This is a genomic window from Streptomyces sp. NPDC051963 (assembly GCF_044593495.1).
GTDB lineage: Bacteria > Actinomycetota > Actinomycetes > Streptomycetales > Streptomycetaceae > Streptomyces.
Window position 1 is genome coordinate 7,644 of the sequence record NZ_JBIUCC010000002.1, and the last position, 56,109, is coordinate 63,752.

The window sequence follows — 56,109 nt, forward strand, 5'->3', positions numbered from 1 at the left end:
CCGCCTCCGGCGGCGGGGCGTGGGGGGGGGGGCGCCCCCGCCGGGGGGTGCGCGCCCCCCCCCGCCCCCTTCACCCCCACCCCCCCCCCCCCCCCGGCCGCGCCCCCCCCCCCCCCCCACGTCCCCGACCCACCCCCACCCGCAGGCGCAACGCGCGCACCCCACAAACCGCAACAGGCCGCCGCAGGCATTGACCCCCCGTTACGCACGAGTAAGTTGACTCACGGGTAAGAAACAGGGAGCCGACATGGGCGTACGCAAGGATCTGAAACGGGCCAAGCGCACCGACCTGCTGACCCGCACAAGGGTCGAGATCGTCAAGGACACCGACGGCACAGTCCGAGAGGCCCGCACCCCACCCCTGGCAGCACGAGCCACCACCGGCAGCACCGCAGATATCCCCTTCACCAACGCGGCCGAGACTCCCCAAGCCGTAGTCCTGCGCCGCAAACAGAACGGCACCTGGCACCCCGTCACGGCAGCCGCCTTCGCCGCCGAAGTCACCGCCGTAGCCAAGGGCTTGATCGCCGCAGGCCTCGAACCAGGCGACCGGGTAGCCCTGATGTCCCGCACCCGCTACGAGTGGACGGTCCTGGACTTCGCGATCTGGGCGGCCGCCGGCCAGACCGTCCCGATCTACGCCACGTCCTCCGCAGAACAGATCGAGTGGATCATCCGAGACTCAGGCACCCGCTTCGCCATCACGGAGACGCAAGAGAACACCAAAAGCCTCACAACAGCCACGACCCACCACCCCACATCCCCCCGCACCTGGCAACTGGACGCAAACGCCCTCACCGAACTCACCGCCCTGGGCCGGGACATCCCCGACGAGGAGGTCACCAAGCGCCGCACGACACTGACCCCCGAAACCACCGCCACGGTCTGCTACACGTCGGGCACCACGGGAAAACCGAAGGGCTGCGTCCTCACCCACGCCAACCTCCACGCCGAGGCGGCCAACACGGTCGAGCTGCTGCACCCCTTGTTCAAGGAGGTCACCCGCCAGACCGCGTCGACCCTCCTCTTCCTCCCCCTCGCCCACATCCTCGGCCGCACGCTCCAGATCGCCTGTCTGATGGCCCGCATAGAGATCGGCCACTGCCCGAGCATCAAGCCCGACGAACTCCGCCCGGCGCTGAAGGAGTTCCGCCCGACCTTCCTCGTGGGCGTCCCGTACCTCTTCGAGAAGATCCACGACACGGGCCGGGCCACAGCGGAGAAGATCGGCAGAGGAGCCTCCTTCGACCGCGCGGACCGCACAGCCGTCCGCTTCGGCGAGGCATACCTGAACAAGTTCCTGGCCACAGGCAAGGGCCCAAGCCCCACCCTCTACGCGGCATGGGCCCTGTACGACCTCATCGTCTACCGCCGCATCCGCAAGGAACTGGGCGGCCGCATGCGCTACGCGATCAGCGGCGGCTCCCCACTGGACCGTAACCTCAACCTGTTCTTCTACGCCGCCGGAATCATCGTCTACGAGGGCTACGGCCTGACCGAGACCACAGCGGCCGCCACCATCGTCCCGCCGCTGAAGCCCCGCCCCGGCACGGTGGGCCTCCCGGTCCCCGGCACCACGGTCCGCATCGCGGACGACGGCGAGGTCCTCATCAAGGGCGGCACGGTCTTCGCCACGTACTGGAACAACCAGGCCGCAACCACCGCCGTACTCACCGACGACTGGTTCGCCACCGGCGACCTGGGCGCCCTGGACGAGGACGGCTATCTCACCATCACGGGCCGCAAGAAGGACATCCTCGTCACCTCCGGCGGCAAGAACGTCTCCCCGGCCGTCCTGGAGGACCGCCTGCGCAGCCGCCCGCCGGTCGGCCAGTGCATCGTCGTGGGCGACAACCGCCCCTTCATCGCCGCGCTGATCACCCTCGACCCCGACGCGGTCACCCACTGGCTGTCGGTCCGCAAGCTGCCCGCCGACACCCCGCTGTCCGACCTGGTCCGGGACCCGCGGCTGCGCGCCGACGTCCAGAAGGCGGTGGACTACGCCAACGAGGCGGTCTCCCGCGCAGAGTCGATCCGGGCCTTCGTCCTCCTGGAGGGCGAGTTCAACGAGGACAACGGCTTGCTGACCCCGTCCCTGAAGGTAAAACGGCACGCAGCCATGACAACGTACGCGTCCGAAATCGAGAGGCTGTACCGAACCTGATCGAGGCGCGCACCGAACCTGATGCCCCTTCAGCGATCACCCATGCGGGCGACCCACGCCGAGCTTCCCCCCTGACTTGGCGTAATAGGCGTATATATAACCATGTGTCACCGTGCGAGAGGAGCTGCACCAAAGGAGGACGCATGGCCCCTGAACGCCGCCGGTCCGCGCTAACTCGACTGACGTTCATCACCGCCGCACTGGTCGCGGCGGCGGCCGTAGCTCCAGGCCTGGCCTTCCCTTTCCCGGCCGACCCCGCATCCCGCCCAGACCCACAGCGCTCCACACCCATGACGCAGAGCCCGCCCCCATCCCCAGCCCTATCCCCATCCCCGCCACCCCCGGACGCAGGCCACGCCCCGCCGGGAATCGCAGCGCACCAGCCCGCGTTCGGCGCGTACCTCCACTACGGCCCCCCAGGGCTCAAGCGCATGAAGCAGCTCACCCGCTGGCTGGGCGGTCACGAAGTGCGCGTGGGGCACACGTATCTGCCGGGGGACCTGTGGAACAACATCGAGGGCGCGCACGGCTTCCTCAACAGCTGGGCCGAGTGGCGGCGCGCGCAGGACGACCGGCTGTTCGTGCTCAACGTGCCGCTGATGGAACGCAACGAGGAGAACGTCCCCGACCGGGAGGTCGGACAACTGCTGCGCCGCGCCGCGGCCGGCGAGTTCGACGACCACTTCCGGGTGCTGGCCGAGCGGCTGGTCGAGCTGGGGGTGCCGGACACGGTCCTCGTGCTCGGCTGGGAGATGAACGGCATCACGTACACCCATCGCTGCGACCCCGATCCGGAGCGATGGAAGCGGTACTGGAGGCGCATCGTCACCGTCATGCGCTCGGTCCCCGGCCAGAAGTTCAAGTTCGACTTCGCCCCGAGCCGCGGCACCGACGCGATTCCCTGGCCGAAGTGCTATCCCGGCGACGACTACGTCGACATCGTCGGCATGGACTCGTACGACCAGCCGCACGACATGACGTTCGACGAGCAGGTCACCGAGCCCTACGGCCTGAAGTACCACGTGGACTTCGCGCGGGAGCACGACAAGCCGATCTCGTATCCGGAATGGGGTCTGTTCCGCAACGGCGACAACGTCACGTACATGCTGCGCATGCTCGCGTGGATGGACGAGCACAAGCCGTTCTACAACACGATCACCGACTACTGCCCGCACGGCGTATGGCTGTGCTCCGCCAACCCTCGTGCCTCCGCCCTGTACCGCGCGGTGCTGTCCAACCCGCCCGAGCCGAAACCAACCCCGATCCCAGCCCCGACGGACCCCACAAAACCGAACCCCACACCCCCACTCACCCCCACCCCCACGCCCACGCCCACGCCCACGCCTCCACTCCCACCCATGCCCTCCAAGCTCCCGCACTGCACGCCGCTGGACCTCTCCGGCTGGCTGGAGCAGCAGATCGGCGGCAAGCTCACCGTCTGCCTTCAGTGGGCGGAGCGCTACTCCTGATCCGGCGGACCGGACTTCCCGCGCAGAACCTTCTTGGCGCGGCGCCGGGCGGCCGCCTCACCGACGGCGGCCGCCAGCAGCGGTGCGGTGCGGCGCCGGGCCAGCAGCAGACGCTCGTTGACGACCGTCTCGGGACACCAGCGGTACTTGTACGGTTCGTCGCCGCGCAGCAGGCTGAACACCCGATGCCCACCGTCGGACGCAAGGTCGGCGGACGCGCACAGCAGCATCGTCGCCACATCCACCTTGCGCTCCCGCAACTGCGGGTGGAAGCCGTACATGTACAGGCCCGCCAGTCCCCCTGACAGCAGATTCAGCTTGACCGCCACGACCGAGCCCTCCAGCACGAACTCCGTCACCGCGGCCTCGCCGGACCGGGCCATGGAGACCGCCGACCGGACCAGGTGCTCCAGGAACCGCGGCCGCATGTGCTCCGGCGACACCTTCCTGTCCTGCCATTGCAGCCGGTGCAGTTCGAGGAGCCGACCGAGCGCGGCCTCCGTCTCGTCGTGCCGCACGACGCGCCACTCGACGCCGAGCCTGGCGAGCTGGTTCACCTTGTTGCGGATGCGCCGGGCCCGCGAGGTAGGCAGCCGCCCGACCAGCTCGTCCATGGGCACGGCGGGCAACTCCAGGCACAGGGAGTCGCGCATCCGGTGCCGCGGTCCGCGCCAGCAGCGGTAGACCCGCTCCAGCGCGCTGCCCGGCCGCACCTCACGGAAGTCGATCAAAGCGGTGCGGGCCAGCTCACCCAGGGCGTCAGCCAGCGCTGAGGTGCACTCGCCCGCCGCCGCTTCATCGAGGAGCACATCGCAGAAGTCGGTGATGGTCCCCCCGATCGCCACCAGCGCCGGCAGCGGCCGGTACTTCCGCATCAGCGGTGCCACCGCGACCAGTTCACCGCCTCTGCGCACCAGCACCAGCCGCAGCCGCCCCGGACTGCCGTACGACAGCCACCACGAGTGCAACCAGGCATGACTCTGGAACGGTGTCGCCGACGGACAGGCCCGGAAGAGGCGTTCCCACTCCCCGGCCAGCTCCCCGAACGCGCGCTCGTCGGTGCACACCTCCACCGACAGCGCGCGTCCGGCCGAGATCATTCGAGCGTCCCGCGGGCGTCGGCGGCGTGGGCAGGCCCCGGCACCGGTGCCCGACCCGCCTCGTCGTCCTCCGCCCGCCGCGGCCGGGCCAGCAGCGCGAGGCCACCCAGCAGAGCGCCGGCGCAACCGCCCACCAGCGTGGTCAGTTCCGACGACGCCGACGACGGCTCGGTGGGCTTCACGGCACGGGAGAGGCGCTCAAGTCGGATGCCGGTCTGCTTCTTGGTGTGACCGGCCTCTGTGATCAGCGCACGGGATACGGCGTTGGCGATGTCGACGGCCTGGCCCGGCTTCGACGAGGTCGCCGAGACCGAGACCATCGGCGCGTCCGGCGAGGTGGCGACCTGCACGCTCTCGCGCATCGTCGCGGCCGGTACGCCGGCCCACATCTGCGCGTCCCCGAGGACCGCGAGCTGCGGGGCCACCCGGCCGTACGCCTGCGCGAAGCCGAGCGCGTCGGTGCAGTCGACGTCGGACCGGCCGGACGCCACGGCCACGACGGAGCTGGTCGCCGTGTACTGCGGCGGCTTCAACTGGCCGTACGCGCCACCGGCCACGGCACCGAGCACTGCGCCGGCGGGCAGCAGCCACCACGAGGGCAGCCGCTTCACGCGTGTCCGGCGGAACCGCCGTGCACTGCGATCGGGGTTGTCGGTCATGGGGAACTCACTTCCAGGGTCGAGCCGGACAGAGCGGCCGTGTACACATTCATCAACTGCCGGGCGCTGCACGCGATGTCGTAGCGGTCCACGGCGGCCGGAGCGGTTCGCATCCCCGGTCCGGCCGCCCGCAGTCGCAGCAGTTCCCGCGCGTACGCCCCCTCGTCGCCGATGACGCGCCGGGCACCGGGAGCTGCGTCCGGCGGCAGGTCCTCGACGGCGGGGCAGCTCGTGTAGAGCACGGGGAGCCCGGCGGCCAGCGCCTCCACCACGGCCAGGCCGAAGGACTCCTCCGTGGACGGCGAGGCGAGCACGTCCATCGCGGACAGCAGGGCGGCCAGGTCGGGTGCGTCGTCGCCGGGCTCCGGCAGGGACGGCCGCTCGCCGGTCAGCACCACCCTGTCCCCGACCCCCAGTCCCAGGGCGATACGCCGCAGCGGCCACGCCTCGGACCCGCCGCCGACCAGCAACAGCCGTACGTCACCCGGAAGTTGGGTCAGTGCGCGGACCAGCAGGTCGAAACGTTTGCCCGGGGCGAGGCGCCCCACACCGCCGATGACGTACGCGTCCTCGGGCAGCCCGAGATATGCCCGCGCCTCCTTGCGGCGCACCTCGTCGAAGCGGAACCGGGGTGCGTCGATGCCGTTCGGGATGACATGGATGCGCGGCCCGGGCACGCCCCAGTGGCGCAGCCGCTCGGCCACCGTCGGCGAGACGGCGACCGTGGCGTGGCCGAGGCGCTCGCCGGCCAGGTACAGCGCGCGGATGCCCGCGGTCAGCGGCCGGCCCTCCAGCCGGGTGGCGCCGATCGAGTGCTCGGTGGCCACGACGGCCCGAACTCCCGCGAGCCGCGCGGCGATCCGGCCGTAGACGCAGGCCCGGTAGAGGTGGGTGTGCACGAGGTCGTAGCCGCCGGCGCGGATCAGCCGGGCGAGCCGGGGAAGCGCCCCGAGGTCGCGGTTGCCGCGCATCCCGAGGTGGGTGACGCGGACCCCGTCGGCGGTCAGGCCCGCGGCGACCGGGCCGGGGTTGGTCAGCGCCACCACGTCGCACTCGGCGGGCAGATGGCGCAGCAGCAGCCGCAGCTGCTGTTCCGCTCCGCCGACGCCGAGGCCGGTGATGACGTGCAGAGCCCTCACGCGGACTCCAGGGCGCGGCCGTGGATCCGGGCCAGGCGTCGCTTCAGCTCCAGCCGCAGCGAGGTGTCCGCCTGTCCGATGTGGATGCGGGGGAGCGCGAAGTCGCCGGAGCCGGCCGGGCCGGGGGTGATCGAGCAGGCGTAGCGGTAGCCGGCCCGGCGTACGGCGGCGACGGCACGCTCGTCGAGATATCCGTACGGGTAGCAGAAGCCCTCGATGTCGCCGCCGGTGATCCCGGCTAGCCGGTGCCGGCTGTCATTGGTCTCGGCGTGCAGTTCCTCGTCCGTGGCCTTGGTCAGATCGACGTGGACCAGCCCGTGCGAGGCGATCTCCATGCCCGCGGCCGCGGCACGGCGGATGCCGTCCAGGTCGAGCAGCGGCTTGCGCGGGCCGGTCGCCTCCCAGGCGTTCTCGCCGCCGAGCCGGCCGGGCAGCACGAACACGGTCGCCGTGAAGTCCCAGCGGTGCAGTACCGGCAGCGCGTGGGTGACGAAGTCGTCGTATCCGTCGTCGAAGGTGAGCCCCACCAGGCCGCGCGCCGCGCCACGGGCACGCGCCGCGAGCAGCTCCCGGACGCTCACCCCGCGCAGACCGCGGCCGGACAGCCAGGCGAGCTGCCGGTCGAGGCGCGCGGGGGTGACGGTGACGTTGTACGGGTCGTCCGGACAGTCCGAGACGGAGTGGTACATGGCCACCCAGGGGGCGGAACGCCGCGCCGGGCGTCCTCCCGCGGGTGGTGCGGGATCGGGTGCGGCCGTGTTCGGCGCGGCGGAGGTGTCAGCGACCATGGCGAAGCCTTCGTTTGACGGAGCGACGGACGGAGTGCACGACGGAAAGCAGGAGGGACCGCGTGTCCGCCACGTCGAAGATCCAGGCCAGCAGCAGGAAGACGGCGGTCACGCACATGCAGCAGGCGGCGACGGACGCCGCGGGCGAGGCGAACAGCCCCGCGCAGACCAGCCCGGCTCCGGTGGCGCACACGGCCGCGCACACCGGTCCGGCGAGTCGGGCGACGATCCGACGGACCCGCACGGGCACGCTGCGCGGCCCCAGCCCGTGCAGCAGGAGCAGCGCGGTCAGGGTGATGCCGACCGCGTTGGCGGCGGCGATGCCGCGGGCGCCCCACTGCTCCACGGCCCAGGCGCCGATGACGACGTTGGCGAGCACGCCCACACCCATCGCGCCCAGGGGGTACCAGGTGGTCCGGCCGGCCGAGAAGTACGACCGTACGAGCGCCCCCACCAGCGTGTGACCGAGCAGTCCGACCGCGTACACCCGCATGACGGCGGCGGTCGCGGCGGTGTCCCCGGCGGTGAACGCACCGCGCTGGAACAGGAGCTGGACGATCTGCGGCGCCGCGGCCACGATCGCGGCGGCGCCCAGCAGCGCGATGGAGGCCACCAGCACCAGGTCCCGTTCGACCCGGTCGCGGGCCCGCCGGGTGTCGCCCCGGGCGACGGCCTGCGCCACCACCGGGAAGGTGACGACACACACCATCATGGCCAGCGACATCGGCAACTGGGCGACCTTCTGGGCGTAGTTGAGGTGCGAGATCGCGCCGGCCGGCAGCCCGGAGGCGAAGTAGCGCTCGATGAGGACCTGCGACTGCCGGCCGAGCGTGAAGAGCAGGACCGCGCAGACGAGGCCACGCGAGAGCAGCCTGCCTGTGTCGCCGTCGCCGCCGCCCCCGTCGTACGCGGAGCCGGGCCCGTCGGGCCGCCCGGCGATCCGCCGCCACAGGGACGGGGCCTGGACGGCGACCATGAGGCACCCGCCGAGCGCGACACCGAGAGCGGCGGACCGCACGCCCCAGCGCTCACTGAGCACGAGCATCGTGGCGATGATCGTGATGTTGTACGCGATGTAGATCGCGCCCGGGGCGAGATAACTGCGGTGGGCCCGCAGCGCCGCACTGCAGTACCCGGCCAGCCCGAAACTCAGGACGCACGTCGCCGTCAGCCGGGTGCAGGACACGGCGAGGGACGGATCGGGCAGACCGGGCGCCAGAACGGAGACCAGCAGCGGAGCCCCGGCCACGAGCGCGGCGCCGACGCCGGCGAGCGCGAGGCACAGCCGCGGCAGCGAGGCGGCGACCAGGGCGTGCACCGGGTCGGGGGTACCGGCCCCGGCCGCCCGCCGCGCCAGAGCCACACTGAACGCCGGCACGAGCACGAACGCCATGCCGTCCTCGATCAGCAGCGTCGACGCCATCTCCGGCAGAGTCCAGGCCACCAGAAACGCATCGGTATCCGCCCCTGCCCCGAAAAGCTCCGCAAGCGCCCTATCCCGCCCGAGCCCGAACAGCGCCCCGGCCATGGACAACACGGCGGACAACAACGTCGCCCGCGCAAGAAACCGCCGCGAGGCAGCGCCCTCCCGCGCGGCGTCCGTCGTGAGGGTGCCGCTGTCGCCCGGGGACCGGCTGACCATGTCGGTCGTGCGCCCGGGCGTCATCGTGCGCTCGATTCCGCGGCCGGGGGAGCCGTAGCGTCGTCGGCCGGTGCCGACCAGGCGGCCAGGCCCAGACAGATGGCCGTCAGGACGGTGGAGGGGCCGCCGATGTCGGCGTAGAGGAAGTCGATGAGGGTCCACAACAGGAGCCCGCAGGTGGCGAGCGCGTAGTTCTGGGCGCGTCCGCCCCGCCGCAGCCGGCGCAGTGCGCAGACCAGCAGGGCCAGCCAGCTGCCCGCCACCGTGAGCAGGCCAAGCAGGCCCTGCTCGCTGAGGACCAGGAGATACATGTTGTGCGGGGAGAGCAGGGGCTGGCGCCGGTATGTCTCGCCCGCGCCTCCCGTGTCGCTGCCGGACGACAGCGCGAGCGAGGCATGGCCGTCCCGGTGCGCGGGAAAGGCCTTCAACCCCACCCCCGTCACCGGGTGTTCGCGCCACATGTCGGTGGCCGCCGCCCACAGGGTGTACCGGTCGACGACCGACTGGTCCGGCGCGTCGGCGACCTGGGTGATGCTGGTCAGCCGCTCCTCCAGCACCGAAACGCCCACACCGAGCCCGCCCACCAGCACCACCGAGGCCGCGACCGCCGCCGCGAACACCGCCACCGCCCGCCGCACCCCGGCCAGTAGCAACTGCGCCCCGCAGGCCAGGACCGTGGCGATCCAGGCTCCCCGGCTGAAGGACAGCGCGAGCGGCACGAGCAGCGCCACCGCACATCCGACCGCCACGACCTGCTGCCGCCGCGCCTTCGTCCCCAGGGCAAGACCGGTCGCCGCCACCACGCCGTACGCGACGACGGTCGCCATCCCCATCACGTCGGACGGCCCGAACGTACCCACCGCACGGATCTCGGCCCCGTCGTACGAGGCCCCGGTCCCGGTGAGGTACTGGTGCACCCCGATCGCCCCCTGCCACAGCGCGAGGCCGACCAGCGACCACAGCACCAGCCGGGCATCGCGACGGTCCCGCACCAGCAGCACCACCGCGACCGGGACGAGCACGAACACCTGCAAGTAGCGGGCCAGTCCGGTGATCGCGTCACCGGGCGTCAACGCCCCGGCCGCCGCCACCGCGATGCCCACGGCGGGCAGCCCGAGCACGACCGCCGCCGTCTGCGTCAGCGGGCGCCGCGCCCGGCGTGCGGTGTGGACGGCCGCCCACAGCACGAGCAGCCCCGAGGCCGCGTCGGCGGGGGTGGCGGCGCTGTCCGGTGCGACCGGCAGCCCCAGCAGGGCGACGACCGCCACCACCGGCAGGACGGGCAGCGCCCGGCGCAGCGCCGGCAGGGACAGCACAAACGGGGGCGAGACCGCAGACGGAGTGCTCACCGGTGCTCAGCTCCCCGTCGGCCGTACGAACTGTGCCGCCGTGCGCACCAGGATGCAGACGTCCTGCCACAGCGACCAGTTGTCGATGTAGGCGTTGTCGTAGCGGCACCGGTCCTCGATCGAGGTGTCGCCGCGCAGCCCGTGGATCTGGGCGAGTCCGGTGATCCCGGTCCGCATCCGGTGGCGCGCCGGGTAGCCCGGATGGGCCTGGCTGAACTTGGCGACGAAGTAAGGCCGTTCGGGTCTGGGCCCGACCAGGCTCATGTCGCCGCGGAAGACGTTCCACAGCTGAAGCAGTTCGTCCAGCGAGGTGCGGCGCAGGAACTGGCAGAAGCGGCTCATCGCCTGCTCGTCGGCCACGCTCCAGCGGGTCGCGGACTCGTGCGCGCTGGCGGGCCGGTGCGTGCGGAACTTCAGCATCGTGAACGGCCGCCCGTCCTTGCCGATCCGCTCCTGCCGGAACACCACGCCGGGCCCGTCCATGACCCGCAGCACGAGCGCGCAGATCAGCAGTACCGGGCCGGCCAGCACCAGCAGCAGGCCCGAGAGCACCACGTCGAGCACCCGCTTGCCCACGCTGCCGGGCCGTCGTACGCCCACGGGACACAGCAACCTGCGCGAGAAACCCGCCAGCTGTTCCGTCCCCTCGTGCCAACCGGCGGGGCCGTACGACGGAGGGTCCGCGTCCAGCTCCCACAGCACGCATCCGTACGCGGCAAGACCCCGCAGCACAGCCGCTTTCTCCACCCGAGTCCCGGCCCCCACGACGAGCACCGTCTCCACACCGTTCTGGACGATCGCCCGGCGCGCGTCCTGACCCGTGGTCAGCACCGGCAGCCCCGACTCGTCGTCGGCGTCGCCGAGGACTTCCAGGCTGTCGGCGACGAGCCCCACCGGCCGTACCCCGCAGCCCGGTTGGCGCAGCAACGCGGCCGTGACCCGTCGGGCCGCCGCGACCGGACCGACCACCAGAGCGGGACTGGGCCTGCGCCGCAGTGCCCGGCGCCGGCGCCCGTGCACCGCCGCACGGCCCACGCACGCCGCCACGCAGTGCACGGCGACAGCGGCGACCAGCACGGTCAACTCCACCGACCGCAGCGGTGAGAGCGCCGCGACAGCGGCCCAGCCGACGGTGATCCGTGCGCAGACGGCGGGGAGTTCGTCGAGTACGCGGGGGGCGACCGAGGTGTCGTACAGCGAGGCCCGTCGGTTCAGACCGATCACTCCGAGGGCCAGCAATGCGATGACCAACGGGTATCCGTGGGCCGCGGGCACGACGAGGGCGCCCAGCAGGGCGGCGGCGCCGTCGACGAGCCACAAGGGCGCCGGGGAGATCCGCCGCGGACGACGGGGTCCCTGCCCGGCGGGCGACCGGCGGCCGGCGGCGAAGCCGCGCGGGGAGAGAACGGAGACGGCGCCCTCTGCCGCCCGCTGCCGCCCCGCGGGCGGGGTAACGGTGCTGTCCGCGGTCATGTGGCGATGCACTTCCTGGCCTCGGTGGATACGACCGGCGTCCTGGCGACGCCGAGCAGTTCGCGGTACACGCCGGTCACTGCCTCCGTGGCGTCCCGCAGGTCGTGGGCGGCGAGCACATGCGCGCGGCCCTGTGCGGCCAGCGCGGTACGCAGCGGCTCGTCCCGCAGCAGCGTCGTCAGCGCCCGTGCCAGCGCGCCGGGGTCCTCCGGCGGTACCAGGCAGTACGGCAGATGACCGGGCGGCAGGCTCTCGCGTGCCCCGTCCACATCGGTGACGACGACGGGCCGGGCGCACGCCATGGCCTCCAGCGGGGCCAGCGCCATGCCCTCCCAGCGGGACGGCAGGACCACGAGGTCGGCGGCCCGGTACCAGGCGGCGATGTCGGACTGCGCGCCGGCGAACTCCACCGACGCGGGCGCACCGGCACGCAGCCGGTCCGCGTCCGGGCCGTCGCCGACCAGCACCAGTCGCGCGCCGGCCACCCGCCGCACCACCTCGGGCCAGGCCTGAAGGAGCACGTCCTGCCCCTTCTGCCGGCACAGCCGGCCCACGCACACGACGAGCGGACCGGCCCCGGACCGCGCGCTGTCTCCCTCCGGCCGGAATCTCTGCGTGTCGACACCGTTGGGGACCACGCGCCAGTGGGCGGTGATTCCGCAGCGCTCCCCGGTACGCCGTTCCGCCTCGCTCACGCACACCACACGCGCCGCCCACCGCGCCCCGAACCGCTCCCAGCCCAGCGCCAGCCGCGCGACGACTCCGTCCGCGGCCTCGAAGGACCAGGCGTGCGCCTGGAAGACGGTCGGAAGGCGGCCGTGCACCGCGAGCCGGGCCACGAGCCCCGCCTTCGCGCTGTGCGCGTGCACCAGGTCCGGCCGCACCTCGTCCAGGAGCCGCCCCAACCGCCGTACCTCGCCCGGGAGCCGGTGTCCCGGTGAGCGGGTCGCGTCCCAGCGGAGCACCGTGCAGCCCAGCGCGCGCAGGGCGTCCGTCAGCGTGCCGCCCTCCGGACAGGCCACGGTCACCCGCAGTCCCGCGGCGAGCTGTGCCGCCACCAGGTCCGTCACGACCCGCGCGACACCGCCCTCGACGGGCTGAGCGACATGCAGAATGTGCGGGGCGGGACCCGGGGAAATATCCATGACCGAGGCTGCCCTTCCGAGGTGAATCGTCCGAACCGGCAACGGGTGTGCGACTCGCGTTCGCGATTTGAAATCCCGCACCTGTTCGAGAGGGTTCGGTTCTGTGGTTCAACAGGCTTCATTGGGTTGAGGGGTTGAGCAGCACCAGGCGCATAGCCATATTTATCGCCTAATCGGTCATTCGTGTTGGAAGGGCGACGTTTTCCGAGTTGTTTCTCGCGCCGGACCACCCATTCGGAGTCGCCGTGCGGGGTGTTCCCGGTGCGGGACGCGCGGCAGGGCCGAGCGCGGCATGCCCACCGCGTACCTGCCAGGCCTGCCGCCCCTCTGATGCCGGGCGGCACAACGGGTCTTTTCGTATGAGTTCCTGGAACTTGGCGGCGGCAGAGTTTCCAGGAAGGGCCACTCTCGTTAGCCCGGGAGAACTGAGACCGAGTCACTCGCGATGCCCGAAGAAATGAAACCCCCTCTGCCGGCCGCGAGTTACGGAAGATGATTTGCCAAGAAAGGCGCACGATGAAGAACTTGAAGGCCGCTGCCATGGTCGTCGGCTCCCTTGCCATCGCCGGCGGCACTGTGCCCGCCGCCGCGGTGGACATGCCGTCGCAGGGCCTCGTCGAGGACGGAAAGACGGTCGCGCGCAGCCTCCCCGCAGCCGCCAAGGTGCCGACGGGCTTCGTGGGCAACAACGTGAAGCGCACGGCGGACGACATGAAGGACCGTGTGAAGGGCCAGGGAATCGTGAAGACCCCTGTCTTCGGCGCCGCGCTGCCGAACCCCGTCGACGGGCAGCTGCTCGGCGGACTTCCGGTCGGCAAGTAGGCGGTCGAGCAGGCACTTTCCTCCTCGCCGCTCCGACCGGGTCGGCTCCGCACCTCGGAGCCGGCCCTTCGGCATGCAGGGAATGCAATTGCCCTGTGCCCCCGCTGGGCCAAACGAAGGAATCAGGGTGACCATCGCCCGCACAGCTCCGTTGTCCATACTGAATGGGCGCTCTTTCCTCCTTGTTGGCGCTCTCTCGTGACTGTGGGCCCTGGCCGCGCTAAGACGCAGCCAGGGCCCACGGGCTTTCCACGGAACTCACCACAGTGTGGAAAAGCCAATGGCGGTCCACCGGGTTTCCGGCGGACCGCCATCGGGTGAAGCACTGCTCAGAACAGCAGGCCGCCGATGTAGGGGGCGTTCTGCGACTGGTCGATCTTGTTGGTGTTGCAGCTGGCGTAGTGCGAGTTCGGCGCGACGACACCGGCGAGGACAGCTCCGTTGGACCACGGGGCGAGGCAGCGAGCGTCGAGCACGGCGCCGTTGACGACGGCAATACCCTGCTGGGGTTCGTTCACGACGACCGGGGACGCCGAGAAACCGCTACCGCCCTTGACGGTGGTGGTGTCGCCGTCGGCCGCCGCGGTGCCGCCGGTCGCCAGGACGATGCCTGCGGCGATGGCGGAAATGGCCGTAACCTTGTTACGCATGAGTTGAGCCTTTCCGGGCTGCGTTTGGGGGTTTACCTGCTCCGAATTGCTCGGGGCAGGAGTCAGAACAGCAGGCCGCCCTTGTATTCGGCGTCCTGCGACTGGTCGATCTGGGCCGTGTTGCAGGAGGCGTAGTGCGAGTTCGGTGCGGCGACGCCGCCGAGGACGGCACCGTTGGACCACGGCACGGCACAGCGGAGGTCGACGACCGTGCCGTTGACGACGGCTACGCCTTGCTGAGGGGCGTTCACGACGACGGGGGACGACGAGAAGCCGCCACCGCCTGTGACGTCCGTGCAGTCGCAGGCCGCGGCGGTGCCGCCTGCCGCGAGCGCGATGCCTGCCGCGAGGGCGGAAATGGCCGTAACCTTCTTACGCATGAATTGCGCCTTTCCGGGCTGCGTTTGGGGGTTCATCTGCTCCGTACTGCTTGGAGCGGAGATCAGAACAGCAGGCCGCCCTTGTAGGCAGCGTTCTGCGACTGATCGATCTTGTTCGTGTTGCAGCTGGCGTAGTGCGAGTTCGTTGCGACGACGCCGCCGAGAACGGATCCGTTGGACCACGGGGCCAGGCAGCGACCGTCGACGAGGGTGCCGTTGACGACCAGAACGCCCTGCTGGGGGGCGTTCACGACGACCGGGGACGACGAGAAGCCGTCACCGCCCTTGACGGTGGTGCTGTTGCCGCCACCGCCGCCGCTGATGCTGCCGCCGTCGGCCAGGGCAGTGCCGGCGGTGCCGACGACGGTGCTGAGGGCGAGGGCCGTGATGACCGCGAACTTCTTGGACAACTCGATTTCCTTCCTGAATTCACGGTTGCGCACGCTTACGTACCAGGAAACCCCTATAAGCGCGCATAAGTCACGGTGAGATCATTCAAACACGGGCAGATTCCATCGAATGGCGCAACGCGACGTGACCGCGGGGGATGTGAATTGGAATCCGCGCGGTGTTCCGGGGAAATACCTGGTTCGTTGTGCCGTGCGGATGTCGACGTGCGTCCGGCCCACCGGCAGGGTGAGGGCCGGTGGGCCGGACGGATGGTTCGCGGGGCCGGTGGGCTTGCGGACCCGCAGTGTGCGGAGGTGGAGCCGCAGGTCCGGAGCCGGCGTCTGGGTCTGGTCGGTCTCCGGCTGCCGAGAACCGGATCAGAGTCTCAGAATTCCGGGCCCGGTTGCCGGGTCGTCACTTGGCGAGCAAGGTGCCGAGCCCGGCGGCGGTCGGGGCCTGCAGCGGGTGGACCTGGACGGAGCCCTTTCCGGCCGGGTTCTTCACCGGAATAGTGGGCTTCTTGTCAGCGCTCGGGTCCATTCCGTCCAGGTAAATGCCGGACATTCCCCCCGAGGCGTTCTGGTCGAACGCGCTGCCCTTTCCGATCTGCCCCTCGCGGGCCAGCCGCGTCACGGCGTCGGCCGCGGGCACGACCGCCGGAGTCACCTTGGTCGGGGACATGAGACCGAGCGGGCTCGTGTTGATCCCCGTTCCCCCGGCGGCCGACGCCGCGGCGGCGGAGCCACCCACAAGACCCGCACCGATGGCCAACGCCGCAGTGGTGAAAACTGCCTTCTTCATGATTCACCTCGCGTGAAAGTTACCTCTGATCCGACGGTTGGAGAACATAGCAGTCCATGAGCTCCGCAAAAGCGACGCGTTACTCCATACGCATGAATGCCACAGGAGTGAAAGAATGCAATGCGCAGAGCGCTGCGAATTGATTGGCATTTGGTCGGCGAATCAATTGATCGTATTGTGCGTCCGACTCGGTTCGACTCGATCCGACGCGGTTCGACTGTGCAGACGATCCGAAAGCAGAATTCACCTACCCTCGCCTCATGATCACCGGCACGTCGCTCATCTGGTCGGAAGAGTTCAACGCCCCGATCGCCTGGGGCTCCAAATGGGTCGGCGACAGAACGAGCGCCTACCGCTACGGCGATCACAACCCGGACGACAACAAGCTCGACTGGCTCACCCCCGACTGCGTGCTCGTCTCGGACGGCATGGCCACCTTCACCGCCACACCGGCCGGCCACGTCCTGGAGAACGGCCGACAGGCCTGGCACACCGGCCTCCTCACCACCGAGTACTCCGGCGAGGGCTTCCAGGTGAGGACCGGCGACTACATCGAGACCCGCGTGCAACTGCCCACCGGGACCGGAGCCTGGCCGGCGCTGTGGACCTGGAAGGACGGCGAGAACGAGATCGACGTCTTCGAATACCACCCGGACAACCCGAACCTGCTGGAGCTGTCCAACCACGTCAACTGCGCGTCGACGTACCACTCGGACGTCGACGCGGTGGCCCCGAAGAAGTGGGTGACCGTCGGCACCCGCTGCGGCGCGCAATCCGTCGAGTGGTACGTCAACGGCAACCGGGTCTGCTGCGACGGCACCGGCGTCGGCCCCGACTGGTCGGCGTACCTGATCCTGAACCTGTCGCTGAGCGCCGGCCGGTACCACCCGGCCCCCGCCGCCCCCGTTCCGATCACCTTCGGCGTCGACTACGTCCGCGTCTACCGGGGCGACACCGCCGTATGGCCGCTTCGGTGGTGACCGTGGGGCGCCCTGCTCGGTTGCTCGTACAGACAGCCGAACCGTGCGAGGAGTGAGCGATGACGGTCAGCGCCGGTGGGGTATCGGAGGATGCGGAACAGGGGCCGGGGAAGCGGAGTCGGAGGGAGGTTACGCGGGGGCTGCTCGCCGCCTCCGCCGCCGTGGCGCTGACCCCGGTCGTCGCGGCCTCACGGCCCTTGCGGCCCGCGGACGAACCGGCGGACAACGACACCGACAGCGATACCGCGTTCGACGAGACCTACCACGGTCGCCGTATTCAGGGCGCTCTGGTTCCTCCCGGGGGTCTCGGCGCCGTCGACGTCGAATGGCACGTCACCGTGGACGGCCATCCGCTGCATCTGATGCGCCGTGCCGACGGCACCTGGCTGAGCATGCTCGACCACTACAGCTGCTACCTGAACCCGTTGGAGGCGACGCGCGCGGCCGTCGACGAACTGGGGCCCCGCCGACGGCTGCGCAACCTCGCGCCCGGCCCGTTCGGCGGCGGACACCCGCACAAGGGGGCAGAGCATGACGTACGTGCGTAAGGACGCGAGCAAGCTGACGCGCATCGAGCGGCGGCGGTTCGTCGAGGCGTTGCTCGAGGTCAAACGGAGCGGTGAGTACGACGAGTTCGTACGGCTGCACATCGCGCACTTCGTCGGGGACGGCGACCGTGGTCTGCGCGCCGCCCATATGACGCCCTCCTTCCTGCCCTGGCACCGCCGGTTCCTGCTGGACCTGGAGCAGGCCCTGCGTCGCGTCGACTCCTCGGTGACGGTGCCGTACTGGGACTGGACCCGGGACCGTACGACGACCTCGGTGCCGTGGACCGACGAACTGCTCGGCGGCAACGGGCGGCCCGGCGACCGGCAGGTGATGACCGGGCCGTTCGCCCGTGCGGCGGGCAGATGGACCATCAGGGCGGGTATCACCGACGGCGATTTCCTCACCAGGGACCTGGGCCGCTCGCGGAGTCCGATCGATCTGCCCACCCGGGACGATCTGAACCGGGCGCTCGACGACCCCGTCTACGACGTCCCGCCGTGGGACTCGACGGTCACCCAGGGCTTCCGCAACAACCTGGAGGGATGGGGCGGCAGCAACGGCTCATGGCGCAACCACAACCGGGTGCACCGGTGGGTCGGGGGTGCCATGCTCACCGGCGCGTCCGTCAACGACCCCGTCTTCTGGCTGGTCCACGCCTTCGTCGACCTCCAGTGGCAGCGCTGGCAGCGGCGCTACCGCGGGCACCGCTATCTGCCGGCGCAGCCGCCCGGCCCGGGCAGCGCCCAGTACGGCCGGATCGTCGCCCGGCATCAGAGGCTGCCGCCGTGGGACGTGACTCCGGACGAGTTGGAGGACATGTCCGGGGTCTACCGGTACGCCTAGCGAAAATCGTTCGGCCCCGCGAACGACGTCCACTAGCCTCCGGGCATGGCAACCGATCCGACGGAACAACTGGTCCGACTGTTCGCCGAGGAGAGCCGCGTGCGCGCCTTCGCCGCCGTGGCACTGGGCGCGGGGAACGCCGAGCAGGTCGCCCGGGCGGCGGAGCTGTCCCCGAGGGAGACGGCCGTGGCGCTGCGGCGACTGCGGGAGCAGGGCGTGGTGACGGCGGGGGACGACGGGGAACTGGGCGTCGCGTACGGCCTGTTCAAGGAGTACACGCGGGCGGCGGCGCGGCGGGACTCCGAGGCCGTCGAAAGCCCTGCCTCCGGGGACGAGCGGGCCGACATGATCCTGCGGACCTTCGTCCGGGACGGGCGGCTGGTCCGGCTGCCCGCGCAGTGGACCCGCAAGAAGCTGGTGCTGCGGCACATCGCCGAGCGGACTTTCGAGCCGGGCGTCGAGTACCCGGAACGAGCCGTCAACGAGAAGCTGCGCGCCTGGTGTCAGGACAGCGACGACATCGACCATGTGACGCTCCGGCGCCATCTGGTGGACCTGCACCATCTGTACCGGAGCGAAGGGGTCTACCGGCGGCCGGCCGGGCATGCCGAGGCCGCCGACATCGCCTGACCGCCGACGTCAGGGCAGCTGTCGTAGCGGTGAACCCGCCAGATACGCCTGGATGTTCTCGACCGCCTGGCCGTAGTACGTCGCGTAGTTGGCCTGCGAGACATAGCCCAGGTGGGGGGTGGCGAGGAGGCGGGGGGCCGTGCGCATCGGGTGGTCGGCGGGGAGTGGCTCGGTGTCGAAGACATCGACTCCGGCGCCGGCGATGCGGCCCTCGTGCAGGGCGGTGAGCAGGGCGTCCTGGTCGACGATCGCCGCGCGTGAGGTGTTGATCAGATACGCCGTCGGCTTGAGCAGGGCGAGTTCGGCGGGGCCGATCAGGCCGCGGGTGCGGTCGCTCAGGGCGAGGTGGACGGAGACGAAGTCGCTGTCGGCGAGCAGCTCCTCCTTGGCGGCCAGGTGGACGCCGTACTCGTCGGCGCGGTCCTTGGTGAGGTTCTGGCTCCAGGCGCTGACGTGCATGCCGAAGGCGAGGCCGATCTGTGCCACACGGCTGCCGATCTTGCCGAGGCCGAGGAGCCCGAGGCGGCGGCCGTGCAGGTCGGCGCCGACCGTGGACTGCCAGGGGCCGCCGGAGCGCAGGGCGTTGGCCTCCGGCACGATGCCGCGGGCGAGGCCGAGCAGCAGGGCCCAGGTCAGTTCTACGGGCGGGGTGGAGGAGCTGGCGGTGCCGCACACGGTGACGCCGTTCGCCTCGGCGGCCGCGTAGTCGATGACCGTGTTGCGCATGCCGGACGCGACGATCAGCTTCAGCCGGGGGAGCCGGGCGAGCAGCGAGGCCGGGAACGGTACGCGTTCGCGCAGGGTGACCGCGATGTCGAAGTCGGCGAGGGCTTCGGCGAGGGCGTCCTCGTCCGGGAAGTGGGAGTCGAAGCTGACGACCTCGACATCGTCCGCGAGCGGTGACCAGTCGGCGACGTCCGTCGCCGCCCGCTGAAAGTCGTCGAGCACAGCACAGCGCAGCCGCACGGCGGCTCCTCTCCATGGCCGGGGGACCCGACCCTACGTCAACGCCAACTCACCGGCTCACGACGGTTTCCCGCGCCACGCGCGCCGGCTTCTCGGGGTTGCGCACGACGTTGATCCCGGTGACGACTGACCAGCTTCCTCTCTGTTGATAGCCCCTTCCTTCCATCGCAGGTCAGCGCCTTGCCTCCGTGGGAGCGACGTCCGGCGTGCGATGGAACTTAGATGACCGGTCGGCTAACTTCGGTGATGCGGAGTGGATGTGCGACCGCTCCTGATCCAGTTCCTCAAGAGGACGCGCCATGAGTGCGTACAGCCGGCATGTCGTGCCGTCGAGGCGGGGTTTCCACGCCTGGACGCGACTCCCTCCGCCCGGCCGTCCTCGCCGTGGGAGCCCTGTTCCCTTCAAACCTGGAGTACAGCGATGAACGACAACGGACGTCAGGACGGCATCCACCCCTTCCCGGCCGGTATGCAGTCGCGGGAGATCGAAACCAACGGCGCCACGATCCACGTACGCGTCGGCGGTGAGGGACCGGCGGTCGTCCTGCTGCACGGCTTCGGCACCACGGGCGACATGTGGGGTCACCTCGCGGGCTCACTCGTCGAGGACCGCACGGTCATCGCGCCCGACCTGCGCGGACTGGGCCTCTCCTCGAAGCCTGAGGGCGGCTACGACAAGAAGAACCAGGCGGCGGACATCTGGGGCGTCCTGGACGCCCTGGACGTGCGCTCGATCGAACTGGTGACACACGACATCGGCATCATGGTCGGTTACGCGGTTGCCGCCACCCACCCCGAGCGCGTCAGCCGATGGGTGGCGATCGACGCGCCCCTGCCCGGCATCGGCCCCTGGGACCAGATCACACAGGACCCGACCATGTGGCACTTCGGCTTCGGCGGTCACGACATGGAGCGCCTGGTCGCCGGTCGCGAGCGCATCTATCTCGACCGCTTCTGGAACGAACTCTCCGTGGTCCCGGAGCGGTTCGACGAAGCCAAGCGCGAGCACTACGCGGCGCTGTACGCGCAACCCGGCGCCATGCGGGCCAGCTTTGCCCAGTTCCTGGCGTTCACCCAGGACGCGGCCGACAACACGAAGTTCCTCGCCCAGGGCAAACTTCAGATGCCGGTCCTGGCCTTCGGCGGCGAAGCGACCTTCGGCCCCGGGATCGGCGAGGTGCTGCGGTGTGTCGCCGACGACGTCGAAGACGCGGTCATCCCGGACTGCGGGCACTGGATCACAGAGGAACAGCCGCAGGCGACAACCGATCTGGTCGTCGACTTCCTGCGCCAGACGCGCTGAAAGACAGCGCCACCGTTCAGGGCGGGACGCCGATGACGCCCACCGACGTCCCGCCCGCCACGATCAGCCGCCCCGCCGGCACGTGACCCACCCGCCGCGCGCCAAGGCCGCGGCCGTCGTTTGGACACCCGCGATGACCAACTCCCGTACCACCGTCGACTTCTGGTTCGACCCCGTCTGCCCGTGGACCTGGCTGACCTCCCGCTGGATGCTCGAGGTTCAGAAGACCCGTCCCGTCCAGGTCACCTGGCACGTCATGAGCCTGGCCGTCCTCAACGAAGCACGTCTGGACCAGCTCCCGCCGCACAACCGCGAACTGATGGGCCGGGCCTGGGCGCCTGTCCGGGTACTGACCGCCGCACAGGAGGCCTTCGGTTCCGGCGTCCTCGAACCCCTCTACACCGCACTCGGGACCCGCTACCACCCTCAGCAACTGCCCAAGACCCGCGCCACCATCGAGGCCGCCCTGCGGGAGGTCGGACTGCCCGAGGACCTCGCCGAGGCCGGCGAAACCGACACCTACGACGTGGCGTTGCGCCGCACCCACCAGGAGGGCATCACCCTGGTCGGCCAGGAGGTCGGCAGCCCCATCATCGCCGTCCCCGGTCCCGACGGCGGCGAAAGGATCGCCTTCTTCGGTCCCGTCGTCACCCCCACTCCCACCGGAGAACAGGCCGCCCGCCTGTGGGACGGCACGCTCGCCGTCGCCTCCACCCCGGGCTTCTACGAAATCAAGCGGACCCGCACAGTCGGCCCGATCTTCGACCAGCCAGACGCACCCTGACCGCAGGCCGACATCCCGCCCGCCAGGCGCCGGGGCGCCGTCAGATCTGTGCGGGCGCGGCCTTCGTGGACAGGCCGTTCCCGCGAAGTGCGCCGGTGGTCTTGCCGGTTCGCTCCCGCAGCAGCACGCGCAGTGTGTTGGGATGCTCGTAACCGACCTTGCGCGCGATGCTCTCCAGGGACAGTTCGGTGGTGCGCAGCAGATGGGACGCCTGCTCGATCCGCAGGTCCTGGACGAAGCGGATCGGTGACGTCCCCAAGGTGCGCTGTACCGAACGCTGCAGCGTCCTCTCGGTGACGCCGATGGCCCGGGCGGCCTCGGGAATGCTGATGGGCTCGGCCATGCGCTCGCGGACCCAGCGCTCGAACGCGCTGACCGTCGGGTCGCTCTGCGCCAGCGCGCTGGGGATCGTGTAGGCGGACTGCGAAGGGCGCTCGTCCAGGATCAGGTAGCGGGCGACCAGGTCGGCCAGCGCGGGGCTGCTCTCCCGGATGATCGCCAGCGTCAGGTCGACGTGTCCGAAAGCCGCTCCTGCCGTCACAACGCCCTCGGACGGGACCACCATGCGGCTCTCGTCGAGGTGCACGTCGGGGTAGCGGGCGCGGAATGCCGGAGACAGCCACCAGGTCGTGGTGGCACGCAGCCCGTCCAGGATCCCGGACTCGGCCAGCAGGAAGGTGCCGGCGCACGCGGACGCGATCCTGGTGCCGCGTTCATGGGCCTCGGCGATCAGATTCCGTACCGGCAGCGACTCGGGGCCGGCGACATAGGCCAGCACCTCCTCGGGCCCGCGGCCCGCCCGGGCGGGCACGATCAACAGATCCGTCTCCTGCGCGCACTCGACGGGCTCGACGGCGACCAGGTGTCCGGCCCCCGTCGGGATCTCGCTGTGGAAGCCGACCTTGCGCACATGCCAGGACAAGCCGTCGCCGAGTTCTCCCGCCATCGCATTGGCCTGGTCCAGCACATCCAGGATCGAGGCGAGTCCGGAGTCGAAGACACCGTCGTGAACAAGAACCGCGATCTCCATACCGCGCACGGTACCAGTGTCGGAAACGCCATCAAAGATTTCGTTTCCGTCGCTGATGGGATGGGGGTCGACCAAGTCGACGGCTGACGCGCGCATCCACTCAGAACACCCCTGCGGCCGTGGGCCGCAGGGGTGTTCTCGCTCCCGCGCGTCATCAATGCCGCGGCACGCGGGGTCAGGTGGTGGGTTGTGTCTCCATGACGGCGAAGGCTCCTGCGGAAGTCGTGTTGACGCGGTGCAGGCCGGCTGCGGTGAACAGGGCGTCGAATTCGGCGATCTGGCGTTCCCTGCCGCCTGTCATGTCAAGCATGTTCATGTCCATCAGCGGGGCGAGCCCGGGACGGCCCACCTCTCCGACGAGAAGATCGATGACGGTGATGCGCCCGCCCTTCGTCAGGTGTGCCCGGCAGTTCTGAAGGATGCGCACGCAACTGGCGTCGTCCCAGTCGTGCAGGATGTACTTGAGTACGTAGAGGTCTGCCGGCGGAACCGACTCGAAGAAGTCCCCGCCGACGGAGGTGAAACGCCCGTCGAGCCCCTCGGCCTTGGCCGCCTCGGCGGCGGCGGGGGCGATGTGGGGCAGGTCGAACACCCCGCCGTGAAGTTCGGGGTTGGCCCTCATCATGGCCCGGACGACATCACCGCCGGCTCCGCCGATGTCCAGGGCGAGGGTGACTCCCTTGGTGTCCAGGACGGCGGCGATGTCGAGGGCGGCGTCCCGTGACAGGTTGCTCATGGACTCGGTGAACGAGGATGCCTCGTCGAGGTGCTGGGCGAAGTAGTCGAAGATGTTCGCCTCGCCGTGCGCTGCGGTGACCTGGTGCCGGCCCGTCCTGACAGCCTCGGGGAATCTGCCCCACGGCAGCCAGTGGCCCGGTGCCGACTGGGAGATGGCGAAGTGCCGTAGCGAGTGGGGGTCGTCCTGTTGCAGCGTGCTCAGCAGGGACGTGCCGGTGAAGTGACGTCCGTCGTCGGAGGTCATCAGCCCCAGGGAGGCGCAGGTGCGGAGCAGTCGGCGGGTCGCGTCGGGGTCGGTGGACTCCGCTTCGGCGATCGCTTCGGCGGTGTCGGTTCCCGCCGCGAGATGGTCCGCGAAGTTGTACAACGCGGCGGCCCGAACCGTCTGAGTGACCCAGAAGCCCGTCACCATGCCCATCATGCGCTCATAGTCCTGAGCCTCCGCCGGGTCGGTCGACGACGCTCGTACGCTGGTCAAATCGGTCTCCTCTACAGGGCGACGGCATGGCGCCGCCGTCACATCGCACAACCGTCCGGCCACCTGTCGGGTGAGCCGTTGACGGACATCTCTCTTTGGCACCGCCCTCGACGGGCGTCTCGGCGCTCCGCGGTCGTACCGCTAGTCAACGACGAGTTCGACCGGGACGTTTCCGCGGGTGGCCTTGGAGTACGGGCAACCCGCGTGGGCCTGCTCGACCAGCTTGCGGCCGGTCTCGTTCCGCAGGTGCTCGGGGAGCTGCACGCGCAGCACCGCGGTGAGGGCGAAGCCGCCGTCGGTGGTGTCCTTGGCGAGGCCGATCTCCGCGGTCACCGAGATGTCACCGGTGGGAACCTTGGCCTCTCGGCCCGCCACGCCGAGCGTGCTGGTGAAGCAGGCCGCGTAGCCGGCCGCGAAGAGCTGCTCGGGATTGGTGCCCTGGCCGTCGCCGCCGAGGGCCGGCGGGAATGCCAGGCGCACATCGAGGTGCCCGTCGGTGCTGGTGGCGCGGCCGTCCCGGCCGTTGGCGGTGACGACCGCGGTGTAGACAGCGTCCATGATTCCGACCACTTCCCTTGACTGTTCAACTGCTGTTCGGATGTGCCGACTTCAGGGGTGGAGAGAGGGCCCTCGGGGCCCCGGTCAGGAGACCTTGGTCCCCAGCAGGTCGACCGGGGCGATCACCGGCGGCGCGCTCAGCTTCGTCTGCGCGGCCTCCCCCAGGGCGGCGGCGATCCGGCCCGACAGGTGTGCTTGGCGTCCCTGCTCGTCCTCGAAGGTGTCGAACACCCCGAAGACGGTGGCGTTCTCACGGAACGCGAACCACGTCACCGTGCCCTGTTCCTGCTCGGCCAACTCCTGCGCGCCGCGCAGCATCGCCGCCACCTCGTCGGCGTACTCCGGCTTGGCCTCGATGCGTACCAACAGACCGACCTTCATGTGACCGCTCCTTGCCTGAGGACCGCCGGACTCCCCGGCGCGCAACGAACCTATGGCGGCGGCTGGTGATCACATCAGCGGCAGAAGCGACACGGTTGATAGTGTTCCCGCCATGCGCATAGCGGTCGTCGTCTACGACGGGGTGTTCGACTCAGGGCTCGCAGCCATCCTCGACGTTCTGGACAACGCCAACGCCCTGGGCGGGCAGATCCACGAACCGCCCACCTGGAACGTGACCCTGGTCGGCCCCGCTCCACAGGTGCGGACCGGGGCGGGTCTCCTCGTGGCGCCCGAGCCGCTTGAGCAGGCAGACACGGCGGACCTGTTGGTCGTACCGGCACTCGGGGGGAGTGACCCTTCGGTACTGCTCGACCACGTCGGCGGCGATGCGTCCCTTGCTGTCCGTGACCTCATCGCGCGAACTCGCGTCCGCGGCGCGACCATCGCCTCGGCGTGCGCCGGTACGTTCCTCCTGGCCGAGGCGGGAGTGCTGGACGGGGTGCGCGCCACGACGACCTGGTGGCTGTCACCGGTGTTCCGGGACAGGTATCCCGGGATCGAGTTGGATCACAGCCAGATGGTCATCAGCTGCGACGGCATCACCACCGCGGGCGCCGCTTTCGGCCATGTCGATCTCGCCCTGGCGATCGTCCGGTCCGCCAGCCCCGCCCTCGCCGACCTGGTCGCCCGCTATCTCGTGGTCGACGAACGCCCGTCGCAGGCCGCGTACGCCATTCCCAGTGCGCTGGCCCAGAGCGATCCCACGGTCGCGGCCTTCGAGCGCTGGACCCGTGAGCATCTGGCCGAACCCATCAGAATCCCCGATGCGGCCGCCGCCATCGGCGTCAGTGAGCGGACCCTTCAGCGTGCCGTGCAGCGCACCGTCGGGACGTCCCCCATCCGATTCGTCCAGGACCTGAGAATCGAACGCGCCTCCCATCTGCTGCGCACCACCGGCCTGTCCATGGAAACCATCTCCAGGAAAGTCGGCTACGAACATCCCAACACCCTGCGCGTGCTTCTCCGCGAACGCACCGGGAAGACCACGTCGGCCCTCCGCGGCAGCAGGTGACCCGGCACCTCCGCGCAGGACATCCGACTCTGCTCGCTGCCGTCGTCTTCCAGGACATCTGCTGCTGACGGAAACGCTATGAACAGTGTCGTATCTGCCGCTGACGTGGCCACCGATCAGCACCGTAGGTTCATGTCGAGCCGGTGATCCGGTCATTCCTCATGAGGAGCGGCGCTGGAGATCGCTCGCACGGCGCAGGGCGCAGCCCCTGGCCTGGTTGGTGACCAGCGCAGGAGAGGAACGTGAACGAACATGATCAGAGGCAGACGAGCGCGTGCGGAAGCCGGGCGCGGCGGCGGGACGGACGGGGGAACCCTGGGTCGGCGCGGCGTCCTCGGCGGTCTCGCCGCCCTCCCCGTCCTGTGCGGCATCGGTTCGGCCGGCTCTGCTCCGGCCGCCGCGGCGGCGCGGCCGGACAACCTCCCGAAGGCCGTCGACGACCTGGTGCGTGGAGCGGAGCGGAGGTACCACGCCCCGCTGCTGACCACGGGAACCCGGCTGTTGCTGCCGACGGGCATCAAGGCCGTACCCGTCCAGGACTACTACCACCGTCCGCACCTCGCGTCGGCCCGGTCCACGTGGCCGCACATGACGGCAACCGACGGCACCCCGGTCGACGCGTCGGTCCTTCCCGAACGCGGCGCTCCCACCCGTATCGCGATCCTGAGCGGTTTCACCGAGGGCTGGTACGAGCTCAGCCACGCGAGCGGGAGAACCGACCGCGTGACCTGGGACGCCCGCAAGCTGCCCTTCGTGTGGTTCTACGGCGAGTTCGGCGCCACGAACGAGGCCCCGTACCACAAGCGGTTCTTCACGCTCGCGCTACAGCCGCTGTCCCGCAATCCGTACTCCCGCAATCCGTACTCCCGCAACGTCCAGATCCGCTAGGAGCACCATGTCTCACCACTTCGACTACCCGGAAGACGAGACGCTGGACATCACCGACGCCTACTGCTTCGCCGGGGCCGGCGACCGTCATGGCCCCCGCACGGTGTTCGGGATGAACACATCGCCGACGTACGGCAAGCCCTGGAATCCCGCGGGCTACTACGAACTCAAGATCGACACCGATGGCGACCTCGTCGAGGACATCACGTATCGGGCCACCTTCCCGATCGGCTCCGACGGCACGCAGCACGTGCAGGTCGAGCAGCTCACCGGCGCCGCAGCCACCGACCGAAAGGCCTCGGGCACGATCATCACGCCCGCCGACGCGCCCGTCGGCGAGGTCGTCGAATGCCGCCACGGCATCAAGCTCTTCGCCGGGCAACGCCGCGACCCGTTCTACAACTTCATTCCGTTCCCCGTCGCGACGGCGAAGGCACTGGCGACCGGTACTTTCCCCGACTTCGACGCACTGCGTCCCGCCCACGACGATTTCGCGAACACCAGCGTCAGAGCCTTCGTGCTCGAGGTACCCGTCGAGGTCACCGGCCGCGGCCGGGTGCACTTCTGGGCGACCACCGCGTACTTCGACACGGGGCACGGCACCTGGACTCAGCTCCAGCGCGCCGCGGAGCCCAACATGACGACCTTCTTCGACTTCGCCCATGGCCCGGCGCACGTCGACTACAACGCCACCGTCCCCACGGACGACCTCGTGGGCCGGCCCGCCCATCCCGCAACCGATCCCGCCTCGGGAATCTGGGGGCAAGTGCGGGACGACATCGCAGCGGTCGTCGAGGCCGGCGGAACGTACGGGAAAGGTCCCCACCGCTTCCCGACCGCACGGGCCTACGGTGCGTGGGCGGCAGACATGCTGCTCCCGAACGTCCTCACGTTCACACCCGGCACCGTCGCCCACTGGGACCCGTGGTGCGACCTGCGTAGCGGCAGGGGCGTGAGGGAGGACATCGCGTCCAACGTCATCAAGATGATCGTGAACGAGGACTTCTCCTCGGGGCTGACCCCGGGGCCGCTGCTCGACTACTTCCCCTACGTCTCTCCTCCGCCGGCCGGCTGAACCCTGCCCGGCCGGCCGCCCGCCCGGATCCCCGTCTACAGACAGGTGCGGGTGAGCCAGTCGTCGGAACTGTATGTATCCCTGGCCGGATCGGGCACTGTGGCCGGCTGTTGCTCGACCAGTTGCTCCGGGCGAATGCGCTCCGGCAACTTTCCGAACCGGGCACGCCGAACGGCGTCGGCGGCATCCGAGAAGCTTGTCTCTTCAGGTGTCATCTGGTCCTCCTCGGTTCAGCGACGTCGGTGGTCGTTCAGCGAAATCGGTGGTCGTTCAGCGACGTCGGTGGTCGGAATCGGTCGACCGATCAGAATCGGTCGACGTCGAGAACGGCTCGGGCGAATGCTTCGGGCGCTTCCTGCGGCACGTTGTGGCCGATTCCCTTGAGCGCCCGGTGGTCATACGGGCCCGTGAACTTGTCCCGGTATGCCGCGCCGTCGCCGGCCGGGGTGAAGGGGTCCAGTTCTCCGTCGAGGGTGATGGTGGGCACCGCGATGCCGGGCGCTGCCGCGAGGCGGGCCTCGATGCCGTCGTAGCGGGGATCGCCCTGGGCCAGGCCCAGCCGCCAGCGGTAGTTGTGAATCACGATGGGGACGTAGTCCTCGTTGTTGAAGGCCGCGGCGGTGCGGTCGAAGGTGGCGTCGTCGAAGTTCCACGTCGGGGAGACGTTGTGCCAGATGAGCTTCGCGAAATCGTGCCGGTACTGCTCAAAGCCCAGCGCGCCGCGTTCGGTTGCGAAGTAGTACTGGTACCACCATGCCCACTCGGCCGCGGGCGGCAGCGGCAGCTTGTTCTTCTCCCGGTTCGTGATCAGGTATCCGGTCACGGAGACCAGTGCCTTGCACCGCTTCGGCCAGAGGGCGGCGATGATGTCGGCGGTCCGCGCCCCCCAGTCGAAGCCTCCGAACACGGCCTTCTTGATCTTCAGGGCGTCCATCAGGGCGATGATGTCGTAGGCGATCACCGACTGTTGGGCGTTGCGGAAGGTGGTCGACGAGAGGAAGGTCGTGGTGCCGTGTCCGCGCAGGTAGGGAACGATGACTCGGTGCCCCTGGGCCGCCAGCAGGGGCGCGACACCCACGTAGCTGTGGATGTCGTACGGCCACCCGTGCAGCAGGATGACGACGGGTCCGTCGGCCGGGCCGGCCTCGGCGTAGCCGATGTTGAGCTCGCCGGCCCTGACTTGCTTCAGCTCCGGGAAGGACCCGCCGCCCGTGTGCGGTGTCCGCGGCGGCGTCCCCGTTTCGGCGGCGCCGGGCCCGGACGACGAAGACGCTGCTGCCGCGGGGCCGCTCAGACCGATCAGCGATGCCGCAGCCGTTCCCGCTGCGCCCACGCCGATGACCTTGCCGAAGGTACGCCTGTCGATCATCTGGGAACCGTTCTGTCCGTGTCGGCCGGCCGGGCGCTTCGCGCCCTACCGGGGTCTCTGACCAGCCATCGTGGCGCTCAGGCGCCCTTGAGGCGTCAGTGTCCGTCCGCAGTCGTGCCTTCGGGTTTCCCGCACATGCGGCTTCTGCATTCGCGGATTCTGCACACGCGGCTTCTGCATCCGCCGCTCCTGCTGCCGCCACTTCAGGGTTCACCCGATGGATCCGCGCATCCCTGGGGCCAGGGCGGATCGGCCGCACCAAGTACCTTGCTCCCATCGAAGCCGACCATGAATGCCCACCATGAATGCCCACCATGAATGCCCACCATGAATACCGACCATGAATGCCGACTGCGCTGAGCAGGGGGTGGAGGCTGTGTCACGTCTCAGTGTGGTGATCGCCGACGATCACCCCGTGGTCCGTGCGGGCATGCGCGCGCTGTTGTCCCGGGACGAGTCCTTCGAGATCGTCGCCGAGAGCTCGACCGTCCCGGAGACCGTGCAGGTCGTGGCCGAAGAGCAACCGTCCGTGCTGTTCCTGGACCTCACTATGGCGGGCCAGTCCAGCCTGCCCTCGATCCCCGACCTGCTCGCGGCGTCGCCCGATACCCGCATTCTGATCCTCACGATGCAGGAGGATCCCGCGTTCGCCCGCGCGGCCCTGCGGATAGGAGCGGCCGGATACCTGCTCAAGGAGGCGGCAGCGGAGGAACTGGTCGGTGCGGCTCGCCAGGTCGCGCGGGGAGCCACGTACCTCCAACCTGCCATGGGTGCCCGACTGGCCATGGCGGACGCCGGCGCTTCCGGTGCCGATGGAGATGTCTCTCTGACCGTGCGCGAACTTCGGGTTCTCTCGCTGCTCGCCCTGGGCCACACCAACCAGGAGGTCGCGCGACGTCTCTACGTCTCCGTTCGGACAGTGGAGACCCACCGCGCCAGGATTCGGGACAAGCTCGGGACCGAGACACGGGCCGAACTCATCGCTGCCGCTCGTGAGCGCGGGCTGCTGGGATGACCAGCACGCTGCGAGCCAAGGCCGGCCCGCTGATGGAGGCGGCCGGTGCCACGCTGCTGGTCATCGCCTTCGCGGTCGAGGTCCTCCAGCAGCAGCCCCGCTGGGTGATGCGCTTCTCCCTCGGCGCCGCCGTCGTCCTCATCGTCGCGGCGGCACTGAACCACGCCGTCCGGAGGGCATGGCTGGCGGCCCTGTGCGGGCTCGCACTCATACTCGCCGTGTCACAGCTGGTTCGCATGACCAAGGAGCCGCTTTTCAACGGCTTGAACGTCGTGCCCCTCCTGCTGATCGGCTGTGCCGTCATGCTCGGCCGCAGTGCGGTGGCGCGCCGCCACAGTCTCGCCCGGGAGCGGGCTCAAGCTCGCAGCGACGGGGAGGAACGGGAACGTCGGCGCTGGGCCCGTGAGTTGCACGACGAGACGCTTCAAGAACTGGTCGCTGTTCAGATCGTTCTGTCGGCCGCCGCCGGCACGGGCCAGTCCGCCGCCATGAGCGAGGCCATCGACCAGGCGCGGGGCTTGATCGCGAACCAGATCACATCCTTGCGGCACCTGATCGTGGAAATGCGCCCCTTCGCCCTCGATCAGCTCGGACTCGTACCCGCTCTTGAGACGCTGTGCCGACGCACCGAGGAAACCTTCGGGCTGAACGTCGACCTGCGCGTCGGAGCGGAGTGGCGCGGGCTCGGGGACGAACTGTCGCCGGAGGCCCAGGCCCACGTCTACCGCATCGTGCAGGAAGCGGTGAACAACGCGGTCAAGCACGCTCAGGCGAGCCGCCTCCTCGTGGAACTCGACAGCGACGACCACACGATCACCGTCGCGGTCAGCGACGACGGCCGCGGGATGGACCCGCAGCCTTCCGCACCGGTGAACCGATCCGCGCTCCGCCCGGTGATCTCCACAGGCACCGGACTGTCGGCCATGCGCGAACGCGGCCACCTGCTGAACGGACACCTCAGCGTCGGTCCCGCGCCGGGCGAGGGAACCTGCGTCACCCTGCGGATTCCCCGCCATGCCAAGCAGCGACGTTCCAGGCGGTAGCCATGCGGGCGTACGGTCCCGCCTGCGTTCGGCGTCGGCGGTCAGTCGGCACTCGCCGCGAACTCCAGGGCAAACGGTGCCTGTTGCGGCGACACGATGGCCGGCTGGTCCTTCGCGACAGCGGCACGGCAGTCCACCCGTCGGCGCTGAGCTGCGTGGCTGTCGGCCTACTGCGATGACCGTCACTCTCGCAGATAGCGCTTCCTGAGGCGCAGCGCCCAGCGTGTCCACCGGGGAGTGCCATCACTAGGCCATACGGCCCATCTGACCTGCGAAAACGCAGAGGGCGCCCCCGGCGGGGCACCGACAGCATCTGTACGGTCCCGGATAGGTCGTGAGCTGCTACTTTCCGGGACGGTGGCCGTGCCGCAGCAGCGTCGCCGTCGGCGTAGGGGTGGTTCCCGGTGAGCGTCCGGGGCACGGGGGCGCACGCTGAGCCTCTGGAAGTTCATGATGCGCCGTCAGAGACCGTCGGCAGTGATGCCGGGTTTGAGCTGTGGGTCCGGCATGGTTGTGCGTTGGTGGTGGCGTCGGTGGCCGGGTACGCCTCGTATGTGCATCAGCGTGAGTTTGCCCTGCAGGGCGGCGCGGATGCGGTGAGCGCGACGTTGTGGCCGTTGTCGGTGGACGGGTTGTTGCTGCTGGCGACGGTGGGCTTGTTGAACTCTGCACGCGACGTGGGGCGTCGTGCGCGGGCTGTGGTGTGGCTGGCTTTCCTCCTCGGTATTGCGGTCTCTCTGGCGGCGAATGCGGCTGCTGCACCTGCGCTGGCGTGGAAGCCGATGTTGGTGGCGGGCTGGCCGCCGGTCGCTCTGTTGCTCTCGGTGGAACTGCTCGCTCACCGTCCCGGACGTCGAGACCGAGGCGAGAGCGATCGCGGCCCGTCGACGTCATCCAGCCCTGAGAAGCGAGACGGCGGCTTGTCCCGGAACCGAGAGGAGACAGGGCAAGCCCCGCGAGAGGAAGGCATCGAGGGTCGAGACGAGACAAGTCCGGCACAGCGAGCGGTGAACGAGAGCGGTCGAGAGCCGGCAGGGGATGGCGAGGGGGTGAAGCAGATTCTGCCGCTGCAGGGCGATCGGTCTCGGTCTGCTGGGTCGACGGCGGAGGAGGTGATGTGGGAGCACTTTCGGCGACAGCTGGCTGCTGGCCGTGCGCCGAGCGGTGCTGAGTTGGATCGGGTGGCGGGCACGAACAACTACGGGCGGGCCGTGCTGGCCCGTTGGCGGCGGACCGGCCGGATCCCGGACGCGGTGGACCCGACCTACGGGGACGGAAGCCGCGGTCACTCATGAGTGTGATCCCGAACAGCACGTCGGCACGGGGGATGTTGGCTACGGCAGCAGAGCTGGAGAGCCGCAGTTTCCCGGTGATCCACTCCTGAAGCGGGCCCGGACTCTTGACGCGCGACATCGGGAGCGGCATCAACGGCCCATCTCGGCTGAGTCGCTGGGCAAGGAACCGGACATCGGCGTGAAGAAGCCGAGGCAGTTGGTTGCTCTGGTACGGACGGGGCGTAACGGAAAAGCTGCAGAGAAACATCAGGGCTGACGTCGGAACATTAGATTCGGACGATGGCGCTTTGCGGGAACTGTCGGTGCTTCTCAATTCCCTTTGGCACTGCATGTGGCCATGATTGTGAAACGCTCGTGCTTCTGGTGTCACTTGCGTAGCGGGAAGTGGGAATGGGCATGCAGGGTTTTCTTGATCGTGACGCGCTCTCCGGTACGTATCCTGCGCAGCGACACCTGCGTCCGGTGCGGCATGCCCGTTTGGTTTTCGATAGTGACTTCGATGACTTTGTTCAAGTTGTCGAACGGCTCTGTCAGACATGGGGAGGAGCCAGCGACTTGCTGGTTCCAGTGTCTCGTGAGGGGGCGGTGGAAGAGTCGTACGTTGATCTGCTGCGGCGTAGTGAGTTGGACCGTCTGGTCGTCCCGACTCGTGCGTGCGACTCTGACGCTGCTCGGCAGTCCATCGAGGACCTTGCCAAGCTGGTGCGCTTGGAGTCGGGCCAACGAAGAGAAGAGATCCCCGTCCTGCTGATCGCTGCGGCCCGCGACCGGGAGCGGTTCAAGCCGCTCACGTCGGTGACCGTGGTGCAGGAGAGTCCTTGGCATCTGGCCTATCTCGTCGAGCTCGGTCGTCTTCCGGAGAATCCGAGCGCTGATCTTCTGGATCGAGCTGGCGCACGGGAGGGCCTACGGTTCGAGGAGGTGATTGATGTCCGACGTGAAGTGGTGGCGGAACCCGGCCTGGCGGATCTTCGAGAGCGACGGAGCGTGCCTCAGCCGGTGGGACTGAGTCGTCTCGCGCTCACCTCTCGCCGGTTGGGTAACACCCAATTCGCTTTGGACGGCTGGCTGGAGGAGCCTCAGGCATGGGCTCGACAACTCGGTGGAGATCTTGTCGTCATGTACCAGCCTGACAGTGTTGCTGATGCCTGCTTGTTGTGGAACCTACGGGCAGTTGCAGGTTGGCCTGTCGGACATCCCGTCGGACTGCCATGTCCGCGGCGGGCCGACGGAACAATTGATGTGGTTCAAGCAGTTACGCTTGTACGGGACTCGGTGCAGAAGAATCAGCGTTGGGGACTCCACGGGCCCTTGCCGGTGCTGACGTCGGCGAGTTTGTCTCCAGACGAGTTGGCAGAGATTTCCTCCGCCTACACCTCCGCGAACGGCTTTCAACCTGAGGTGGCAGCCCCAGGAGACATCTTGACGCCTGGGCGGCCTGCGTCCCGTAGTGCGGCCACCGCGCTAACGTTCGAAACTGGGCGGGCGCTGATCGCTACGCGGACCGATGAAGACCGGGAATGGCTGGCGGCCCTGTCACGCGGACGTGCGGCACTGCGCATGACAGTGTGCCTCGAACGTCAACCTATCCCCACAATCGCAGCGCTCCGTAGCCGTGAGGACCACTGGCTGAGATACGGCGGTGGAGGCTCGATCGTCCGCGCCTCCGATGACGATATCCGTGAGGTGATCTGGCCTCAGACGTGGACCATGCTCGAAGCCGTCGCAAATGAGCACGGGCTGCGAGTGGCGGAGTCCCCCAACGGTCAGCAGGCCATGTCTCTGACCCGATTGGCGGGTGGGCCATCTGAGTTGCAGTGGTTGTGCCACCGAGGACTACTCAGGCTTCTGTACGACACCGCGGCAAGTACTTCCATGAGTTGGTTCAAGAAACGCGCAACGAAACTCGCCGAGCAGGTAGCGCAGGTTCAGGATGACCCAGCTGCCGCCATGGTGCACTTTTCGCAAATCCTCGAGGGAGTGAACGTCTCGCATGACGCCGAGACCTCAGGAACCTTCTCCTTCGGACAGTTGAAGACGGCGTTGGCTACGAAAGATAGCGGTGCGCGGGCGTGGCTGAGCTGGGCTGAACGTCAGCAACTTGTAGAGCGCCTGGTCCAACTGCGGTGCGAGCACTGTGGCTGCAAGCTGCTGAATGAGTTGGCACAAGCTGCGCCCCCGATCCCTTGTCCTCGTTGTGGCCTGACCATCAGGGCACCGTTTGACCTGTCCGCCGTCACTTTCCGATACAGGCTGTCCGAGCCTCTGCGCCGTTCCATCGGCGACGACTCGGTCTATCACGCCCTCATCATGCGTTGGCTGATCTCAGCTCTGAACACACGTCCTGACTATCTGGTCGGCGCCCACACGGGAGTGAACTTCTACAGGGACGAGGAGATGATCGGCGAAGCCGACGTCGTACTGCTCTTTGCCGACGGCAGTCTGGTGCCGGCCGAGGTCAAGCGCCACGGTCGCCAGCTGAACGACACTGAGGTGGGGAAACTCCGTGCCATTGCATCGGCCGTTGATGCACCGGCTATCATCCTCGGCGCGGGTGACAGCCATGTGGACTGCCCACAGGCTCTGAATTTCGACGTAGACGACGGCTCATGCCGCGTGATCACGTCTGACTACTGGCTCAATCCCCAACCCCGTCCGGCATTCGGGTGGGCCGATCTTCCTCACTGGGGGACCGGACATGATGTTCCCGCGCCGGACGACTATGAAGCGACTTTCGGACAACGCATCGCCGCAGCCCAGCAGCGCGCCTTCGGCTCCGACGATCCAGTACGCCGCCTTTGGCGCAGATGATGCGAAGGCGATGTAGGGCCAGGCCGTGGCGGTAAACGTCTACTCGATCTGTCGTAACACCCTGAGGACCTCTTCGGCGTGCGCCAATCCGGTCGCGTCATTTGTCTCCCGGTAGTGCTGCAGAGCGCTGTCGGCGTGCTCGTGTGCTTCGTCGAACCTCCGGAACTGCAGGAGGACGGTGGCGAGGGTCAGACTGCAGTAGGCAGCATCGTCCAGAGCGCCGATCGTCGCGTACGCTTCGATCGCGCGGACGAGGTGGCGGCGTCCCTCCTCCAGATTCCCCATGGTCAGTAGTAGGGATCCGAGGTTGTTGTACGCAGGGCCTCGGTTCCTGGAATCGCAGTCCGGTAGGGAGGAGAGCGCCCGCTCGTGGTAACCCAGTGCCTTTTGCAGCAGATCATCTGCGTTCTGGTGGGCCTGCATCCTGTCTATGGCCCGCCGGTGATAAATGTTGCCCAGTTGTCCGTAGACGAGTGGGCTGCCGCGATAGCCAGCGTCGACTCTTACCTGCAGACTCCGGCAGGTATATTCCTCCGCCGCATCCAGGTCGACGAGCCCCGGTACGTGCATGGCTGCGGCTCCGAGCAGCTGGTTCGTACTCGCGATGCTGTGGGTGTCCCCCAACTCTTCGAAGAGCCTCAGAGCAGACAGGTAGGTGTCGAAGCATTCGGGGCTTTCGAGCCCTTTCAAGATGTTGCCGAGATCCACATAGGAGACCGCCAAGCCGCGCGTGACTTCCTCCTGCATGCTCTGCAGGAACCCCGGTTGGTCAACGCCGCCCATCCATTCCGCCAAGGTTTTGGCCTGAGGCAGTGCTGCCCAGTCCACCGGATCCCGCTCCAACGTCTGGAGGGTACGAATGTCATGCTCGATTCGTGCTTCTTGGAGTCCCCGAGCGCGCCCCCACCGCTTGTTGCGAATTGAGCGTTGGACGATGAACTCCGACACGTAGCTCCAGAGAATCTCCCGCCCGGGCAGGGGGCCATCGGTCTGCGGATCCATCGCGTGGCTCGCCGCCTCGTCGATCACAGCGTTCCACGTCTCCTGGCGGCCGCTGCTCTCGTAGATCACACGCAACCCGGACATGATCCCTTGCAAGAGGTGCCAGCCGTCGGTCTGCACACACATTCGGAAGGCCGCGAGATAGTTGTCCTCCTCCTGGCTCGCGGAGGTGACCGCGGTCTGCGAGCCCTTGCTGTTCTCCATGTGGTGTAAGGCGCCCAGGCCTGAAAACGCGAAGATGAATCCCTCGGCGACACGTGTCCGGCCCTGGGGGGTGGGTAGCACCTCCGGCAGCAGGGGGTGCAGAAGGAATGCCTCGGAGTCGACGTGTTGGGCGACGCCGATGTTGCACAGGTCGAGCAGCAGTCGTTTCCAGTTGATGGGTTGAGCGGGTGGTTCGCCCAGGTGGGTCATCCCCAGATCGACCATGCCGAGTACCCGAAGACTGATGAAGCCTTGGGCGAGGCCGAGTACAGACGAGCAGTAGTCGGTGATGGGTACATCTTGCCGAATGATCTCGCGGAGTGGCGTGAGTTCAGCGCCCGCAGCGTCCCGTTGTGGGCTGGCAACTGTTGTGGCCGCCTGCCTTAACAGGCTGGCCCGGGCATCGCTGCTCCACAGCCCATGGCTGGCTATGTGCTCAGTGAGCGCGCAGAGCAGGAGCGGGTTGCCCCTGCTCGCCTTAAGTAGATCGCTCCAGTCGTCGGGGGAGTTTTCGCTCGGCGCTATCCGCTCGCTCAGGAGGGCATTGATGAGAGCGGCGCTGTCCTGCAAGTGCATACCCTGCAGGGGAATCTGATGTGCGGCCGTCAGCCAGGACGTCTCGTCGCGCCGGGAGGTGAGTAGGACGCGTACTCCCCTCCCGGCGAGATCGGCGGCGAATGCCCCGTACTCCCGCAGGCGTTCGGCCTCTGCGGAGCCGCTCAGCGCCTGCACGTTGTCCCACACCCACAGCAGTAATTCGCCGCTCGCTAGGGTCCCTCCAGTACGTAGGGCCGCCTCGTACTGCTCCGCCAGGTATTCCGGGGTCCGCGGCTGACGGAACGAGGTCCACAGGACGAGGCCGGGACTGCTGGCGGTCAGCCTGTACCAGCGGGCGAACTCGGCGGCGACGGCGCTCTTCCCGGCTCCGGCCATGCCGTGCAGGCAGACGATGCGGTGCTCGTCGAATGACCTGTCGAGTGACAGCATCGTTTGGTCCTGTCCGACCAGACCGGTGGCGGGCGGTGGCGGGATAGTCGTATCGAGACTGACAAGGTCGGGGGACAGTTCTTTGGATCCGGGAGGGCAGCCACCGGAAGGGGTTCGTACGAGGGGCGTGGAACGTTCGTAGGCCACTGGCACGACCCAGTCAGCCAGTGGCCGCGTGTGTCCGGAGACTTGGCGTAGGGGCTGGTCGGCCAGCGCGCGCCGGGCTCCGGTGACGGCTTCACCGAGCGAGGCGCCCCCGGCCAGTTGCTTGTACACGGCAGCGACTGCGTCGCCTGCTGTTGGAACATAGATGCTGTAGCGCATCGCCAGAACGCTGGGCACTCCAGCTCGGAACGCCTCCATCGCGAACGATGGGTACGCCTCCGGGCCGCGGTTCGGTGCGGCTGTCGGGAGCCCCGGCGCGGTTGGCGAGGACGACGCGTCGGAGTGTGCGGAGCGACACGCGTTCAGTCCCAGTACCCGTACTCCGGCAGACACGAGGACCTTCCCGAGCACGGCCCCGAACATCAGTTGGCCTTCGGGGAGACCGTGCGGATCCTCGAAGACGATGTAGCCGCGGGGTTTGGAGCTGTTTGCAGCCGGATGCTGGGTGTCGTCTTCCTCGTACTGGCCGTGCCCATCAAAGTGAACGATGTCGAAGGGAGAACCTGCGTCCTTTGCTTCTGCCAGGCGGACGCACAGCCGTTCGTACGTTGCGGGGCGCAGCACCTCAACAGTCAGCCCCGGTCCGGGGCCGCCGCCTTCCAGTAGACGCAGGGCCACCGCGCGGTAGGGCACATCGTAGGAGCCGAACGGCCTTGAGATGACCACGAGGACTCTGATGGGGCGAGCAGCGTCCGCTGCCTCCGCTGCTGCTCCCGGTGCATGCTCGGCTTCCCCTTCCCCGGGTATGGCGCGGACGAAGGACGAGGCGCGTACGGCCAGGGCTGTTTCGCCGGGCGGGCACAGTGCCTCCCACATGATGGCGTCGCCCTCCGGCGTGTCGTCCTGGATCTCGATGCGGAGTGTGCTCAGGCAGGGCTCGGCCTCGGCCCACACCTGCCGCATCCCTTCGGTGAGAAAGATCTGAGAGAACCACCTCTCTCCGAGTCGCTGCAGGCTCTCGGTGGCGCTGCGGGCCACGGAGTCACCGGCCGGAGTTGGATATTCGAGGTAGTCCTCGAAGTACCAGCGCAAGTCCTCACGTTGCTGTTCCGAGGCCCCCGCGGGGTACGTGGTGCCCCCTTCCATAACCCAGTTTGGGCCGCTTAACGTCGCCAGGATCTCGGATGGCCGTGTCTTGGTGCCATGCTCGGCACGGATATGCAGCACAGAGGCTGCCGCGCGGCGACTAATCTCCGCCTGAGCTGTCGTCATGGCGGTTCACTCCCAGCACGATGTGGTTGTAAGGCAGGAGAGAGGTTTGGTCGTCCGCTCGCGCGATGTGGCCGGTCGACGGGTAGAAGCGCCACTCATCCCACTGCCAGATCAGGACACGTGATTCGGGAATCTGCACCGCCACGTACGCTCCCGCCGCCAGCGCGGCACGCACGGGTACCCGGCTGAAGCCCAGCCCTAGGCGAATGTCCTGGACCGGTACGTTCCGCCGACTCGGGCTGGCTAGCGCGCGGGTCAGCCCGGCAGTCATCTGCCCCAGCATCCCCACGGCCGGGTGGAGCACGCTGCCGATCCGCAGTCCGGCGCGGAACACCGGGGAGTCCAGGAAAGCGATGAGCTTCTCGTCCTCTTCGTTCTTGACGTTGAGCGTGTAGCAGCGCAGCGCGAGACCCTCTGCCGGGACCGGGAGATTGACGAAGAGCGGCTGTCCGATGAGCGCGGCGCGCTGCCCCTCCCGCACGCGCTGGGTGATGCTGAAGTGGTAGCTGTCCGGCTCCTGGCTGGCTCTCCCGGAAAGGATCTGGAAGTCGAACAGCACATGGTGCATCCCTCGCCCTGGGTAGTCGGCGACATGGAGCCGGTCCAGGCTCACCGTCACGCTCGCCCCCGCCAAGGCAGTATCGGGGCGGACGTTGCCGACGTGGGTGATCTCCACGGGACTTTCCCGGTCGCCGAGGAGCGGGATGTGGCCGAAGGCGTGCGAAGTGTGGGCCCACGCACGCTGCGGGAACAGCCTCCGGACACCTCCTGCGAAGGTGACCCCCGCCGGTCCCTTGGCGGATGCAGCGAGGGCGTCAGCCGCCTCGATCTCACCGACGGCACGCAGCACAGCCTCGGCACGCTCTGTTGGAGCTTCGCCGATCACCGGCGGGTAGCCGTTGAACGCGTCCCCATTCATCCGTCTCCCTGCCCGTGAGCCTCGGAGCCCAGGATCTCCGATGCTGACGCACCGTTAGCAGAAACATATCCCCGTTCTGCAGGGCGTGTTCCTGTGGAACGGGGATTCTTTTTGGCTGGAACCTTGAGCTCGCGTCTGTCCTGTACCGAAGGGTGGTGGTGTGGTGCGTGGTGGCCGATACCCGTTATGAGCTCGTAACACGATCATGCAGCCCAGTCCCAGTAGTCCTGTCGTGGTGGAGCGTGGAGCGTGGGCCTAGATCGCGGGCGACGGCTTGTGTGGGGAAGAGTGGCTGGATGAGCGTGATGTGGGCGGCGACGTCGCCGGAATCTGGGCTGTTCCATCCGGTTGAGAGACGTTCAGAGGTGAAGGATCTGTCAGACCGCTTCAACGACCTGCGTTCCTGCGGCCAGGGGTACGTCGAGGTTCGGTCGCCGAACAAGGAGTTCCCGGTGCTGATCCTGGCCTTCCGAGGTGATCACGCGGTCGTCCATCTGATGAGTGACGCCGAGCGGATGTCTCTGCTCGTAGGAGACGGCACCGTGCCCTCGGGTTCCGAGGTCGAAGTCCCGATCATGGACGACCTCGCCGCGTTCACTGGCGAGTTTGTCCTGGACACCGATCGGGCGTGGAACCTGGTGCACGACTTCACCCGGACGCGGGCGGCCGGCCCTCTGGGTGAGTGGTGTGAGTTGTAGCTAAAGGCTCATGACACGATCACGACCGGTGCTTCTTCAGCCGCCTCCAGCAGATGAGGCCGCAGGCCAATGAGACGAAGGCGTCGTGGAGTTCGGTTCGGCGTTCCCAGCGGACGGCAAGGCGTTTGAACTGGTGGAGCAGGGCGAAGGTCTGCTCCACGACGTAGCGGAGTTTGCCCAGCCCCTTGATGTTCGGGGCGCCCTTGCGAGAAATGACCGGCAGGATCCGGCGCTTGCGCAGCTCCTCGCGGTTGGGGTTGGAGTCGTAACCCTTGTCCCCGAGCAGCGAATCGGGGCGGCGGCGTGGACGACCGGGACGCCCGGCCACGGGCGGGATGCCGTCGACCAGGGCGAGAGTCTGGGTGACGTCATTGACGTTGGCAGCGGTCGTGATGACCTTGAGCGGGGTGCCGCGGCCGTCGCAGATCAAGTGGTGCTTGCTGCCCGTCTTCCGCCGGTCGACCGGCGACGGACCGGTGTCGGCTCCCCCTTTTTCGCACGGATGTGGGAGCCGTCCACGCACGCTCTGGACCAGTTGAGTTCGCCGGCGGCGTTCAATTTGGCGAGCAGGATCCGGTGCAGTTGGTTGAAGACGCCTGCCTGCTGCCACCGCTCCAACCTGCGCCAGCAGGTCTGCCCGGAGCCGAACCCCAGCTCCAGCGGCAGCAGTTGCCAGGCTATGTCGTTGTGGAGGACGTACAGGATTCCCTGCAGGCATAGCCGGTCCGCGACCGGGCGCGGCCCCGGTGACTGTTCCGGCCAGGGCGGCAGCAGCGGCTCGATCAGCATCCACAAGTCGTCATGCACGATCCATGGCCGAGTACTCACACCCTCCCGAACGGCCGAATCTTCACATCAGTCCCGCCCAACCAGGGCACCTCAACAAGATCGTGTTACGAGCTCTATGCGGAGTTCCGTGAGCTATGCAGCGGAGCTCGGGCTACCTGACGTGATCGAGCCTTGTTCGAACTCGATCGGGCTGATGTGGACCAGCGCGGAATGCCTGCGCCTGTTGTTGTGCCAGGTCCATGCGGGCTTCGGAGTTCCTCAACTACCTCTCTTCGCTCTCGCTTGATGCTGGCGAAGAAGGATTCTGTGAGCGGTGCTGTCATAGCTCGATCCGGCGCGACCACCGGACCGGCATAGTGCGTGCTTGCGGCAAGCGGTGGCGAATGAGACCTGGGTTCCGCGATCGGAATGAAAAACGAGTCGTCCGGCAGCCGCTGCCCGGTGCCTTCCACGTTTCAGCTCTTCGTGCTCGGACGGAGTCACTGCTTCGCCGTCCCCGCCCGCAGCCACCTGGGCGCCCCCTTCCGGAGCGACTGGCACCAAGCTCATTGGCCATCGAGTTGATCGACCGGCCGCTGATCCCACCAGCTTCACCGCGTCCCGCTTGAACTCCTCCGAAATACGGGGCCACGCTCACTTGGGCACCTCTCCCTCGGATCCCGCAGCCCGATCTTCAAGAGATATACGCAAGCAGGGGGAAACCGTTCACGACCATGTCGCCAAAAGGGGAGCGAGAGTTGCAGCCACCGCGGCGGAGCGTAGATACGGGGCGGCGCTATGGAAGTCGAAGGGCGCGATGCTGTCGATCAGGTCGAGGTCCACAGTCGGGAAGCGCTGTTTGAGGGGTCGGGGGATCGCGACGATGTCTCCGTGATCGCACAGGTTGACCCAGCGGCGTACACCCGCCGGGCGCTGTCCCGTGCCGTTCGTGGGGGCCGGCGACAGTCGGTCGAACACACCGTGGGCGAGAGCCAGGGGTGAGCCGAGGGTCAGGAGCAGCTCGATGTCGAGTTCCGGGTGGGCGTGTAGGGCTTCGTAGGTGACGACGGTGCCGAGGGAGTGGGCGACCACCACGCGGGCGCTGGCCGAGGCGATGGTGGTGGCGACCTCCTCGCGGGCGGCGATGCGTGCGGGGTCTTCGTGATGCCTGAGGTAGAGGGCGACCTCGCGGAAGAACAGGGCTATGAAGGCTCGCGTCAATCGGCCGTCGAGGCTCAGGCGTTCGGCGATTACGGAAACGAGTTGCCGCAGCGGGACGGCCAGGCGTCCCTGCCCGGTTACCGAAGGAAGACCCAGCCCCAGAGACTCGTCCGAAGTCTCTGCCCAGTGGGCGATCTCCTGGATCGCTTCTGGGTGTTCGCGCTCGAGTTGCTCCAGAGCGTCTGCGCCTTGCGAGACCGGTCTGTTCCGATGGAGGTGATGGGCATAGTAGGCGTAGGTGAGGGGGACCTGTTCGGGGGCGACACCGAGCCCCGTGGCGAGTTCCTCGGCCCAGGTCGCCGAGCGAGCAGCGACGATTTCGGCAGGGGCGTGCCCGGAGGCGTAGTGGCCCACGCCATGCACTGCCACGATGGCGGTCATTTGATGGCGGTTCCTTGGTCGGGTGCTGTGTAAGGGCGCAGGGGGAGGTGCTGGGCATCCGGGGCCAACTGATGATGTCCGGGCCAATTCCGACGAATACGGTGCCGTCTTGGGCCACGGTGACCGCGAATACGGTGTCCGGGAACCAGAAGACGTCGAGCAACCTGCCGTTCGTCACGTCCCAGAGCCGCAGAGAGCGGTCGAGACCCCCGGCGAGGACGTGGGGCCGCCCATGGAGGAGGACGGGCGTGATGGCGAAGACCGCACGAGTGTGTCCTTCCAGGCGGAGCCGTGGGCCGGCAGGGAAGGTGGTCACTCGCACCTTGCCCCTGTTGTCACCGCTGATGACAAGGTGATGTCCGTCTAGTTCGACGGTGGCGACGGCGTGTACTGGGGCGAGGTGCTGGGTCACAGCCCGTGGGCTGGGTGGGCCCTGAAGGGAGGCTGACCAGACTGCACCCGAGCGGTCCCCTGCCAGGATGTGAGTCGGCGAGGCCGCCAGACAGGTGGCACCTCTTGGGACTGTGAGAAATACCCGCTCTTCTGCGGGGAAATCCGAGGAATCCAGCTCGTCCTGATACGGCCAGCGGGACAAGTAATCCAGGCGGTCGGCGCGGTAGAGCAGGACGTCGCCGTGGGGGGCGGCGTAAGCGACGTACAGGATCCCGGAGATGACCAGTGCGATGACTGCACGGGCACCGGGTGGGTCGGAGATGACGCGGTGATCGAGATGCTCCTCCACCAGGCTGGTATCCCAGAGTGCCACCCCTTCGTTTGCGCAGGAGGCGAGGATCAGTGGGTGTTCCCCGGCTTCCAGCACTGCGAGGCCTGTGGGGTGATCTTGAACTGGATAGTCGAGATGATAGAGAAGAGAAATCCGCTGTCTGTCTCCCGTCCGCGTGTTCCACAGGGCCAGCGTTCCGTCCGCGCTGCCTGAAACCAGGCGGCCGTCGGGAAGCGTCGCCAAGGCGTTGATCGCGTGTGTATGCCCGGATAGCGCTGTGAAACCGTGGGCGCGGCCACGTCCCAGACACGGACGGTACCGCCCTCGCTTGCCGTGAGGAGGCTCGCAGGGTGAGCTTCGGGAACGACTGCCATGCGCGTGATCGCCGTGGAGTGACCGGCGACCTGACGCCGACGCCAGGGCGGGGTTGTTTCGATCAGCCGTGCGGTGCCGTCTCTGCTCGCACTGAGAATGTGATGGGAACCCGACAGGGATACGGCGGTGAGATCGGTGACGGCATCGGCGTGTCCTCCCTCATCCAGCATTTCGGTGATTTCCGCGCCGGTCCACACGGTGCCTTCCGCGTCGCCCGAGACCGGCTCAGGACCGTCCCCCAAGTCGAGGTATCGGTAGCAAGTCATCCTCTCCCTCGTGGTTTGGGGCAGATCCACCTCATCGCCTCGGACGGTCAGAACCTTGACCCAATCGTCGCAACAGGCGACGACGCAGTCACCCAGACCGTCGACGGTGATACGGGAAAGCCGCCACACTGCACCATTGATGGCGGTAAGCGCTGTGGCGGACGACGGTGCGCCAGTGGCGAGTTCCCAGTAGCGGATGACACGATCTTCACCGGCGCTCGCTACTGAGAGAACATCCCTGTGCCGCACCGTCGTCATCGACCAGATAGGACCCTTGTGGGCTTGCCTCGTCCAGAGGCAGCGTCCGGTGATCAGATCCCACCCTCGGAGAACTCCGTCATCGCAACCTGTCACCGCGACGTATGCGCCATCGGCTTCTCCTGCGACTACACAGCCCACCGGAGATCCGTGGTCACCGAGTTCGTGTGTCGTCGTCGCCGAATCCAGATCCCACAACCTTGCCGTCCCGTCCTCGCTGGCTGTCAAAGCGTGGAAGCGTCCCTGAATCACGAGAGTCGTCAGGTCCCAGATTTTGCCGCGGTGCCCGGTGAGCGTTGCCAGGAGACCCATGGGCATGTCACGGCCGGCTGTCCAACGGATCCCCCACAGCGTCTCCCGTGACAACTCAGCGACCAGCTCCCACTGCTGGTGGCGTGCGGCGTCGACGGCAAGGATGTCGCGCCGTTGACCGGGCGCTCCGTCGTGATGGGCTCATGTCCTGCAGGGTGGCGGCGCGCGCCTCGATGCCGCTCATCAACTCCATGACGCGGCGGTCCTCCGACCAGACGCGGTCGTCAAGGAACCGGCGCAGCTGCTCGGACAGCTGCCGCACCGTCGCCTGTGTGCGTTCGGCGGCATCCAGCCAGGCGTGGGGCATGCGGCGCATCCGTGGATCGGGCTCGCCGATCGCGTCCATGGCCTCGACCTCGGCCAGCAACTGCTTCAGTTCTTCCTGGCGCCGGTAGGACAGCAGGAAGTCGTAGAACGCCTGGAAGCTGCGACCCTGGTCCGACTCCGCGATGCTCTCCCGGCTGCCCAGGACATCGTCGAGCAGTTCACCCTTGGCTCCGTTCCACACAGCGATTCGCTGACGTAGCTCCCGGTCCAGGTCTCGGAAGTTCGCCTCGACCTCACGGAAGTCGGCCAGCAACTCGTGAGCGGTCGCGGTCACCTGCTGGTACCGGTCTCTCAGCCCTGCCCGGTCGAGTACCGACACATTGCCGTGCTCGACACGAGCAATCTCCTCATCGAGCTCCAGACGCCGCCGCTTCAGCTCCTCAAGCCGTGCTTCCGGATCACTCTCGGCACCGAACTTCATCTGCCGCAGGAGCTCGCAGACGGTATTGAGCCGCGACTCCGTGCCGATGAAGGAACGGGCCTCCAGCGAGTGGACCCAGGCGACGGCCTTCTCCACGGCGGGTGTTGCGTCGTAGTGTGGCTCGTCCGAATCCGGCGGATAGTACTTGCGCAGCCAGCCCGCCTGCGTGGCCGACCAGTCGTCCAGGTACGCCTTCGCGGACTTGGGGAACGTCTGCTCCCCGAGCCGGTCGTTCAGTGTGTACAGCTCGTCGTCCAGCCGGTCGGCCAACTCCACGCCGGAGATCGAACGGATCCCTTGCTCCACGAAGACTTTGTCGAAGAAGCTCAGGATGAGCGCCGCGTTCTCCGCCCGCAGCAGCCGCCACGCCGGGTGGTGCTTGCGCAGCCGCACCACGTCGTCGTACTCCATGCACCCGCCCCCAGATCCCCGTCACGTGCTCAAGTGGTTCGGTACCCACGAATGCACGGTAGAAGGCGCCACTGACAACGAGGGCGGAACCGCTGTTGACCAGCAGATTCGCCATTACGGGCAGGTGTTCGAGGGGGAGTGGGTCACCGCTTCCGTCTGTACGGGTCGGCGTACGGCTCCATGGACTGGCGGACCTCTTCGCGAACTGGATCCATGAGTGGACCGGGCGCGTAATAGCGGGCGCGGCCCTTGCCGTGGGGAACGAGCCAACCACGGGCGACCAGTTCGCGGATGTCTCGGATGGCCTGTTGGTCGCTCAGGTCCGCGTCCTGCTGGTAGACCGTGCGGCGGACCTTCGCGTCCGAGAAGGCGGGCAGCAGGGCGTAGACGACGCGCTCGTCCAGGCCCGTTGCTTCGACGGCTTCGACCAGGTGGGTCCAGGCGCGGGACATCACGTCGAAGCGCCGCTGGGCTTGTTGGGCTTGGCGGTGGTGGGCGGTCAGGCAGAACCGGATCCAGGGGCGGGTGTCCCGTTCGGGGCTCCAGTGCGGGCCGCCTACGTCCTCCAGGACCTGGTAGTAGGCGTAGGTGTTCTGCCCCCGGCCGAGCCACTCCTCGATGGAGGAGAACTCGGGTGGCACCAGGGCCTCGCGGGAGAACACCAAGGTGGACAGGGCACGGGACATGCGTCCGTTGCCGTCCTTCCACGGGTGGATCTTGACGAGGTTGAGGTGGGCCATGGAAGCGCGTACGTGGACAGGGGCGTCGAGGTCGCCCTCGTTGAGCCAGTCGATGAACTCCGACATCAGAGCGGGAACGTCTGCCTGGTCCGGAGCGGTGTAGGCAGGTACCAGGGGGTCGTCGGGGCTGGTGACGTAGACGGGACCGTCGCGCCAGCGGCCGGGGCGCTTGTCGAGGTGGTGTCCCTGGAGCATGAAGTGCAGGCTGTTGAGCAGGCCGGCGTCGTAGCGGAAGTCGTCACCGGCGTCGGCGAGGGCCTGGATGTAGGTCATGCCACGCTGGTAGCCCTCCAACTCGGCACGCGTCTTCTCTCCGGTCTCCAGCGGTTCTTCGCCGGACATGAGGGCTTCCACGTCGTCCACAGTCGCGGCGTAACCCTCGATGGTGTTCGACCCTGCGATCGCACGGGCGGTGAGGTTGCGGCGCAGCTGGCGGGTCCAGCGAGGAGTGGCTCGGAGCATGTGTCGCAGGGCTCGGCGCATGGCCTCGATCTCGTCGAGGACGCGCAGATCGTCGGAGTCCAGGGCAGGTGTCACGTACAGCATCACTCAATGACACGATAATTGTGTCATTGAGTCAAGCTGGTGGCGTGTGTCGTCAGATCACGGTCGACGGGGCGTTCTTGCCGAGGAAGATCTTGTACGCCTCGCGAACTCGATGGCCAGCAGGCACTTGTTGCCGCGGGGAGTCATCCGGATTTGCCGTGAGAGCGCCGCCTCGTCTCGCAGGGAGGATCAAGAAGTCGCATTCGTGCAGCACGCCGGAATTTCCCTGGACCTGAACGCCGAGGTGAACCCGGAGGCGTGAGGTGTGCGCCAGGCCCGCGGTGACCTACCTGCTCACGGCCTTGGATCGTGGTCGATCAGCTTGAGCAGACTCAGAAGCTGCTTGGTCTCCGTCAGGGCTTCGGTCTTCGTCTCAGGGGCGTCCATGTCCCAGTGGGCCAGTTCGTTCCTGTAGTCCTTGACGGCGGTGATGCGGCGGACAAGGTCGTCCTGCTCGTACGGCCACCCCAGCCTGGCCCAGCACACATCGTCTCTGAGAACCTCCGGGTACTGGCCGAGGGTGAGGTACTTGCCCGCCGCGCGAGTCCTGCGCACCCCCGACCCGGTGGGCAGGTCGTCCACGGGCAGGCGGTCGGTGAGGCGCCGCAGCCGCCGCTCCGCCTCGCCGAGGAGGATGAAAGGTTCCACCCGGAGCCTGAGCTGATCGGCCAGGTCGGACGCGGTGAGGATGCCGAGGACCAGGTTGTCGCCGTCGGTGACGATCAGGAAGCCATGGCGCTGGATGTCGTCGATGCGGACGAACAGCTCTTCCTGTTCCTGTGCGGTGTGCGGATGGGGGTCCAGCGCCGCGGCGATCGTCTCTCCCCGGCGGCCCAACTGAGCGCGGGCGATGCTCTCCCAGGTGACGACCCCGCGCAGCACGTTGCTGCGGTTCACCACCGGCAGCTGGGAGAAATCTCCCTGAACCATGCGCGTGATGGCGCGGCTGAGCGGCTCGTCGTAGCCGACCGTGACCACCTCGCGGGCGAACGGCAGACTGCCGATACGCCAGTGGCGGCTCAGATCTTCGCTCGAGCCATGTGTGGACGCCTGGCCGGTATCCGTTCCCGGGAGGTCCTGAGCCGTCTCTCCGGTCAGCGTGGTGTGTTGAGCGGAAACAGTGACCAGACCGTCGAGCTGGACCTCTGTGAAGTGCGGGGAGACGCGCAGACCACGAGTGGCCAGTTCCCGGTCGACGAGGTCGATGACATCACCGGTGCGCCGCTGCCAGCCCCACAGGCCGATGAGGTCCCGGGCGGTCAGCTGACGGGTGCCCTCCTCCTGGACGTCCCGCTCCAGCGCCTCGGGGCTCGAAGGCGGTTCGACAGCACCCTTGTAGCCCGGGTCGACGCCGGTCTGCGCGAGTGTCTCGACGCGGTGCGCCGCGTCACGGCGCCGCAGTTCACTCACGGTCAGAAACGCGCCGATGCTGTCCCGGAGGTCACCTCCGATCGCGGCACGCTCCACGCGCGGGCGTACCCACTCGACCTTGCGTGTGTGGCGGAAACCAGGAGCGGCCTCGCTGCGGTACTCGTACCCTCCGGTCAGCCGCCCGACGGCGACGACGGGCAAGTGCTTACGGGGCATCACGACCAGATCTCCGGTCTCCATCGTGATGAACCGCCACAACTGGTGCTTCCAGTTGTCCACGGTGCCAGGAGCCCCGTCGGGATAGGCCCGCGCGAGAATCTCCCCCACGTCGGCGATCGATCCGCAGCCGCTGAGGTCGCCGGCCTCCTCCCAGCCTGCGATCACCACGCCCTCGTCAAGCGCCTGCTCCTCGCGCTCTCCGAGCTGGCCCCCACGGACCGTCCAAGCCCTGACCACGGCTCCCCCCGCCCTCACGTTGCCCAACAGCCGCGTTTCTACCGCGCGGCTCATTGGAGGCTCCGAATGTACTTCTGCGTCGCCCTGGGGCCATCCGGCGCGGGGAACTTCGAGCCAAGAGTGAGGGAGGCCGGAAGAGAGCAGGTGCCGTTTTGTCGCCTGCTCTATGTTTTCCCAATGGGCCGTCAGAATGGTTCTGACCAGGCATTACTCGCCCGCAGACGGTGACTGACCGTGGAACGACATCCGAACTGGGGGGCGTATATGGGACCCGGAGCCTGATTCAGGGGTGCGAATCGGGGCAAAATGGCCTCTCGGGCGCCGAAAAAACCCTCCACGGCTGATCTCGTGAAGGGATAAAAGCGGCTCTGACCTGCATAAATGTGCGCCCCCGGCAGGACTCGAACCTGCGGCCAAGCGCTTAGAAGCCTTATTGCCCAACGTGCCCATATTCACTGTGACATCACCACGTTAAGCAGCGGAGACACGCAGGGTCAAACGCTGCCCACCCTGCGTATCTCTTTGCCCACTGCACGACATGGCCCAGGTGGGACGTGTGAATCTGAGCGGCCAGACTGCCGCTTCCGTCGAGCGCACTCCTGGCCGTCCAGCCTGCCCTTTCCGGGGGGAGTCTCCACCCCACTCGCGTACACACGACCAGGGCCCTACCTCCCAGACCCACACGACGCGGACGACTCATGCCCCACACCCTTCGCCAACTCGCGCACGCGTCAGGCTGCGTCGACCACTTCCGCCTCAAGATCATCGACCGTCACAGAACACCGTCACAGACGCTCCGAGTAGCACCGTCACAAACGCCGTCACAAACGCCGTCTGTGACGTCACAGTGACGTCCACGCACCGTCACACCGTCACAGCGTCACAAAGCTCTGTGACGGTCATTTACGCAGATCAGGACCGTCATAACGTGTCTGTGACGGTGCTCGATCGAGTGCTCACGTAAGTGAGCACACTCGGCATCGACAGCACATGATCAACAAGAGGAGTTCACGACGCGCGCGCAGGCGTACGCGAGTAGGGCAACCAACGCCCGTAGGGCTCTCATCCCCTGTCGCGCGAGTAGGGCGACTAACCCCACCAGCCCTCGCTATCCACGATGTCCTCACGTGGCGCGTTTTTGAATTCCAATGGCCCCCACTGGAGCCTATCCATTAGGTCCCACTCCACCCATGCATTCATCACGCGGGCTATCTCCCTGTCCGTCACGTCGCCCCCTCTCGGCTGGTGTGGTTCAGAGGCTATGCCATCCTCGTCTCGTGAAAGTCCTCCCCTCTCACTGTCCGTAGTCGCGCGAAAGGTACGCCTGATAAGTGGCTTATACATCCACTACCTCAATTTCGACATCCGTGCAGGTCGGGCGCGCTCATGTGATCTGTGTCACACTTTCAACCCGCCATCGCTCAAGCTCCCTCGACTGCCTTTCGGCACGGAGTTTCCGTGAAATACAGTGATCGCAGAGAATCCGTGAAGAGGAGTAAAGGGAAATGGCGGAGCAGCTTACCCATAAGATCTGTGAGCACTCGGATACGAAATGCGCCCGTTGGAAGTGCCGCGCTGAGACACGTCACGCCGGCTGCGACCACGCGCAGAATCCGACCGAGTGGCGCTACTGCGAGGACACCACCCGCCGCGAGGTCAAGGAGAGCTGAGCAATGGCCCACACCATCCCCACCGAAGACCTCTCTCCGGGCCAGCGCGAATGGCTCGGCGAGGTCTGGGATCGCCTTCCCTTCTCGATGAACGGCACGACCTACCGCACGGTCGATGAGGTCCTCCAGGACTTCGAGATGCCCGAGGACGAGCGAGTAGCCGAGCAGGCGACCGCCGACCGCAAGTGGTACCGCGAGGCGCTGGCGAAGTACGAAGCCGAGCGTGCCAACTGGGAAGAGTCGTACGACGAGGACCCGGCCTCGGAGGCGGAGCAGAAGTTCGCCCAGGACCTCTACGCGGCGGGCTACCTGGACGACATCAAGCTGAACCGCCCCCTCAATCCTGCCCAACTCGGCCTCGGTGTCCGGGAGTACGAGGTGTGCCCGACGCTGCCGCCCGGCTGGCGTATCCGGGACGCGTTGGCCCAGCGGTCGGCTGAGATGTTCGGCGACGACCAGAGCGCCGAGAGCGCGGGCTGTTCCCTGACGGTTGGCGCGGTGCTGGGCGGCGGGAAGATCTCCCACCTGTTCTACGACAGCGTGGTGAACTCGATCTTCGGCGACCGCTCGGCCGGTAAGACCTGGCTGGCGCTCGCACTGGCCCGAGAGTTCATCGAACGCGGCGAACACGTGATCTGGCTGAACTTCGAAGCCATGTTGGGTTCCAGCCTCCGCGCTCGCCTGACTGCGATGGGTGTGGAGGAAGCCAGGGTTGCCGCGTACTTCCACGTCTACGACCGTCCGGACGAGGCCCAGTCCCACACCCTCCGAGTCGGCTTGGTCGTCATCGACGCGGTCGACCCGTGCTTGGGGCACAACGACTGGAACACCACCAACGACAGCTCCGCTATCGACAAGATGGCCAAGCGGTACTTTTACCCGTACCAGGAGACGAACCCGAGCGTCACCGGCCTGACCATTGACCACATCGGCAACACCGAGAAAACGCGGGAGTCCGGCTCGCGCCGGAAGCAGCACTACACCCAGGGTGTGAAGTACCTAATGACCTCACGCGCCAAGTCGCGGAAGGGCACCAAGGGTTACTCCGCTCTCGTGCTCAGCAAGGACAACAACGGCGAAGTGCCCTTCGATGACGCTGAGGACGTCGCCTACGTCGTTCTCGATAGTACGCGCGACGCTGAGCGCATCGACGTCCTAATCAGTGCTCACGCGCCCCTAAAGGCGAACGAGAGCGTCACCGAGCAGACGCAGCGCAAGAGCGCGCGCAGTGAAGCCCTGCGCATCATTCGTGAGGCGGGTGTCATCGACCGCGAGGACTTCAACGAGAAGATGAAGGCTGCCGGATACAGCCTCGGGAATGTGCGTACCCAGTTGAGCGCCCTCAAGAAAGACCACCTGATCACCGTGGATGATGACGTGATCTCGATAGAAACCTCAGATTGATGAGCCGCAAAGGAGGTATTAGCGTGTTCGGTAAGTCGACTCGACCGCAAGGAGCGTCAAGTGACCTGGAAGGAAATCCGCGAGGAGGGGAAGAAACTCCTCACGATGGAATACGGGCCGGAGTACGCCGAACTGGCTCTCCGGCTGATGAGGGAGGAGCGCAAGTCGTGGGGGCTTCCTCCCGACCCTCCGACATACCTGGACTTCTCTCGCGCCCCGTCAGCCTCCCCGACGTGCTGACCCGGTTGGAACTGAGGCTGGATCAGCACCTTGCCTAGGCCCACCACTGAGCCCCGAGACCGTAACGACCATCGGTCTTGGGGCTCAGTGGTGTGCGCCGCTGAGTATGCGCGCTGAGTCGTGACGCGAGAGCGCGCGTTAGGACGCTCAGAAGCGCCCGTACGGCGCTGAGCAGTGCTCGCCGACACAGAGAGACGCGCGAGACGAGAGAGCGCCCGAGCGGCGCACAGAGCGATTCCACCAGAAAGCCCCGAGACCAGTGGTCGTCATGGTCTCAGGGCTAAAGGTCGCTCACGTCCATGTACATCCATTCGCGGCGGCAGCGTTCACGGTCGGCTCTCGTGAGTGGGTGATCGCACCCTCGGTGGTCAATCTGAGAGCCCCGCATCACGACGTTCCTGGGGAGGCCGGACACGGCCACGGCTAACGGGATGCTGCTGTCACCCACTTCCCGCCCTGAGTCGGGCAGAGCCCAGAACGTGTGGTGCCAGCGCTTGTCTTCTGGATCGCGGATGCGGGTGACCTCACCCACCATTGCCAGAAGGCGGAGATGGCGCGTTGCCAGCCGACACGACTTGGCATTGCCCGCTCCACGGATGCAAGCCTTGGCCACGTCGTAAGTGCTGGGCAGGGAATCGCGGTTACCGGCCACACCCTCCTCGAACTCCCGCGTCACGTAGTCCCGGATGCGGATGGTGACCTCGGTCGGATTCCACGGAGGGTTATCCCAGGAGTGTGCAGGCTGCGTCTCGGGCTGGTGTGGTGCATAGCCGTCTGCCTCCAACTCCGCGATGGCGTCGTCAAGCCACGGGACAGAGGCGCGGAACGGAGGGGCCAGGGTCATAGCCTCGCCCGCTTCTTCCGCGCGCAAGTGTTCCGGTCTGTCCAGGTATTCGGGTGATCGCAGTGGAAGTGAGACACAGGATTCCGATTCCGCTGTTTCTTGCTCGGACTCCTGGACTCGAAGCCGTCAGGCTCGATGCGGAATTGAACGGTGCCGTTCTCTGTACTGGAGGAGACCCGCCATGACCTTGCGGGTTGCGTGAAGCTCAGGCGGCGGCGGAACTGAGGAATGCTGATCCCGTACTTCTCGCGGATCTCGTCCTCGCTGAGAGTATGGGTCTTGCCGTCTGCGTATTGCTTCCATCTGACCGGGATGATGGGACCGGCGGTCGCTTGGGCGGTTGGGCGCCAAGTGATCTGACCCGAGCTGTTAACCACCTTGAGGATCTCACCCTCGGACTTGAGCCAGTCGAGATAGAGAGTGGCAGCGTCCGGGTCATCGGAGAAGAACTCCCGAGCGATGCGCCCGTGATTTACCCACCGCTTGTCCCAAACGAACTCCAGGACACGGCCTTTGAGTTCAGGGTCCAGCTCGTTCATGGCTCAGCCTGCCTTGCGCTTCCGGCACTTCAGACGTTCGTCGGGAGTGTGTGGGTGAGTGCAATCCTTATGCACATTCCTGGTGGAGATTTCCGGGTGGCCAGGCTGCCGCCTCCACCCTCCCTTCCCCGGGGCCATCCACTTCAACGGGGGCAAGCCCATGCAGAACCTCACGCCAGTCTCGGTCTGTTGGATCGAGAGCTGCATGGGGCTACGCCTGCGAGCGTGACCGCGAAGCCAGTTTCGGAACCCGCGAAAATCCCCAAACCCAAACCGCTCGTGAATCTCGCTCCAGGTCAGTTCATGAACCTCGCCGTCAGCAAATGTCCTGGCGGGAGGACGCCACACCTTCACTGGTTCCGCCTTCGGTTCGGGAACCGGTTCCACCTTCGGCTTCGGTTCGGGAACTGGCTCAGTCTTGGGGCGAGGCTTGGCGCGGTAGGCCCACTCATAAACCTGCTGGCGTGCCCTGTACTCGATGACGCGGTCGGCGACGAGCCGATCCAGGTACGGGTACGGAGCGCCCATCTCGTCGGGAAAGAACTCTCGCCGGACGTCATCGACCGTGACCCGTTCCTTCTCCTCGATGAAGTCGCGGACCCATTCCAGGAGTTCAGGGTCAAGCTCGGTCATGGCGTATCCGTCGGGCGCAGTGCGCGGCAGAGCTGCCGCTGCCGCGAGGTCTTGGGGTGGTCACATTCCGCGTGGACTGTCGCGGACCGGCGCGGAGTAGTGAGCCACAGACCCTCCTCCCTCTCCAACAGCTCGGGCGGGAGATAGGCAGAGAGGTCGTCTCCCTCTTCATGCATACGGAAGCGGAGACCGTCGTCAGGAATCCGAACCACAGAGAGGGTGAGGCCGTGACGTTTCGCATACGCCCGTAGAACCACCTTGAGATCCTGGTAATCCCCACGGATGAGTTCCCAGATCTCCTGGTCTGTGAGTTCGTGGATCTCGCCGTCGACAAAGTGGTGATACTTGCCGGGTCTCTTCGCTGCCATCTCAACACCTCCCGCGGATTCGGATAAGAGAAAGCGGCGGGCGTGGTACGGGTAAAGGGATGCCCGTGTACCACACCCACCGCTCATTCCCGGCTGGCCGACGACAATCAGGGACCGGGAGTTCAGAGGCTGGTGTGGGAAAGCTGGGTCGTCCCCCGCGCGGGGTGAAGGAAGGTAAAGAAGTCCCCGGGGACCTCTCCCACACCAGCCGGTCTGTGTGCCTACGCGGCGGCGGCGATGGCCGACTTCACGCGGGTCACGACGGTGGGCTCCAGCGCGGTCGTGCCGGGCGTGGTCGGAGCGATGACGACGCTGTCCGGGCCGGACGCGGTGGACGCTCCCGCCTTCGTACGGCCGGTGTTGTAGAGGTCCAGGAACAGGGCGCCACGGCTGGAAGTGCCCAGCGCCATGAGCGCGTTGAAGTCCTGGAGATCCATCGTGATGTTGGCCATTGCTGGGCCTACCTTTCGTTACGCGGTTGGACATCCACTCGGGAGAGCGGAATGGGTGTGTGGTGCAAACGGCCGGCGCGGTTACGCGCCTGCCGCTTGCTCCTGCTGGTAGAGGTTCCAGACCGTCCCGTTGGCCTGGGCCATGAGACGTTCTGAGACGCGGTCACGCCGCGCGGTCTGCCCGTCGGGCGTGACGTACGGGGCTCCCGGCTCGCGGAGACCACCGGGGCGCACCGGCCGGTTCGCCTGCGCCTCCCACTTCACCCGCTCGCGCTCACGCTCGGACGACTGGCTCATGGCCTCGAACACCTGCTGCCGACGGTCGCGCTCCGCGCTCTCACGGGCTTCGCGCTGGATCTGTGCGCGGGCCGTCGCCTCCGGGTGCGGCACGCCCTGGTTGGCGAGCGCACGGGTAC

General features: G+C 67.6%; 51 protein-coding genes and 2 pseudogenes (1 of these 53 cut by a window edge). 19 read left to right on the plus strand and 34 right to left on the minus strand.

Features of this window, described 5'->3' with window-relative positions:
* The first annotated feature begins 247 nt into the window (after positions 1 to 247).
* Positions 248 to 2,164, plus strand: coding sequence for an AMP-dependent synthetase/ligase (locus ACIHFB_RS06560; protein ID WP_400125637.1), 1,917 nt, complete (start codon positions 248 to 250; stop codon positions 2,162 to 2,164).
* A gap of 143 nt (positions 2,165 to 2,307) precedes the next feature.
* Complete coding sequence (locus ACIHFB_RS06565; protein ID WP_400125639.1) at positions 2,308 to 3,633, plus strand: glycoside hydrolase family 26 protein; 1,326 nt, start codon at positions 2,308 to 2,310, stop codon at positions 3,631 to 3,633.
* On the opposite strand, the gene ACIHFB_RS06570 is transcribed toward ACIHFB_RS06565, so the two are convergent.
* The 8 genes from ACIHFB_RS06570 to ACIHFB_RS06605 are packed head-to-tail and all read right to left on the minus strand — an operon-like array spanning position 3,624 to position 12,928.
* On the minus strand, positions 3,624 to 4,733 hold the full coding sequence (locus tag ACIHFB_RS06570) for a GNAT family N-acetyltransferase (protein WP_400125641.1): 1,110 nt from the start codon (positions 4,731 to 4,733) through the stop codon (positions 3,624 to 3,626). The genes ACIHFB_RS06565 and ACIHFB_RS06570 overlap by 10 nt on opposite strands.
* Positions 4,730 to 5,392 (minus strand): lipopolysaccharide biosynthesis protein, encoded by a 663-nt coding sequence (locus ACIHFB_RS06575; RefSeq protein ID WP_365279523.1) that lies wholly within the window; start codon positions 5,390 to 5,392, stop codon positions 4,730 to 4,732. Before ACIHFB_RS06575 ends, ACIHFB_RS06570 begins: the two co-directional genes overlap by 4 nt.
* Positions 5,389 to 6,531 (minus strand): glycosyltransferase, encoded by a 1,143-nt coding sequence (locus ACIHFB_RS06580; RefSeq protein ID WP_365279520.1) that lies wholly within the window; start codon positions 6,529 to 6,531, stop codon positions 5,389 to 5,391. The genes ACIHFB_RS06575 and ACIHFB_RS06580 overlap by 4 nt, the downstream gene beginning before the upstream one ends.
* On the minus strand, positions 6,528 to 7,319 hold the full coding sequence (locus ACIHFB_RS06585) for a polysaccharide deacetylase family protein (RefSeq protein ID WP_365279517.1): 792 nt from the start codon (positions 7,317 to 7,319) through the stop codon (positions 6,528 to 6,530). Before ACIHFB_RS06585 ends, ACIHFB_RS06580 begins: the two co-directional genes overlap by 4 nt.
* Positions 7,309 to 8,985, minus strand: a complete 1,677-nt coding sequence (gene murJ, locus ACIHFB_RS06590) for a murein biosynthesis integral membrane protein MurJ (RefSeq protein ID WP_400125644.1) — start codon at positions 8,983 to 8,985, stop codon at positions 7,309 to 7,311. Before murJ ends, ACIHFB_RS06585 begins: the two co-directional genes overlap by 11 nt.
* On the minus strand, positions 8,982 to 10,310 hold the full coding sequence (locus ACIHFB_RS06595) for an O-antigen ligase family protein (protein WP_400125646.1): 1,329 nt from the start codon (positions 10,308 to 10,310) through the stop codon (positions 8,982 to 8,984). Before ACIHFB_RS06595 ends, murJ begins: the two co-directional genes overlap by 4 nt.
* Positions 10,311 to 10,316: 6 nt before the next feature.
* Positions 10,317 to 11,783 (minus strand): exopolysaccharide biosynthesis polyprenyl glycosylphosphotransferase, encoded by a 1,467-nt coding sequence (locus ACIHFB_RS06600; protein WP_400125648.1) that lies wholly within the window; start codon positions 11,781 to 11,783, stop codon positions 10,317 to 10,319.
* A complete protein-coding gene (locus ACIHFB_RS06605; protein WP_400125650.1) occupies positions 11,780 to 12,928 on the minus strand; it encodes a glycosyltransferase in 1,149 nt (382 codons plus the stop codon). The genes ACIHFB_RS06600 and ACIHFB_RS06605 overlap by 4 nt, the downstream gene beginning before the upstream one ends.
* A 516-nt stretch (positions 12,929 to 13,444) precedes the next feature.
* Between ACIHFB_RS06605 and ACIHFB_RS06610 the strand changes: the two genes are divergently transcribed.
* A complete protein-coding gene (locus tag ACIHFB_RS06610) occupies positions 13,445 to 13,750 on the plus strand; it encodes a hypothetical protein (RefSeq protein WP_400125651.1) in 306 nt (101 codons plus the stop codon).
* Positions 13,751 to 14,079: 329 nt separating this feature from the next.
* On the opposite strand, the gene ACIHFB_RS06615 is transcribed toward ACIHFB_RS06610, so the two are convergent.
* The 4 genes from ACIHFB_RS06615 to ACIHFB_RS06630 form a co-directional block, all read right to left on the minus strand.
* Positions 14,080 to 14,400: a hypothetical protein gene (locus ACIHFB_RS06615; RefSeq protein WP_365279505.1), complete on the minus strand. Its 321-nt coding sequence runs from the start codon at positions 14,398 to 14,400 to the stop codon at positions 14,080 to 14,082.
* A gap of 62 nt (positions 14,401 to 14,462) precedes the next feature.
* Complete coding sequence (locus tag ACIHFB_RS06620) at positions 14,463 to 14,780, minus strand: hypothetical protein (protein WP_365279502.1); 318 nt, start codon at positions 14,778 to 14,780, stop codon at positions 14,463 to 14,465.
* A gap of 62 nt (positions 14,781 to 14,842) precedes the next feature.
* The gene (locus ACIHFB_RS06625; RefSeq protein ID WP_400125654.1) at positions 14,843 to 15,190 is read right to left on the minus strand and encodes a hypothetical protein; all 348 of its coding nucleotides are present in this window, start codon (positions 15,188 to 15,190) and stop codon (positions 14,843 to 14,845) included.
* A gap of 394 nt (positions 15,191 to 15,584) precedes the next feature.
* Positions 15,585 to 15,971 (minus strand): hypothetical protein, encoded by a 387-nt coding sequence (locus ACIHFB_RS06630; RefSeq protein ID WP_365279496.1) that lies wholly within the window; start codon positions 15,969 to 15,971, stop codon positions 15,585 to 15,587.
* A gap of 260 nt (positions 15,972 to 16,231) precedes the next feature.
* Between ACIHFB_RS06630 and ACIHFB_RS06635 the strand changes: the two genes are divergently transcribed.
* Genes ACIHFB_RS06635 through ACIHFB_RS06650 form a run of 4 tightly spaced genes read left to right on the plus strand, consistent with a single transcriptional unit; the run spans position 16,232 to position 18,973 of the window.
* On the plus strand, positions 16,232 to 16,951 hold the full coding sequence (locus ACIHFB_RS06635) for a beta-glucanase (RefSeq protein WP_400125656.1): 720 nt from the start codon (positions 16,232 to 16,234) through the stop codon (positions 16,949 to 16,951).
* 59 nt (positions 16,952 to 17,010) lie between these two features.
* On the plus strand, positions 17,011 to 17,499 hold the full coding sequence (locus tag ACIHFB_RS06640) for a tyrosinase family oxidase copper chaperone (RefSeq protein WP_365279490.1): 489 nt from the start codon (positions 17,011 to 17,013) through the stop codon (positions 17,497 to 17,499).
* A complete protein-coding gene (locus ACIHFB_RS06645; protein WP_400125658.1) occupies positions 17,483 to 18,343 on the plus strand; it encodes a tyrosinase family protein in 861 nt (286 codons plus the stop codon). The genes ACIHFB_RS06640 and ACIHFB_RS06645 overlap by 17 nt, the downstream gene beginning before the upstream one ends.
* A 45-nt stretch (positions 18,344 to 18,388) precedes the next feature.
* A complete protein-coding gene (locus tag ACIHFB_RS06650) occupies positions 18,389 to 18,973 on the plus strand; it encodes a DUF2087 domain-containing protein (protein ID WP_400125660.1) in 585 nt (194 codons plus the stop codon).
* A gap of 9 nt (positions 18,974 to 18,982) precedes the next feature.
* Here the strand turns inward: ACIHFB_RS06650 and ACIHFB_RS06655 are convergent, their stop codons facing one another.
* Positions 18,983 to 19,939, minus strand: a complete 957-nt coding sequence (locus ACIHFB_RS06655; RefSeq protein ID WP_400125662.1) for a D-2-hydroxyacid dehydrogenase family protein — start codon at positions 19,937 to 19,939, stop codon at positions 18,983 to 18,985.
* Between the two features lie 421 nt (positions 19,940 to 20,360).
* Between ACIHFB_RS06655 and ACIHFB_RS06660 the strand changes: the two genes are divergently transcribed.
* Together ACIHFB_RS06660 and ACIHFB_RS06665 are read left to right on the plus strand one after the other, a co-directional pair.
* Positions 20,361 to 21,242, plus strand: a complete 882-nt coding sequence (locus ACIHFB_RS06660) for an alpha/beta hydrolase (protein WP_365279479.1) — start codon at positions 20,361 to 20,363, stop codon at positions 21,240 to 21,242.
* Positions 21,243 to 21,375: 133 nt separating this feature from the next.
* Positions 21,376 to 22,026, plus strand: coding sequence for a DsbA family protein (locus tag ACIHFB_RS06665; protein WP_400125663.1), 651 nt, complete (start codon positions 21,376 to 21,378; stop codon positions 22,024 to 22,026).
* Positions 22,027 to 22,066: 40 nt separating this feature from the next.
* Here ACIHFB_RS06665 and ACIHFB_RS06670 read toward each other — a convergent pair whose 3' ends face one another.
* The 4 genes from ACIHFB_RS06670 to ACIHFB_RS06685 all read right to left on the minus strand — a co-directional run bounded on the left by ACIHFB_RS06670 (position 22,067) and on the right by ACIHFB_RS06685 (position 25,211).
* Complete coding sequence (locus tag ACIHFB_RS06670) at positions 22,067 to 23,056, minus strand: helix-turn-helix domain-containing protein (RefSeq protein WP_365279473.1); 990 nt, start codon at positions 23,054 to 23,056, stop codon at positions 22,067 to 22,069.
* A gap of 175 nt (positions 23,057 to 23,231) precedes the next feature.
* Complete coding sequence (locus ACIHFB_RS06675; RefSeq protein ID WP_400125665.1) at positions 23,232 to 24,272, minus strand: methyltransferase; 1,041 nt, start codon at positions 24,270 to 24,272, stop codon at positions 23,232 to 23,234.
* A 141-nt stretch (positions 24,273 to 24,413) separates the two neighbouring features.
* Complete coding sequence (locus ACIHFB_RS06680; RefSeq protein WP_365279467.1) at positions 24,414 to 24,830, minus strand: organic hydroperoxide resistance protein; 417 nt, start codon at positions 24,828 to 24,830, stop codon at positions 24,414 to 24,416.
* 84 nt (positions 24,831 to 24,914) lie between these two features.
* Positions 24,915 to 25,211 carry an antibiotic biosynthesis monooxygenase gene (locus tag ACIHFB_RS06685; RefSeq protein WP_365279464.1) on the minus strand — a complete coding sequence of 99 codons (297 nt, stop codon included), beginning with the start codon at positions 25,209 to 25,211 and terminating at the stop codon, positions 24,915 to 24,917.
* A 112-nt stretch (positions 25,212 to 25,323) separates the two neighbouring features.
* Between ACIHFB_RS06685 and ACIHFB_RS06690 the strand changes: the two genes are divergently transcribed.
* The 3 genes from ACIHFB_RS06690 to ACIHFB_RS06700 all read left to right on the plus strand — a co-directional run bounded on the left by ACIHFB_RS06690 (position 25,324) and on the right by ACIHFB_RS06700 (position 28,246).
* Entirely contained in the window at positions 25,324 to 26,283 is a 960-nt protein-coding gene (locus tag ACIHFB_RS06690) for a helix-turn-helix domain-containing protein (protein ID WP_365279461.1), read from the plus strand.
* A 252-nt stretch (positions 26,284 to 26,535) separates the two neighbouring features.
* Positions 26,536 to 27,171, plus strand: a complete 636-nt coding sequence (locus tag ACIHFB_RS06695) for a hypothetical protein (RefSeq protein WP_365279458.1) — start codon at positions 26,536 to 26,538, stop codon at positions 27,169 to 27,171.
* A gap of 7 nt (positions 27,172 to 27,178) precedes the next feature.
* The gene (locus ACIHFB_RS06700) at positions 27,179 to 28,246 is read left to right on the plus strand and encodes a DUF4331 family protein (protein WP_400125668.1); all 1,068 of its coding nucleotides are present in this window, start codon (positions 27,179 to 27,181) and stop codon (positions 28,244 to 28,246) included.
* 35 nt (positions 28,247 to 28,281) lie between these two features.
* Here ACIHFB_RS06700 and ACIHFB_RS06705 read toward each other — a convergent pair whose 3' ends face one another.
* Positions 28,282 to 28,461, minus strand: coding sequence for a hypothetical protein (locus tag ACIHFB_RS06705; protein WP_365279452.1), 180 nt, complete (start codon positions 28,459 to 28,461; stop codon positions 28,282 to 28,284).
* An 89-nt stretch (positions 28,462 to 28,550) separates the two neighbouring features.
* On the minus strand, positions 28,551 to 29,615 hold the full coding sequence (locus ACIHFB_RS06710; RefSeq protein WP_400125669.1) for an alpha/beta fold hydrolase: 1,065 nt from the start codon (positions 29,613 to 29,615) through the stop codon (positions 28,551 to 28,553).
* Positions 29,616 to 29,991: 376 nt separating this feature from the next.
* Here ACIHFB_RS06710 and ACIHFB_RS06715 point away from each other — a divergent pair, with 376 nt between their 5' ends.
* The 4 genes from ACIHFB_RS06715 (at position 29,992) to ACIHFB_RS06730 (ending at position 35,779) form a co-directional block, all read left to right on the plus strand.
* Positions 29,992 to 30,630 (plus strand): response regulator transcription factor, encoded by a 639-nt coding sequence (locus tag ACIHFB_RS06715; RefSeq protein ID WP_365279446.1) that lies wholly within the window; start codon positions 29,992 to 29,994, stop codon positions 30,628 to 30,630.
* Positions 30,627 to 31,673, plus strand: coding sequence for a sensor histidine kinase (locus tag ACIHFB_RS06720; RefSeq protein WP_400125672.1), 1,047 nt, complete (start codon positions 30,627 to 30,629; stop codon positions 31,671 to 31,673). The genes ACIHFB_RS06715 and ACIHFB_RS06720 overlap by 4 nt, the downstream gene beginning before the upstream one ends.
* Before the next feature lie 533 nt (positions 31,674 to 32,206).
* Positions 32,207 to 32,968, plus strand: a complete 762-nt coding sequence (locus tag ACIHFB_RS06725; RefSeq protein ID WP_400125673.1) for a DUF2637 domain-containing protein — start codon at positions 32,207 to 32,209, stop codon at positions 32,966 to 32,968.
* A 390-nt stretch (positions 32,969 to 33,358) separates the two neighbouring features.
* The gene (locus ACIHFB_RS06730) at positions 33,359 to 35,779 is read left to right on the plus strand and encodes a hypothetical protein (RefSeq protein WP_400125675.1); all 2,421 of its coding nucleotides are present in this window, start codon (positions 33,359 to 33,361) and stop codon (positions 35,777 to 35,779) included.
* A gap of 39 nt (positions 35,780 to 35,818) precedes the next feature.
* Here the strand turns inward: ACIHFB_RS06730 and ACIHFB_RS06735 are convergent, their stop codons facing one another.
* Together ACIHFB_RS06735 and ACIHFB_RS06740 are read right to left on the minus strand one after the other, a co-directional pair.
* A complete protein-coding gene (locus tag ACIHFB_RS06735; protein ID WP_400125677.1) occupies positions 35,819 to 39,349 on the minus strand; it encodes a CHAT domain-containing protein in 3,531 nt (1,176 codons plus the stop codon).
* Positions 39,324 to 40,268, minus strand: a complete 945-nt coding sequence (locus tag ACIHFB_RS06740; protein ID WP_400125679.1) for a hypothetical protein — start codon at positions 40,266 to 40,268, stop codon at positions 39,324 to 39,326. The genes ACIHFB_RS06735 and ACIHFB_RS06740 overlap by 26 nt, the downstream gene beginning before the upstream one ends.
* Positions 40,269 to 40,633: 365 nt before the next feature.
* Between ACIHFB_RS06740 and ACIHFB_RS06745 the strand changes: the two genes are divergently transcribed.
* Positions 40,634 to 40,966, plus strand: coding sequence for a hypothetical protein (locus ACIHFB_RS06745; protein WP_400125681.1), 333 nt, complete (start codon positions 40,634 to 40,636; stop codon positions 40,964 to 40,966).
* Between the two features lie 19 nt (positions 40,967 to 40,985).
* On the opposite strand, the gene ACIHFB_RS06750 is transcribed toward ACIHFB_RS06745, so the two are convergent.
* From ACIHFB_RS06750 to ACIHFB_RS06780, 7 genes and pseudogenes are all read right to left on the minus strand, one after another.
* Positions 40,986 to 41,755 (minus strand): IS5 family transposase gene (locus ACIHFB_RS06750; protein WP_400126731.1). Its coding sequence is split into 2 segments (ribosomal slippage): positions 40,986 to 41,474 and positions 41,477 to 41,755, totalling 768 coding nucleotides; the frame shifts between segments, so codons are not numbered across the junction.
* Between the two features lie 705 nt (positions 41,756 to 42,460).
* Positions 42,461 to 43,336, minus strand: a complete 876-nt coding sequence (locus ACIHFB_RS06755) for a serine peptidase (RefSeq protein WP_400125683.1) — start codon at positions 43,334 to 43,336, stop codon at positions 42,461 to 42,463.
* Between the two features lie 190 nt (positions 43,337 to 43,526).
* Positions 43,527 to 44,303 (minus strand): annotated as a pseudogene (locus ACIHFB_RS06760) (hypothetical protein); the annotation flags it as partial.
* A gap of 68 nt (positions 44,304 to 44,371) precedes the next feature.
* Positions 44,372 to 45,277, minus strand: a pseudogene (locus ACIHFB_RS06765) (hypothetical protein); the annotation flags it as partial.
* Positions 45,278 to 45,326: 49 nt separating this feature from the next.
* Positions 45,327 to 46,430 carry a DUF3375 domain-containing protein gene (locus ACIHFB_RS06770; protein ID WP_400125684.1) on the minus strand — a complete coding sequence of 368 codons (1,104 nt, stop codon included), beginning with the start codon at positions 46,428 to 46,430 and terminating at the stop codon, positions 45,327 to 45,329.
* A gap of 143 nt (positions 46,431 to 46,573) precedes the next feature.
* A complete protein-coding gene (locus ACIHFB_RS06775) occupies positions 46,574 to 47,716 on the minus strand; it encodes a Fic family protein (RefSeq protein WP_400125686.1) in 1,143 nt (380 codons plus the stop codon).
* 294 nt (positions 47,717 to 48,010) lie between these two features.
* Complete coding sequence (locus ACIHFB_RS06780) at positions 48,011 to 49,543, minus strand: CBS domain-containing protein (RefSeq protein ID WP_400125687.1); 1,533 nt, start codon at positions 49,541 to 49,543, stop codon at positions 48,011 to 48,013.
* Between the two features lie 1,673 nt (positions 49,544 to 51,216).
* On the opposite strand from ACIHFB_RS06780, the gene ACIHFB_RS06785 reads away from it, so the two are divergent.
* Positions 51,217 to 52,617 (plus strand): hypothetical protein, encoded by a 1,401-nt coding sequence (locus tag ACIHFB_RS06785; protein ID WP_400125689.1) that lies wholly within the window; start codon positions 51,217 to 51,219, stop codon positions 52,615 to 52,617.
* Between the two features lie 60 nt (positions 52,618 to 52,677).
* Entirely contained in the window at positions 52,678 to 52,857 is a 180-nt protein-coding gene (locus ACIHFB_RS06790) for a hypothetical protein (RefSeq protein ID WP_400125691.1), read from the plus strand.
* A 280-nt stretch (positions 52,858 to 53,137) separates the two neighbouring features.
* Here ACIHFB_RS06790 and ACIHFB_RS06795 read toward each other — a convergent pair whose 3' ends face one another.
* From ACIHFB_RS06795 to ACIHFB_RS06820, 6 genes are all read right to left on the minus strand, one after another.
* On the minus strand, positions 53,138 to 53,701 hold the full coding sequence (locus tag ACIHFB_RS06795; RefSeq protein WP_400125693.1) for a hypothetical protein: 564 nt from the start codon (positions 53,699 to 53,701) through the stop codon (positions 53,138 to 53,140).
* Complete coding sequence (locus ACIHFB_RS06800) at positions 53,698 to 54,240, minus strand: hypothetical protein (RefSeq protein ID WP_400125695.1); 543 nt, start codon at positions 54,238 to 54,240, stop codon at positions 53,698 to 53,700. Before ACIHFB_RS06800 ends, ACIHFB_RS06795 begins: the two co-directional genes overlap by 4 nt.
* A gap of 3 nt (positions 54,241 to 54,243) precedes the next feature.
* Positions 54,244 to 54,873: a hypothetical protein gene (locus ACIHFB_RS06805; RefSeq protein ID WP_400125696.1), complete on the minus strand. Its 630-nt coding sequence runs from the start codon at positions 54,871 to 54,873 to the stop codon at positions 54,244 to 54,246.
* Positions 54,870 to 55,241 (minus strand): hypothetical protein, encoded by a 372-nt coding sequence (locus ACIHFB_RS06810; protein ID WP_400125698.1) that lies wholly within the window; start codon positions 55,239 to 55,241, stop codon positions 54,870 to 54,872. The genes ACIHFB_RS06805 and ACIHFB_RS06810 overlap by 4 nt, the downstream gene beginning before the upstream one ends.
* A 221-nt stretch (positions 55,242 to 55,462) precedes the next feature.
* Positions 55,463 to 55,693, minus strand: coding sequence for a hypothetical protein (locus tag ACIHFB_RS06815; protein WP_400125700.1), 231 nt, complete (start codon positions 55,691 to 55,693; stop codon positions 55,463 to 55,465).
* Positions 55,694 to 55,774: 81 nt separating this feature from the next.
* Positions 55,775 to 56,109, minus strand: partial view of a hypothetical protein gene (locus ACIHFB_RS06820; protein ID WP_400125702.1) — the 3' portion only. The gene runs 193 nt beyond the window's last position; 335 of the gene's 528 nt are visible here — the last part of the coding sequence; its start codon lies beyond the right edge, outside the window — the gene reads right to left on this strand; the stop codon is at positions 55,775 to 55,777.

What these genes read in the sequence shown, in the direction of transcription:
- ACIHFB_RS06685 (WP_365279464.1), bottom strand. Translation starts at nt 25,211, where the DNA reads ATGAAGGTCGGTCTGTTGGTACGCATCGAGGCCAAGCCGGAGTACGCC.
- ACIHFB_RS06565 (WP_400125639.1), top strand. Translation starts at nt 2,308, where the DNA reads ATGGCCCCTGAACGCCGCCGGTCCGCGCTAACTCGACTGACGTTCATC.
- ACIHFB_RS06670 (WP_365279473.1), bottom strand. Translation starts at nt 23,056, where the DNA reads ATGGAGATCGCGGTTCTTGTTCACGACGGTGTCTTCGACTCCGGACTC.
- ACIHFB_RS06735 (WP_400125677.1), bottom strand. Translation starts at nt 39,349, where the DNA reads ATGACGACAGCTCAGGCGGAGATTAGTCGCCGCGCGGCAGCCTCTGTG.
- ACIHFB_RS06640 (WP_365279490.1), top strand. Translation starts at nt 17,011, where the DNA reads ATGACGGTCAGCGCCGGTGGGGTATCGGAGGATGCGGAACAGGGGCCG.
- ACIHFB_RS06615 (WP_365279505.1), bottom strand. Translation starts at nt 14,400, where the DNA reads ATGCGTAACAAGGTTACGGCCATTTCCGCCATCGCCGCAGGCATCGTC.
- ACIHFB_RS06560 (WP_400125637.1), top strand. Translation starts at nt 248, where the DNA reads ATGGGCGTACGCAAGGATCTGAAACGGGCCAAGCGCACCGACCTGCTG.
- ACIHFB_RS06605 (WP_400125650.1), bottom strand. Translation starts at nt 12,928, where the DNA reads ATGGATATTTCCCCGGGTCCCGCCCCGCACATTCTGCATGTCGCTCAG.
- ACIHFB_RS06740 (WP_400125679.1), bottom strand. Translation starts at nt 40,268, where the DNA reads ATGAATGGGGACGCGTTCAACGGCTACCCGCCGGTGATCGGCGAAGCT.
- ACIHFB_RS06645 (WP_400125658.1), top strand. Translation starts at nt 17,483, where the DNA reads ATGACGTACGTGCGTAAGGACGCGAGCAAGCTGACGCGCATCGAGCGG.
- murJ (WP_400125644.1), bottom strand. Translation starts at nt 8,985, where the DNA reads ATGACGCCCGGGCGCACGACCGACATGGTCAGCCGGTCCCCGGGCGAC.
- ACIHFB_RS06650 (WP_400125660.1), top strand. Translation starts at nt 18,389, where the DNA reads ATGGCAACCGATCCGACGGAACAACTGGTCCGACTGTTCGCCGAGGAG.
- ACIHFB_RS06665 (WP_400125663.1), top strand. Translation starts at nt 21,376, where the DNA reads ATGACCAACTCCCGTACCACCGTCGACTTCTGGTTCGACCCCGTCTGC.
- ACIHFB_RS06635 (WP_400125656.1), top strand. Translation starts at nt 16,232, where the DNA reads ATGATCACCGGCACGTCGCTCATCTGGTCGGAAGAGTTCAACGCCCCG.
- ACIHFB_RS06785 (WP_400125689.1), top strand. Translation starts at nt 51,217, where the DNA reads ATGGCCCACACCATCCCCACCGAAGACCTCTCTCCGGGCCAGCGCGAA.
- ACIHFB_RS06690 (WP_365279461.1), top strand. Translation starts at nt 25,324, where the DNA reads ATGCGCATAGCGGTCGTCGTCTACGACGGGGTGTTCGACTCAGGGCTC.
- ACIHFB_RS06795 (WP_400125693.1), bottom strand. Translation starts at nt 53,701, where the DNA reads ATGACCCTGGCCCCTCCGTTCCGCGCCTCTGTCCCGTGGCTTGACGAC.
- ACIHFB_RS06600 (WP_400125648.1), bottom strand. Translation starts at nt 11,783, where the DNA reads ATGACCGCGGACAGCACCGTTACCCCGCCCGCGGGGCGGCAGCGGGCG.
- ACIHFB_RS06730 (WP_400125675.1), top strand. Translation starts at nt 33,359, where the DNA reads ATGGGCATGCAGGGTTTTCTTGATCGTGACGCGCTCTCCGGTACGTAT.
- ACIHFB_RS06815 (WP_400125700.1), bottom strand. Translation starts at nt 55,693, where the DNA reads ATGGCCAACATCACGATGGATCTCCAGGACTTCAACGCGCTCATGGCG.
- ACIHFB_RS06695 (WP_365279458.1), top strand. Translation starts at nt 26,536, where the DNA reads ATGATCAGAGGCAGACGAGCGCGTGCGGAAGCCGGGCGCGGCGGCGGG.
- ACIHFB_RS06610 (WP_400125651.1), top strand. Translation starts at nt 13,445, where the DNA reads ATGAAGAACTTGAAGGCCGCTGCCATGGTCGTCGGCTCCCTTGCCATC.
- ACIHFB_RS06660 (WP_365279479.1), top strand. Translation starts at nt 20,361, where the DNA reads ATGAACGACAACGGACGTCAGGACGGCATCCACCCCTTCCCGGCCGGT.
- ACIHFB_RS06630 (WP_365279496.1), bottom strand. Translation starts at nt 15,971, where the DNA reads ATGAAGAAGGCAGTTTTCACCACTGCGGCGTTGGCCATCGGTGCGGGT.
- ACIHFB_RS06570 (WP_400125641.1), bottom strand. Translation starts at nt 4,733, where the DNA reads ATGATCTCGGCCGGACGCGCGCTGTCGGTGGAGGTGTGCACCGACGAG.
- ACIHFB_RS06710 (WP_400125669.1), bottom strand. Translation starts at nt 29,615, where the DNA reads ATGATCGACAGGCGTACCTTCGGCAAGGTCATCGGCGTGGGCGCAGCG.
- ACIHFB_RS06805 (WP_400125696.1), bottom strand. Translation starts at nt 54,873, where the DNA reads ATGACCGAGCTTGACCCTGAACTCCTGGAATGGGTCCGCGACTTCATC.
- ACIHFB_RS06700 (WP_400125668.1), top strand. Translation starts at nt 27,179, where the DNA reads ATGTCTCACCACTTCGACTACCCGGAAGACGAGACGCTGGACATCACC.
- ACIHFB_RS06620 (WP_365279502.1), bottom strand. Translation starts at nt 14,780, where the DNA reads ATGCGTAAGAAGGTTACGGCCATTTCCGCCCTCGCGGCAGGCATCGCG.
- ACIHFB_RS06810 (WP_400125698.1), bottom strand. Translation starts at nt 55,241, where the DNA reads ATGGCAGCGAAGAGACCCGGCAAGTATCACCACTTTGTCGACGGCGAG.
- ACIHFB_RS06775 (WP_400125686.1), bottom strand. Translation starts at nt 47,716, where the DNA reads ATGCTGTACGTGACACCTGCCCTGGACTCCGACGATCTGCGCGTCCTC.
- ACIHFB_RS06755 (WP_400125683.1), bottom strand. Translation starts at nt 43,336, where the DNA reads ATGACCGCCATCGTGGCAGTGCATGGCGTGGGCCACTACGCCTCCGGG.
- ACIHFB_RS06680 (WP_365279467.1), bottom strand. Translation starts at nt 24,830, where the DNA reads ATGGACGCTGTCTACACCGCGGTCGTCACCGCCAACGGCCGGGACGGC.
- ACIHFB_RS06720 (WP_400125672.1), top strand. Translation starts at nt 30,627, where the DNA reads ATGACCAGCACGCTGCGAGCCAAGGCCGGCCCGCTGATGGAGGCGGCC.
- ACIHFB_RS06585 (WP_365279517.1), bottom strand. Translation starts at nt 7,319, where the DNA reads ATGGTCGCTGACACCTCCGCCGCGCCGAACACGGCCGCACCCGATCCC.
- ACIHFB_RS06575 (WP_365279523.1), bottom strand. Translation starts at nt 5,392, where the DNA reads ATGACCGACAACCCCGATCGCAGTGCACGGCGGTTCCGCCGGACACGC.
- ACIHFB_RS06770 (WP_400125684.1), bottom strand. Translation starts at nt 46,430, where the DNA reads ATGGAGTACGACGACGTGGTGCGGCTGCGCAAGCACCACCCGGCGTGG.
- ACIHFB_RS06705 (WP_365279452.1), bottom strand. Translation starts at nt 28,461, where the DNA reads ATGACACCTGAAGAGACAAGCTTCTCGGATGCCGCCGACGCCGTTCGG.
- ACIHFB_RS06800 (WP_400125695.1), bottom strand. Translation starts at nt 54,240, where the DNA reads ATGAACGAGCTGGACCCTGAACTCAAAGGCCGTGTCCTGGAGTTCGTT.